Origin of the sequence: Sphingosinicella sp., assembly GCF_041916975.1 — a bacterium.
Lineage (GTDB): Bacteria > Pseudomonadota > Alphaproteobacteria > Sphingomonadales > Sphingomonadaceae > Sphingosinicella.
On record NZ_JAYRYK010000001.1, the window covers coordinates 3,609,208 to 3,666,480 of the forward strand.

The following is a 57,273-nucleotide window of genomic DNA, read 5'->3' on the forward strand; positions in this document are numbered from 1 at the left end:
CGGCTTTTCGGGCGGAAGCGTGAAGCCCGAGTATATCGACTCCTTCGAACTCGGCCTCCGGAGCATGTTGTTCGATCGCAAGCTGCGCTTCAATCTCACCAACTTCTACATGAAGGTGAAGGATCAGCAGACGCTGATCTACGACTCCGCGGCATTCCGTTATGTCACGGCAAATGAACCGGGTGTCCGCACCTATGGCTTCGAGCTTGATGCCGCCGCGGTGCTGACGCCTGAGCTCACCTGGTCGCTCGGCGTGGGCTACATCAATTCGGAAATTACCGGCGGCGCGAACAAGGGCCTACGCCCGGCCTACAGCTCGCCGTGGAGCATCAGCACGAGTCTGTCCTTCGATCAGCCGGTCACCGAAACGCTGAACCTGTTCGCCTTCGGCGAAGCGAGCTGGCGAGATGGCTATGCGCTGCTCGCCGGATCACCGAATGCCTCGCGGCAAAGCGCGTACTGGTGGCTTGGCGGCAAGGTGGGCGTGAAGGCGTCCGACGGCAGCTGGTCGCTCAGCCTTTATGGCAGAAACCTCACCAACGAGACCGTCGCCTCCTACGCAACGAACGTGCCCGGCCTCTTCACGGTCGCGTTCCTGCAGCCGCCGCGCACCTACGGTGTCGAGCTGTCGTTCAACTTCTAGTCGCACCCGCGCTCCGGCGGTGCCGTCGCATCGCCGGAGCGTTGTGGTTCTTTCAAGGCTCGGTTCATGTCTCATCGCGTTCCCTTTGCGTCGGAAGGCCTTTCCGCCGATGCCGTCAGCCAGCGACTTCGGGATTTCGCGCGGCAGGATACCGATGCCGTGCGGGACGTCGGGTTTGCCCGGCGCTTCTTCGCGGCTCCGGACGTCTCGGCGATCGCCGCGGAAGCGTATGGCATGTTCGCTCATGCCGGCCGCGTCTCGTCCTATCCCGGCCTGCCGCAACCGCCGGGCATCCGGCAGATGCAGGGCGAGCTTCAGCAATGGGCGCTCGAACTTCTGGAGGCGCCGGAGGGCACCACGGCGAGGCTCACCTCGGGCGGCACCGAAAGCGTGATCCTTGCTCTCCGCGCCTGCCTGCAGAGCATGGAACCTGCCGATGGCGTGCCCGAGATCGTGGCGGCGTGGTCCGCGCATCCGTGCATCGACAAGGCCGCGGCGCTGCTTGGTGCCCGGCTGATCCGGGTGCCCGTGGGACCGGATCACCGCTCCGATCTCGCGGCCATGGCCGCCGCGATCACGCCGCAGACACGAATGCTGTATATCTCGTTTCCATCCTACGCTTATGGTTTGGAAGATGATGTCGTTGCCTTCGGCGCGCTCGCGCGGGAACGTGGTCTGTGGCTTCACGTCGATGCCTGCATGTCGGGTTTTCTCGCGCCGTTCCAGCGCATGAACGGGGAGGCGATTCCACCCTGCGGCTTGAACGTGCCCGGCGTCTCGTCGATGTCCGCGGATTTCCACAAGCACGGCTATGCCGCAAAGGGTGCGTCGGTGCTTCTGCTTGCGGATGAGCCAGCACAAGCGATCGATTTCGTCTATTCCGATCACCCGCTGCCGACGATGGCGACCGAAACGCTTGCCGGAACCGCGCCGGGCGCACCGCTCGCGTCTGCATGGGCGGTGATGCGCTATCTGGGCGTCGATGGGTATCGCAGGCTCGCGCACGATCTTTCCACCGCACGGCACGCCTTCGTAGAGGCGGTGAACGCGGTGCCGGGCTTCGCGGTGCTGGGTGATCCGCTGTTCAGTCTCGTTGTGGTCACCTCGCCGTGTCATGACATGAAGCTCGTGCATCGGCGCATGGCCCGGCGCGGCTGGTTCACGCTCGCCGTGCGGGAACCGCCGGGGCTTCATCTGGGTATCGGTGCCGGCGACGGCCCGCTTGCCGGGCGGTTTGCCGCCGATCTGCGGGCGGTGGGAGAAGAACTGTGAGTGAAGATGCGATCCGTAGTGTGGTCGAGGCTTATTACCACGCGATGGTCGCGGGTGACGAAGCGGCGCTGAGGCAGGTCTTCGATCCCGAAGCCCGCTTTCAGGGTTGGCGCGACGGCAGCGAGGTTCGCCGCGATCTCGATGCGTTCGTCGCGATGCTGCAAACGCCCTACGATGGTGAGGCGCACACGGAATGGCGGATCGATCTCGTCGATCGCACCGGGCCGGTCGCGATCGTCCGCGTCGTCGACTGGTTCCGTGGGCGGTACTACACCGATTATCTGACGCTCGCGCAGCGGAATGGCTCATGGATCATCGTCAACAAATGTTTCTATGCCCATCATGCGGATGCAAAAGGCATCGACGATCTGGAGAATGGCGCATGATACGGGGGTTTCTGCTTGCCTTCCTGCTGTTCGCCCCGGTTCCCGCGGCAGCATCGGAAAGCACGCTTGCCGCGGCGGCCACGACGTTCGACGTGCGGTCGCGCGATACGGGCGCAGATCATCGCATCCACGTGTTCATCCCGCCCGAAACGGGCCCGGATGCGCGTCTCCCTGTCGTCTATCTTCTCGATGCTGACGGGCATTTTCCGCTGTTCACCGAAATCGTCCGGGTGCTGATCGATGCGGGGGACATACCGCCGGTCGCGGTTGTCGGGATCGGCTATCCCGTGCGGAGCATGGCCGACACGATCACGCTGCGCCTGCGCGACTACACGCCGGTCGGCGATGCGCCGCACGCCGCGCTCCTTCGCAAGATCGTGGGCGAGGGGCCGGAGATCAGGGAAGGTGGCGCCGATGCCTTCCTGCGCTTCATAGAGACCGATCTGAAGCCCCGCATCGCGCAGCACTATCCCGTGGACAATGCGAACGCCGCGCTCGTCGGCCATTCGCTTGGCGGGCTTTTCGGCCTTCACGTCCTGCTCTCGCGCCCGGAAAGCTTCCGCTATTACGGCCTCTCCAGCCCGCCGATCCTGTGGGCGGACGGCAACCTCCTCGCACGCGAGGCGGATTGGGCAAGGCGCCACCACGATCTTCGGGCGACGCTCTTTCTCGGCGTCGGCGACAGGGAGCGCACGCTTGCCCACGTGCTCGCGCTCCCACCCGAACTGAAGGCCGAGGAAACCGAGATCGTCGCGCGCCTCGGCAATCCAGATCCGGTGGCGCAGCTTGCCGATTTCGAAACACGCCTGCGCGGCCGCGCCTATCCGGGGCTGCGCTATCCCGGCCTCCAGGTCTTCGACGGCGAAAGCCACGGCGGCGTCGTGGTGCCTGCGTTCAATGCGGAACTTCTGATGTTCTTCGGAAAATCCCAATGACCGCGTGAAGTGCGGATGCTGCCCTCATCGGAGCGGATTACTGGTTCCGTGCCCGCGCGGGGCTGTGTATAGCGCTTCGCGATATTGGGCAGGAGTGGAAGGTCATGGTGAAACCGGCGGCCGAAGTGATGCGGGAGGCCATCGTCGCAGCGGTGATCGATGGTGTCTCCGCGCTGCGCACTGCATCCGGCGGCGTGCCTAACAACCTGCTTCGTGACCTAAACGCCATTCACCCGAACACGACCTTCGATGATCTGCCGCAGGCGCTGCAGGCGTCGATCCTCGCGAGTGTACGCGGTGCGTTCACGCGCCTCCAGAAGGAGGGGTACACGGTGCTGAACCCTGATCTCGCGCCGCCTCCGCGCCGCCCGCAATCGCCGCAGCCGACAGGCCCGCGCGGTGCGCCCCGTCCGAACCCGTCGCGCCCGAACCAGCCGCGTCCAGGACAGCCCCATCCGGGCCAGCCGCGCCGCCCGAGGCCGCCCGGCAAGCCCGCGCGCTAGGACCGCAAGACCATCGCGAGCCACTCGGCAACAAGCGCGGGTTTCTCCTCGCCCTCGATCTCGACCTCCACGTCGATCGTGAACAGGAACTTGCCCTCGCCGCGATCCTGGAAGTCGCGCAGGCTCATGTGCGCGCGGATGCGTTTCCCGACCGGCACCGGCGTGATCAGCCGCATGTGGTTGAAGCCGTAGTTCAGCGCATACCACGCACCGCCCTCGCTCTCGCCGAACGCATCGATGAAGCCGATGTCGTGCGACATCGTGATCAGCATCGATGTGGTCCAGAAGCCCGCCGCCACGGTCCCGCCGAAGGGCGTATTCGCCTTCGACCATTCGGGATCGAGATGCATGGGGTCGTTGTCGAGCGTGGACGCGGAAAACTGTGTGACCAACGCCTGCTCCACGTCGAACCAGCGCGAGGTGCCGAGCGGTTTTCCGATCTTCGATTTCATGTCCGTTCCCATTACGGCAGGTTCCATCCGATAAGATTGAGTGAGGCGAGGAAGGCAAGAATGCCTGCCGCGGCGATGGCGATGAGGCTGAAATGCACGCGTCGGAACACGGCGCGACGGCCTTCGCCCCACCAGCCGCGCAGCCATGCCGTGATGGCAGCCGCAATCGTGAGTACGGCGACGATCGCGGCGAGATTGCCGGTGATCGCAAGGCCGATGAAACGGCCCGGCTGCGCTTCGAGCACATGATACATGATGCCGTCGTCCGCCGCGTAAAAGCCGAGCAGCACGAGCGGCAGGGCGATGACCGTGCCGAGCTGCAGCAGCGGCAGCCAGCGGGAGAGACGTTCGGCGCGCGTGCTTCCCGGCCAGAACAGGCAGAGGATGCCTGTGAAACCGATGAGCAGCAGCCCCGGCAGCAGCATCCCCGCCACGCGCGGATTCCACGTGTCGCTGCACCGCTCCCACGCATCCACCGACAGCAGCGGCGCCATGCCGGTGGCCTTGTCATTGCTGGCAGTGAAAGCGAACAGCGCGGACGTGTTCGGATCGCCGAGTGCCTTCGGTGCGGCGTCCGGATTGAAGAACACGCCGGGCGCCACCTGCCGGTAACCGGGCACGCCGCGAATGGTGAGCGTGCCGTCCGCGCCAGCCGCTGCCGTGATCACAGCATAGCCCGCACCGAGAAAATCGAACGCAGCCTCAACGGTGCTGTAGGAGCGGCGCTGGCGGCAATAGGTTCCGGCGAAATCGCTCGCGGGACGCGTCACTGGCGCTTCAGCGGGACGGTAGGCACCGAGGAAACGCGTCAGCGCGGCTTCGCGCACGAAGGCGGAATTCAGTACCGGCTCGACCGGGTTCGCCGGGTCCGCCGCAAGCCGCGTCTTGCCGACGAGCGAGCGGAGCTGTTCGGTGAGGTCGACGACGGGCCCTTCGCCAACGATCGAGGCGAACACGCCGATGCCGCGCTCGGGCACCAGCACCATCACCGTCTGAAAGCCCGGCCAGCCGCCGCCGTGCTCCACGACATGCGCTCCGTTCCACATCCCCTCTATGAAGACCATGCCGAAGCCGGTCGTCGCCGGGTGGTTTGCGACGTGCCGCGTCTGCATCCGCCGGAAACCCTCCGCCGACAGGATCGAAGGCTTGCCGTTCGCGCCTTCGATCTGCGCGATCATGAAGCGCGCCATGTCGAGCCCCGTGGTGCTGACACCGCCTGCGGGCGCGATGAAGGGGTTCATCGGCACATAACCGATCGCTTGCCGCTCGCCGTTCGGGAATGTCGCATAGGGGCGAGCGTGTGCAGGCGAGGGGGAGAGCGCGAGGTTCAGATAGGAGCGCTCCATGCCGAGCGGCGCGAAGATGTGCTCCTTGAAATAGCGGGTGATCGGCTGGCCGGAGACGTCCTCGACGATGAGGCCGAGCACCGCCGTGCCGAAGTTCGAATAGACGGACCATGTGCCCGGCTCGCGCACCAGTTTCGGCATCGCGCGGGCGATCACCTCGGCGCTCACGGGATGCGCGATGGCGCGGTCCGTGCCGAGCCCGAACGCCTTGTCCTCGAAGCCGGCACGGTGCGTCAGCAGGTGCCAGATCGTGACCGGGTGCCCTTTCCAGTCGGGAAGCTGCACGCGCTTGAGGTAAAGGTTGGCGGGGTCGTCGAGCGAGCGGATTAGTCCCTTTTCGTGAAGCTGGGCGATGGCGGTCGCGGTGATCACCTTGGTCGTGGAGCCGATGCGGACCTCGGTCGCCGCAGGGTCCATCGCGCGGCCGGTCGCCGGGTCGGCGAGGCCGTAGCCCTTGGCGAACGTTACCGCGCTGTTCTCCACGACGACGATCTCGGCGCCCGTGAAGCGGTGCGTTTTCAGCGCGGGCTGGAACAGCCCGTCCGCCCAGGCTTCAATCGGCTGAGGGGCGGGCGCCGCAACAGCGGGCACGGCGAGAAGGCCGACGAGACAGGCGAGCCATTTCAGAACGCGCATTTGCACCGCACTCCCACCCTAAAGTTTCAGTGAATTAATATTCAATGAGTAAATATTCATAGCACTCACCCTGTCAATCGAAATCGCGGCCGATTCTAGCGCACGAGGAAATTCATTGAATTCATATTCAGCCCTGTCTAGCTGGTAGCCGGACATCCGGGGAGACGACCATGGAAGGGCAGAAAAAAGCGCCGGGGCGCAAGGCCGCGCTGAGCCGCAAGGAGCAGGCGGTCGAAACGCGTGCGCGCCTGAAGGAGGCGACGATCCGCGTGCTGGGCCGCATCGGCTACCGGCAGATGCGCATCGCCGACGTCACGCGCGAGGCCGGCGTCGCGGTCGGGCTGTTCTATCATTATTTCCCCGATCTCAAGGCCGTGACGAGCGAGGTGCTGTCCGATTACATGGCCGAGATGACGGCGAAGGCGCGCAAGGTCACCCCGAGCGACGACCTCTTCGAAACGCTGCGCGAGCAATACAAGATTCTGATCGGGCATTTCGAGGAGCAGCCGGGCCTGATGCGCTGCATGTTGCAGGCCTCCGAGGAGATTCCCGAGTTCGGTGAAATCTGGAAGGCCTCGAACCGCCAGTGGACGCACAGTTTCGCGCGGCGCCTGTCCGAAGCGCTCGGCCCGGAAAAGCTCGACCGCAAGACCAGCCTGCTGATGGCCTATTGCCTCGGCTCGATGTCGGACGGTGTCGTGCATGAATATTATGTGCAGCAGAATCCCGATCTCGTGGGCTGCGTGGACTCACGCGACCAGCTCGCAGAGGCGCTGGCGACGCTCACTTACCGCGCCGTCTTCCTTGCCAACCCGCCGCGTGAAAAATTGGGCGCGGCGGCTGCTATTGCCGTCGCGCCCATTGCAAGTCGCTAGGAGGGGCCCGCGACCAACGCGGTCGCGGGGTACTGAGAACCTGATCTAGAACCGCTTGCTCGCGCTGATACCGAACGTGCGCGGGCGATTGACGTTGATGCGCTGGTCGCCGAGCGTCGTATCGACGAAGAGCTCGGCGCGCTTGTCGAAGAGGTTGTTCACGAACACGCTGATGTCGAGGTCGCCGGTCTCGACGCCGATCTTCGCGTTCGCCAGCTCGTAGCTGTGCTGTAGATCGGGCGCGGGAACGTCGCTCGGGAAGCCGTTGTAGCTGCCGCCGACATGCTGGATGTTCGCCTGCATGTAGCCCGAAAGCGCATCCGACAGCGGGAAGCTGTACCGGCCGAAGATGTCGTAGCTCCACTTCGGCACCGCCGGAATCCGGTCGCCCTTCAGGCCTGCACCGCTCGCGCTGTTCGCGGCGAGATAGGCGTCGGTGTAAGCGAGCGTCGCCCCGAGTTCGAGGCCGCCGACGGGCCGGAGCGAAAGCTCCACCTCCGCGCCCTTGCTCTTCGCCTTGTCGCCGTTCGTCACGTACGAGAAGCCGTCCGGGCGCGTCACCGTCACCTGGATATCGCTCCAGTCGATGTAGAACAGCGCGGCGTTGAACGTCGCTTTGCCGCCGAGGAAGTCGGACTTCACGCCCACCTCGTAGTTCCACAGCGAATCCGAATCGAACGTCGCGGGCGCCGACACGCCGCCGAGCGGCGGAATGGTCGTGTTCGGGCCGCCGACGCGGAAGCCCTGCGCGGCCTGCGCGTAGACGAGGATGTCGGGCGTCGCCTTGTACGAGATGTTGATCTTCGGGTTGATCTTGCTCTCGCTCGATCCGCCCGAATCCGACGAGAAGCCGCCCGCGATGATGCCGTCTGAAACCTTGCTGAAGCGCTCCTTCACCTTGAAGGCGCGCAGACCGCCGGTGATCTTCAGCGCTTCGGTCACGTTGACGCTCAGTTCGCCGAACGCGGCATACTGCTTAGTCACGTTGTTGATGTCGCTGTCGAGGAGCGGCGTGGTCGCCGGGATGCCGAACAGGCCGCCGTGCCACGCGAGCTGGTAGAGCGAGTTCTTGCGGCGCGAATAATAGAGGCCCGCGATCCATTCGACCGTACCGCCGCTCGGCGAGGCGAGGCGGATTTCCTGCACGAAGTTCTTGTCCGGCACGACGTTGTTGAGCCACACCGGAACCGGCACGCCGAGGAAGGCGGTGACGTCGCGGTTGTCGTTGATCTTGCGGTCGAGATAGCTCGTCGTCGAAACGAGATCCGCCCAGCCGAAATCGTTGTGGAGCACCAGGCTGTAGACGGTGAGGTCGTCGCTGCGCAGTTCGGCGACGGCGCGGCGCTGGGTGAGCTCCGCGAGTGTCGGATCGATCTCCTGCGCGCCGCCGAAGTCGGACCGCTGGAGGAGGATGCTTGCCGTCGCGTCGAACGTCTCGCTCGGCGCCATCTTCAGCGAGAAGCGGGCGCCCCAGGTCTCGGCGTCGTTGACGTTGCTTTTGCCGAGCTGCGTGTTGTCAACGAAGCCGCCTTCGTTGCGATAGTAGAACACCGTGCGCATCGCGACCTTGTCGGTGGCGAGCGGCACGTTGATCATGCCGTTTAGCGCAACGCTCTCGTCGCCGTGACGCGTGGTGGAGAGCGATCCGCTGACCGAAGCCTCGATGCGGTCGAGCTTCGGCTTCGCCGTGATCATGCGGATGGTGCCGCCCATCGAGCCCGCGCCGTAAAGCGTGCCCTGCGGGCCGCGCAGAACCTCGATGCGCTCGACGTCGTAAAGGCGCAGGTCAGGCTCGTTGTTCGGGAAGCTGACCGGCGTCTCGTCGATGTAGATGCCGACCGGCGACTGGTGGTTCTGGTCGACGCCGGTGGAAACGCCGCGCAGGGTGATCTTGTTGCGGCCCGAGCCGCGATCCACGAACGACAGGCCGGGCACGCTGCGGGCGTAGTCGGTGAACCCGTCGAAACCGCGCTTTTCGATCTGCTCGGCGGTGAGCGCCGAAATGCTGAGCGGCACGTCCTGCAGCGGCTGCGCGCGCTTCTGCGCGGTCACCACGATCTCGTCGGTCGGCACGGCCTCATCCGCCATCGCCGCGTACGGCGCCATCAGCGCCAGCGCGCTGCTCGCCATCCACAAACGGGAAAATCCCTTCATGAGTACCCCCTTCTTATAATGTTGAATTAAAACTCATTGAGTTTGTATTCAACGAAATGACACGAGTCAACGCCGCTTTTCGGTGCGCAAAAGCGGCGTTGACCGGGAGTATCCGGGGGTGTTCAGGAGAAGGGCGGCGCGAGGCTGCCCCTCGGGGAGCGGTTTATTCGGCCGCTTTTGCCGCGAACTGGTCGTAGGCTTCCACGGCCTGCGCGGCGTACATCAGGCTTGGTCCCGCGCCCATGTAGAGCGCCATACCCATCGTCTCCATCACCTCGTCGCGCATCGCGCCGTGACGGACGGCAGCCTGCGCGTGGAAGGCGACGCAGCCGTCGCAGCGGATCGCGACGGCGATGCCGAGCGCGATGAGTTCCTTCGTTTTGGCGTCGAGAGCGCCCGCGTCGGTCGCGGCCTTCGCCATTGCCGAGAACGCCTTCATCACCTCCGGCGCACCAAGCCGCACCTCCTTGATCGCGCCCGAAAGCTCGGTCGCCATCTGCGGCCAGTCCTTGTGCATCGTTTTCTCCTGTTTTTTGGGGTCTCAGTTGCCGCCGATGAGCGCGAGCAGGCGGTACGCGGCGACGATCCTGTCGGCGCGCGCGGCGACGGAGGCAACGCCTGCGCCCAGCGCCTCGCGTTCGGCGTCGAGCAGGTCGAGCTGCGGCTTCATGCCGACGCGAACCTCGTGCCGAACGCTCGCAAGCGCCTGCTCGGTCGCCTCCGCCTGATCCTCAGCCGCGGTTTCAACGAGGCGCGCTGTATGCACCTCCTGAAACGCCGCGATCACGGCTTCCTCGATCTGCATCTCCGCGGCGCGCTTTCTCGCCTCGGCGGCGCGCACTTCGCTCGTCGCTTCCGAAATCTTCGCGGAGACGCGCCCGCCGCTGAACAGCTCCCAACGGGCGCGGACGCCGACCGTGGTGCTGTCCGCGCGGTAGTCGGGGAAGAACTGGTCGCGCACCGTTCCCGCCTCCGCAAAGGCGCCGACGGTCGGCAAACGTTCGGCGCGCGCGCCGCGTGCGGCCGCTTCCGCCGCGCGCAGACCCGCCTCGGCCTCGGCCAGCATCGGGCTTCGCGTCTTGGCCGCGTCCATTGCTTCGTCGAGCGTTGCAGGGAGCGGCGGGTTGCCGGGCAGGGGGTCAAGAGCAGCGGCATCGAGCCCGGTGAGGTTCCGGAACCGCGCCGACCGAGATACCTTCATCCCCTCCGCCCGCGCGAGCCCGGCACGCGCCTCGGCCAGCCGCGCGGTCGCCTGCGAAACATCGGTGCTCGGGCTTTCCCCCGCTCTGAAACGCAACTGCGCCTGACGCACGATCTCGGTCGTCTCATCCACCAAGCGGGCATGCAGCGCCGTCATCCGCTCGGCAGCGAGCACATCGCCATAGGCGCGCGCGACATCGGCGACGACACGGCTCCGCGTACTCTCACGCCCCGCCTCGCGTGCGGCGAGCCCGGCCTTGGCCCCCGCGATCCCGGCGCTCACCCGCCCTCCGGTGAAGAGCGGCTGCTCGATCGTCGCCTGCGCCGCGCGCGGGTGAACAGTCTCGGCGCCAAGTCCGAAGAAGTCTTTGGGGTCTAGCCGACCGTAACCATAGGTGCCGGAGATCGCCGCCGTCGGCAGGCGCGCGGCCTCGGCCTGATCGAGGCGCGCCTTCGCGGCGCCCGCATCGGCGTCCGCGGCGGCGATTTCTGGCGCGTGCCGAAGCGCGGCCGTGATCGCTTCATCCAGCGTCACCGCCGCGGCGGGGAGGGGAAGGGCCGCCAGCGCAAGGGCTAGCAAGCCCTGCGCGGTTTTCATTTGAACGCGGTACCCGGCCGGATGCCCAGCGCCTTGAAGATCATCGCTGCCGGGCAGAAACCCGTGAACCCGGCCTGGATCATGTTCAGCCCGGCAAACGCCGAAAGCCCGATCCACCACGGATGCACAGTCAGCGATAGGGCGATTCCGAGCAGCACGACGCACCCGGCGAATATGAGAACGGCACGATCGAGAGTCATCACGGCACTCCTTCCATCAACGCGGCAGCCGCAGCTTGCGGATGCCCATCACATGCAGCGCGAGCTTTTCGTAAAACGGCTCGCTCTCACCCTTCCTGACCTTGCGCAGGAAGTATTTCTCAAAGGCGATCTTCGCGAGATGCACCCACTTGCCGCTCGCCGACCAGTTGACGTTGCGCGGCGGAATCTGGGGCTGCGCGACGAACGCCACGCCGCCGTCGCCGAAATCGGCAAGGCACACGGCGTTCCACGTCGCCTCGGCCGTCGGTTCCTTTCCACTCAGGATCGCACCGAGGTTCTCGGCGATCGCCGTCACCATCGATTCGATCATGAAGCCGGTTTTGGGCACGCCCACGGGAACCGGTGTCGGCCCGGTCGGCGGGATCGCGACGCAGACGCCGAGCGCGAAAATCTCGGGGAAGGCAGGGTTGCGCTGGTGCTTGTCGACGAGGATGAAGCCGCGCGGATTGGTCAGCCCCTCGATGCCGCTGACGGCGGGGACGCCGCGGAACGCTGGCAGCATCATCGAATAGCCGAAGGGCAAAGCGTGGGTAGCCTTCACCGCGCCGCCGTCCGCAATTTCCTCGACATGCATCGTGCCCGGCTCGACCTTCGTCACGCGCGCACTGGTGATCCATTTGATGTGGCGCTCGCGCAGCGTGCTTTCGAGCAGCGACTTGGTGTCGCCGACACCATCGAGGCCGAGGTGGCCGATATAAGGTTCGGCGGTCACGAACGTCATCGGCACGCGGTCGCGGATCTTGCGGCGGCGCAGCTCCGTATCGAGGATCAGCGCGAACTCGTAGGCCGGGCCGTAGCAGGATGCGCCCTGCACCGCGCCGACGACGATGGGGCCGGGATTTTCCACGAACCTGTCGAAGGCGTCCGCGGCAGCCGCGGCGTGTGCCGTCTGGCAGACGGAAACGGTGTGCCCGCCGTGCGGGCCGAGGCCTTCGATCTCGTCGAAGGCAAGATCGGGGCCGGTTGCAATTACAAGATAATCGTAAATGATGTTCTCGCCGTCGTTCAGCTCAATTCGCTTCTCGCCGGCGTGGACGCGCTTGGCGCCCGCCGAGGTAAAGCCGATCTTCTTGCGGGCGAAAATCGGCGGCAGGTGGACCTGAATGGCTTCAGGTTCGCGCCAGCGCACGGCAACCCAAGGGTTTGAAGGAATGAAGGAATATGTGTCGCTGTCCGAGATCGTCATCACCTCGGCGCGGCCCTTCACGGCAGCCTGTATCTCATAGGCGGCGATCGTGCCGCCCAGCCCGGCACCCAGTACCACAATCCGCGGCAAGCCCATCGCGATCCTCCTTCGATCGATCTTCATTCATTAGCTTGACTGAATATAATAATTACACGATATATGCAATAAGCAAATTGAAAGGTGTGGTGCAATGTTTGGGTTTGGCGGAAAGGCGCATAAGGAAATCGCGGCCTCAGCGCTTCACGCGCTCCTCGAAAGCGGTTCGGCGCTTGTGGTGGACGTGCGGGAAGCGAATGAGTTCGCCGCCGGGCACATCAAGGGCGCGGTCAACCTGCCGCTGTCGCGTTTTTCGCCTGCGGACATTCCCGATGCGGGCGGCCGCGCGGTCATCCTGCAATGCGCGGGCGGCAAGCGTTCGGGCATGGCGCTCGATCGCTGCGCGGCCGCGAAAGCCGCCATCGACACCCACCTCGCCGGAGGTCTCGCCGCGTGGGCGGGAGCCGGCTATCCGGTGGTTCGCTGATCGCCGAAAACGCGGAGTCCTCTCGATGAAGATTCATGCTCTGCTCGCTGCCGTCGCCGCGCTCGCACTCTCCGCGTGCGGGGAGGGTTCCACACCGGCGGAAAAGGCCGCCACGCTTCCTGCCGGCGAGACGCTGAAGCTCGCCTATGCCGAGATCGCGGACATGAAGGCGGTGGGCGCAGAGATCGCGACGCGCGATCAGGCGGAGGCGCTGGCGCGCATCCCGGGCACGCTCGTCAGCCTCTCGGTACGTGAGGACGACACGGTGAAGAAGGGTCAGCGTATCGGCATGATCGTCGACTCGCGCCTCGGCCACGAAACCGCGGCCTATGGCGCGCAGACTGCGGCGGCGGAGGCCGAAGCCGCGCGCGCTCGCGCGGAGCTCGCGCGCGTGCAGGATCTCTACAACAGCAATGTTTATGCGAAGGCGCGCCTCGATCAGGCGGTCGCAGCGTCCCGCGCCGCGGATGCGCAGGCAAAGGCCTCGCGGTCGCAGCAGGGCGCAAGTGCGGCTGCGGCGGGGCAGGGCGCCGTTCTCGCCCCCGCGGACGGTCGCGTGCTGCGCGCCGATATCCCCGCAGGCGCCGCTGTCATGCCGGGCATGTCGATCGCGACCATCACGGCAGGACCGCCGGTCGTTCGCCTGTCGCTTCCCGAATCGCTCGCCGAAAGCATCCGCATCGGCGCACGCGTTCGGATCGACGGCGAAGACCGCGAGGCGCGTGTCGTGCAGATCTATCCCGGCGTGTCCGGCGGGCGTGTGCGCGTCGATGCCTCCGCGCCCGGCCTTTCCGCTGCGTTCGTCGGCCAGCGCGTCACCGCCGCGATCGAGGTCGGGCGGCGGCAGGCGCTCGTCGTGCCGCGCCGTTTCGTCTCCACGCGCTACGGCATCGATCAGGTCGATGTCGTCACCGCCGACAAGCGCCTCAGCGCCGTGCCCGTGCAAACCGCGCCCACAGCCGAAGCCGGATCGGTCGAAATCCTGAGCGGCGTTGTCCCCGGCGACACGCTGTTCGTGCCGGGCAAGCCCTCATGAATCTCGGCATCTCGGGCCGCCTCACGCGCGCGACCATCGCCTCGCCGCTGACGCCGCTGTTCCTGATGGCGGCGATTGCCGTCGGCCTCATCGCGCTGTTCTCGATCCCGCGCGAGGAGGAGCCGCAGATCAGCGTGCCGATGGTTGATATCCAGGTGATGGCGCCCGGCCTTTCCGCCGCCGATGCCGTCGAGCTGGTCGGCATCCCGCTGGAAACGATCGTGAAGAGCGTCGACGGCGTCGAGCATGTCTACACGCAGGCCGAAGACGACGGCGTGATGGTGACCGCGCGCTTCCTCGTGGGTTCGGACCCCGAAGACGCCGCGATCCGCATCGAGGAGAAGCTGCGCGCGAACTGGGACAGGAAGCCTGTCGGCATCCCCGATCCCAAGGTCACCGTACGCGGCATCAACGACGTGCCGATCGTCGTGCTTACCCTGTCGCCGAAGCCCGGCGCCGCGGGCCAGTGGACCGACGGCGCGCTCTACGAAGTCGCCGCGAAGCTCCGCACCGAGGTCGCCAAGGTGGAAGACGTCGGTCTCACCTTCCTCGTCGGCGGACGCCCAGAGCAGATCCGCATCGCACCAGATCCCGCAAAGCTCGCGCGCTACGGCGTGCCGCTCGGCAGCGTGATCGAGGCTGCCGGCCAGGCGAACCGCAGCTTCCCGCTCGGTAGCATCCGCGAGGACGGCAAGGCGGTCGCCGTCACCGCGGGGCAAACGCTTTCCTCCGCGCAGGAGGTCGGCCTGCTCACCGTGCGCTCCGCGAGCGGCGCGCCCGTCTATCTGCGCGATGTCGCCACGGTCACGCAGGGCCCGCGCGAGGATCAGGCGCGCGCATGGCGCTGGGCGAAGCGCGAGGGCGATTGGTCGAGCGCACCCGCCGTCAGCCTCGCCATCGCCAAGCGCGCGGGGGCGAACGCCGTCGTCGTCTCGGACGCGATCGTGGACCGCACGCAGCGCCTGGAAGGCAAACTCATTCCCGACGGCATCGACGTCGCCGTCACGCGCAACTACGGCGAAACCGCGAACGAGAAGGCGAACGAACTTCTGTTCCACCTCGGCCTCGCCACGCTTTCCATCGTCGCGCTGATCGGCTTCGCGATCGGCTGGCGCGAGGCGGGCGTGACCGCCGTCGTGATCCCCACGACGATCCTCCTCACCATGTTCGCATCGAACCTGATGGGCTACACGATCAACCGCGTCAGCCTGTTCGCGCTCATCTTCTCGATCGGTATCCTCGTCGACGACGCCATCGTGATGATCGAGAACATCGCCCGCCACTGGGCGATGAACGACGGGCGCAGCCGCGTGGACGCCGCTATCGAAGCGGTCGCCGAGGTTGGCAACCCCACCGTCGTCGCAACGCTCACCGTCGTCGCCGCGCTGCTCCCCATGCTGTTCGTCTCGGGCCTGATGGGGCCGTACATGGCGCCGATCCCGGTGAACGCATCCGCTGCGATGGTGTTCTCGTTCTTCGTCGCCGTGGTGATCGCGCCGTGGCTGATGATCCGCTTCGCGCGCAAGGCGCTTGGTGCACCGGATCACAGCCACGAGGATGGCGGCAGGCTCGGCGCGCTCTACGCGCGCGTCGCGCACCGCGTTATCGACAGCCGCACATCGGCGCGCAATTTCCTGATTGCCGTCGCGCTCGCCACGCTGCTCGCCTGCTCGATGTTCTACTTCAAGGCGGTCACCGTGAAGCTGCTGCCCTTCGACAACAAGTCGGAAGTCCAGGTGGTCGTCGACATGCCGGAGGGCACCAGCCTCGAAACGACGTCCCGTACGCTTGAAGATGTCGCCGCGGTCGTGCGCGGGCTTCCCGAAGCGACGGCGATGGAAGCCTATGCCGGCACATCGGCACCGTTCAACTTCAATGGTCTCGTCCGCCATTATTTCCTGCGCGCGCGGCCCGAGATGGGCGACGTGATGGTGACGCTGCTGCCCAAGGGCGACCGCGACCGTTCCAGCCACGAGATCGCGCTCGATCTGCGCGAACGCCTCGCCACGCTGAAGTTGCCGGCGGGTGGCTCGCTCAAGGTCGTGGAAACCCCGCCGGGGCCGCCCGTGCTCGCGACGCTGCTCGCGGAAATCTATGGACCGGATGCTGAAATGCGGCAGAAGACCGCCGCCGAGGTCGAGAAGATCTTCCGGTCGGTGCCGTACATTGTCGATGTCGACAACAGTTTCGGCGAACCGCGCCCGCGTCTCCGCCTCGTGCCGGAACGCGACCGCATCGACTATTACGGCCTCTCGCAGCGGCAGATTTCCGACACGCTCGGCGCGCTGATGAGCGATACGGTGGTCGGTTATGCGCCGCGCGGCGGCGGCCGCACACCGCTGCCGATCAGTGTCGCGCTCCTACAGGCCGACCGAAGCTGGACGGAAACGCTCGCCAGCACGCCCGTCGCCGTCACGCCCGCGGGCGATCTCGTCGAGCTTGGTGCCGTCGTGGACGCGCAGCAGGAAGCGGGTAGCCGCGCGATCTTCCGCCGCGATGGGCGCTATGCCGACATGGTCACCGCCGAACTCGCCGGAGACTATGAAGCACCGATCTACGGTATGCTCGCGGTTGACCGCGCCATCGAGGATCACGACTGGGCAGGGCAGGGCCTCGCAAAGCCCGTGGTGCGCCTCAACGGCCAGCCCGAAGACGAGTCCGCGCCGACACTGTTGTGGGACGGCGAATGGGAAATTACCTGGGTGACGTTCCGCGACATGGGCGCCGCGTTCATGGTGGCACTGCTCGGCATCTACATTCTCGTCGTCGCGCAGTTCCGTAGTTTCCGCCTCCCGCTCGTGATCCTGACACCCGTGCCGCTAACGCTCGTCGGCATTGTGCTTGGCCACATGCTTTTCCAGGCGCCGTTCACGGCGACCTCGATGATCGGGTTCATCGCGCTCGCGGGCATCATCGTGCGCAATTCGATCCTGCTCGTCGATTTCATCCGGCACAGCGCAGCGCCCGAAAAGCCGCTTCGCGACGTGCTGATCGCGGCGGGCGCGATCCGCTTCAAGCCGATCGTGCTCACAGCGGCGGCGGCCATGATCGGCGCGGCGGTGATCCTCACCGATCCGATCTTTCAGGGGCTTGCAATCTCGCTGCTCTTCGGGCTTGCGTCCTCCACCTTGCTCACCGTGCTTGTCATTCCGGCGATTTACGTGGTGCTGCGCGATGACGGGAGACCCGCGACGACATGATGATGGCCGATACGCCCGCCGCGGCGCTCGCCGCCTGCGCCGAGGATGCCGCCTCCGTCCTCAAGCTGCTCGCCAACGCGCAGCGGCTCATCGTGCTGTGCCGTCTTTCGGCGGGAGAGGCCTCGGTGAATACGCTCGTCGAGCTCACCGGGCAGGCGCAGTCGAGCGTGTCCCAGCATCTCGCGAAGCTCCGCGACGGCGGCATGGTCGCTACGCGCCGCGAGGGCACGACAATCTTCTATCGGCTCGCCGATGAAGGCGTTCACGCGCTCATCGACATGCTCTGCGATCGGTTCGGCGGCCCGGCGAAGGTGGCACGGGCGTAAGCGCAGTCGTTTACAGGATTTTGGCAAACGTCGCGGCAGCACCGCGCGCACGGCGCGGCTGCTGGTCGCTGCGCTCCGGGCGCGCGGAGAGATGTGCAAGGAATGTGCTTGCCGCTGCAGCAGCTTCGGGCGCGATGCTGTAGTAGACGAGTTTCGCAGCGCGGCGGGTATTCACCAGCGCTGCCTTGCGCAGGATCGCGAGCTGCTGCGAAAGACCGGGCTGTCCGATGCCGGTCAGCGCTTCAAGCTCGCCCACCGAGGTTTCACCCTTCACCCGCAGTGTGTCGAGCAGACGCAGACGCGTTTCGTGCCCCAGCGTCCGCATTAGTTCGGCGATGACTGTCAGTTCCGCGTCGGAGAGCGCTTCAGCCACGGCGGCGTCCCGCTCCAGGGTCGGGCGCGCTGCGGCAGAACCAAAAAGGATCGTCATCGCGCGCCATCAGCTCTGCCTGGTGCTGATCGGGGGGCAGCAGCACGTCCTCGCCGGGGTGCCAGCCTTCGGGCGTCACGATGTTATCACTGTCAACACGCTGCAGAGCGGCGATCACGCGCAACATTTCGTCTACGGATCGGCCGATCGTTGCAGGGTAGGTGATAATGGCGCGAATAATGCCATCCGGATCGATGAAGTAGGTGGAACGCATCGCGGCCGCATCCGCCGCGCGTGCCGAGATCATGCCATAGGCGCGGCCGATGACGAGCGAGGGGTCTTCGACGATCGGGAAGTTGACCGTCACCCCGAACGCATCGCGAATGGCGCGAACCCAGGCGAAGTGCGCGTAGAGGCTGTCCACCGAAACGGCCATCAGCGCGCAGTCGAGCGCCGCGAAGCGGTCGGCCGCGCGGGCGATGCCGACGAACTCGCTGGTGCACACGGGCGTGAAATCGGCAGGGTGGGAGAACAGCATCAACCAGCGCCCGCGAAAGTCGGAAAGACGCACCGTGCCCATCGTCGTCCGCGCTTCGAAATTGGGTGCGGCGTCGCCGATCTGAAGCGGGGCGACCGCACTGCCTGCATCCGCCGTCATTGACGCTCCGCGACCTTTCCCTACATAATTACAGGAAAGGTGTAATAACGATGAGCGACGGAGTAAAGCAAGCGGCCGAGCCGCTCATGATCGTCTGTCCCGCCTGCGGTGCCGCGAACCGCGTTCCGGCTGCGCGGCGCGAACAGGCGCCCCGCTGCGGGCGCTGCAAGACAGCGCTTTTCGCCGGCAAGCCGCTTGATCTCGATGCCGCGGCCTTTGATCGCCGGATGAAGACTGAAAGCCTCCCGCTGCTCGTCGATTTCTGGGCCTCGTGGTGCGGTCCCTGCCGTGCGATGGCCCCTGCGTTCGCGGCGGCTGCGCAGGATCTTGAGCCCTATGTCCGGCTCGGCAAGGTCGATACCGAAGCCGAGCAGCAGATCGCCGCGCGCTTCATGATCCGCTCGATCCCGACGATGATCCTGTTCGCGGGCGGCCGTGAGCTTGCGCGCACGGCGGGCGCGATGGACCGGGCCGCGATTGCTGCGTGGACACGGCAGCAGTTGCCGCGCCGCTGAAATCGGCTAAGCGGAGCGCATGGACTTTCATGATCTTCTGTTCCGCTATTTCGGCAGCGCCGAAATCGATGCCGTCGCGCCTGCCGCGCTCGAAGCCGGGCTTGACCGGATGCACGTCGATTTCGGGCTCGAAACCCATCCCGGTCGCCGGTTCGCGCTCTGGGCGCTGATGCACATGCTCGGCGACGCGCCCGATGTCGACCGAGCGTTCGAGGACGCGGGGGAGCGCGAGGCTGCCCGACGGTTCATGGACCTCGCCGACAGCACCGGCAGCGGGGACTGATCTGCTACCCGAACCGGTGAGGGATCACCCATCGCGCCGGATTGTTGTGACCCGCACAGACGTTATCCTCCCCGCATGGGGAATGAGCGGAGAGTGGTCGCCGTCAGCACGGCACGGCCAGCGTGGCAGGACGTAAGGGGACAGCGGACCTTCACCTCGATCGTGCGCAGCCCCGCGCCCGGCGCGCTCTGGTTCGGTGCGGGCGGACCGGAAGGCAACGAGACCGCGGTCCACACCGAAGCCGTCCTCGCCGCGCCCGCGGAGCACTACGACATGTGGGCGGCGCGCTTCGGCGTCGATCGTGCCGCTTGGGATTGGTGCCGCTTCGGCGAGAATATCGTCGTTTCCGGTTTCGATGAAAACGCGCTGCGCATCGGCGATATCGTCCGTATCGGCGGCGCGGTGTTCCGCGTCACCTCGCCGCGCATCCCGTGTTTCAAGTTTGCGTGGCGCATGGGTCAGCCCGACAGCGTGCTTGGGCCGATGATCGAAAGCGGCCATATCGGCTTCTACCTCGCGGTCGAAACCCCGGGACCAGTTGGCGCCGGAAACGTTGCCACGGTCGAAGCGCCCGATCCTTCGGCGATCACCGTCGGCGATCTTTCGCGCCTGCTCGTCGCGCGGGACGCTGATCCGGAGGCGCTGCGCGCTGCGCTCGCAAACCCTTGGCTCGGCGGACAGGCGCGTGGGATGCTGGCGAAGCGTATCGCGGGGCTGGAGGACATGGCGCGGCTCAAGACGGGCCGCTGGAGCGGTTGGCGCCCTTTCCGGGCCGAGCGGCTGCGTGCGGAAGCGAAGGACGTCGCCTCCTTCGCGCTCACGCCGCTCGATGATGCGCCGCTGGCGCCGGCGCTCGCCGGGCAGTTTCTTACCGTCCGGCTCGGGAACGGCGACGATGCTCCGGTCCGCAGCTGGACGCTTTCCGATCACGATGACACGCCGGAGCAGTACCGCCTCACCGTGAAGCGTCTCGCGGAGGGGTCGGGGTCGGGGCTCCTCCACGAAATCGGCGCGCGCGGCGGCACGGTCTGGGCGCGGCCCCCGGCGGGGCGTTTCACGCTGAAGCGCGATGGCTTCATGCGCGTCGTGCTGATCAGCGCCGGGATCGGCGTCACGCCGATGCTCGCGATGCTGAAGGCGCACCGCGCGCGGCAGGACGTGCAGCCGCCGCTCCTCTGGATTCACCAGACGCGGAATGGCGAAACGCACGCGTTTGCGGCTGCGGGCGAAGACGCACCGCTGGCCCACGTCTTCTATTCCGCGCCGCGCGAGGGCGATGCCCGCCACGAGCCCGGAAGGCTCACGCCGGAGCGGCTTCGCGAGATTCTCACGCCTGCCTACAAGACCGCGCCGTTCGGCCGCGATGTCGAGCTGGATGGCATTTTCAGCGACGTCTACATCTGCGGCCCCGCACCATTCGAGGCGATGGTGCGCGAAGCGCTCGCTGCGATGGGCGTGCCGCCGGGTCAGGTGCGATCGGAATCGTTCGTGCCCAGTGCGGCCGACGCCGTTCCCGCCATTGTGCGGGCAACGGTCGACTTCGGCGGCACCATCGCGGACTGGACGCAGGACGCGAACCCGAGCCTGCTCGACCTCGCCGAAGCCGCCGGTCTCGCGCCCGCGTTCGGTTGCCGTTCGGGAAGCTGCGGCGCGTGCGAAAGCACGCTCATCTCGGGCAGCGTCGAGCACTCACCGTCTCCCGCCATGCCACTCGCGGCGGACCGTGTCCTGCTCTGCTGTGCGCGTCCGGCATCCGCAAACGTGACCGTCGCCCTTGGCTGAGCCGCCACCCCGAATTCGTTCTCACCACCCGCTGCAGCCTTTGCAGCGCGGCGCAAGATACAGGAGCCTGCACCCATGACGCTGATCATCGAAAACGTGACCGTCTTCGACGGAGAGGCCGTGCGCGGCGAGGGCATGTCGATCGTCGTCGAAGGAACCACGATCCGCGAGGTCTCCGACAAACCCATCATGGGATCGGAGGCGGAGCGCATCGATGGCGGCGGCCGTTTCGCGATGCCCGGTCTCATCGATGCGCACTTCCATTGCTACGGCGCGGAAGCGAACCCGGCGGTCATCGATAAAATGCCGCCTGGTCTCCGCGCGCTTCATGCGCGCAAGATCATGGAAGATACGCTGCAGCGCGGCTTCACCACCGTGCGCGATGCGGCTGGCGGCGATCATGTTCTCGCGGCAGGGTTGGCGAAGGGCCTTATCAACGGTCCGCGTCTCTTCTACCCTGGCCTCGCGATCAGCCAGACGGGCGGGCACGGCGACATGCGGGAGCCGGAACATTTCGAAGGTTGCGCGTGCGCCTATTGCGGATCGTTGTCGGTCGTCGTCGACGGGCCGGACGAGATGCGAAAGATGGTGCGTGAACAGCTCCGGCGCGGCGCGCATCAGATCAAGCTGTTCGTCTCGGGCGGCGTGCTGTCGCCGAGCGATCCCATCTGGATGAACCAGTTCTGCGACGAGGAAATCCGCGTTGCCGTCGAGGAAGCCGCCACCCGGCGCACCTACGTGATGGCGCACGCGCATACGAACGCCGCCGCGATCCGCTGCGTGAAGAACGGCGTGCGTTCCATCGAACACGCGACCATGCTGGAGGCGGACGGCGTTGCCGCGATCGTAGAGCACGATGCCTTCGCCGTGCCGACGCTGGCGATCATCGATGCGATCCGCGCCGTGGGCCCGTCGATGGGGCTGCCCGCGGCGGCCCTTGCCAAGGTTGCCGAGGTGGGAGATCAAGCCGCGACGTCGCTCGATCGCCTGCGTGCGGCAGGCGCGAAGATCGGCTTCGGCACCGATCTTCTCGGCTCGGTGATGGGCCGCCAGTCGCGTGAGTTCGCGCTCCGCCGCGAGATCATGAGTCCAATTGAAATCCTGCGTTCGGCGACCTCGGTGAACGCGGCTTTGCTCGGGATGGAGGGGAAACTGGGCACGCTGGCGCAGGGCGCGTTTGCCGATCTGCTGCTGGTGGACGGCAACCCGCTGGAGGACATCTCCATATTCGAACAGCACGATCGGATCGCGCTCATCATTGCCGACGGGCGCATCCGCAGGAACGCCCTTGTCTGAGCCGCAGCCGCCCGCGCCGGAACGTCAAAGCGCGGTCTTCAGCCTCGTCGCAGGAAACATCGCCGGGTTTTCGGGAACGACGGCGATTCCGCTCTGGCTTGCGGCATCGGAGGCAAGGGGCGAGCTTGCCGGCGTGGTGGCGTCCGGCGAGATGGCGGCGATCGGTCTTGGCACGCTTGGCGCCGCAGCGGTGGCGGGCAGGATCGGGGCGCGACCGCTCTGTCTTGGCGCTGCGGCTGTTTCGGTCGGGGCCAATCTTCTCGCGATGCTTGCGCCGGACGCTACGTTCATTGCCGGGCGCCTGCTGTCCGGTCTCGCTACCGGTGTTGTGCTGGCCACCGCGACGGCACTCGCGGCACAGCGGGCAGATGCGCAGAAGACGCTCGCCACGATGCAGATCGGTCTCGCCTGCTTCGCGGCACTCTTCTACATCGTTCTGCCGCCGCTCGTCGAAACCGTGGGTGTAGCGGCCGTGTTCGGGGCGCTCGCTGCAACCGCGCTCTGTGCGTTCCTCGCGATGGTGGTGGGCCTCCACGGTGATGTGCAGCAGAGCAGCGCCGGTTTCCGTCCCATTCCGCGCGCGCTGCTCGTGCTCATCGGCCTTGCCGTGATGTTCGTGGGGCAGAGCATGGCATGGAATTCGATCTTCCCGCTCGGCGCTTCGAAGGGCCTCGACATGCAGCTCGTGGGCAAGATCATGGCCGCGTGCGCGGTTGTCATGATGATCGGGCCGCTGCTCGCGCGCCTGCTCGGCGAGCGGGCGGGGCTGCGCGTGCCGGTGCTGGGCTTCAGCCTGCTGCTCGCGGCGGACGTTGTGCTGATGGCGCACGGGCAGGGTTTGTGGATGTTCGCGGTGGCCGCCGCTGCGCTGGTCTTGCTGCCGGGTTTCGGTTTACCCTATGTCATCGCCCGCGCAGGGCAACTTGGGGATGCCCGTCATGCTGGAGCCGCGCCTGCGTTTCTGATGCTCGGCGGTGCGCTGGGTCCGGCGCTTGCGGCGCCGCTTGTCGCGGCCTCCGACTGGAATGCCTTCGGGCTGGTCGCGGGCGGCGCCTGCCTGATCGGCGCGCTGCTGATGGGGGCCGGGAAGGCCCGAACGTAAAGGACCGGGTTTGAACGAAGCGGCCGAACCTCGCGAAACGGAACGGTCCGGCGCGCGCGAACGGGCGAGCCGCCGCCGTCTGCGCCCGCCGGTGCAGCGCGCGCCGCTCGCCACGCGCGAACTCGTGCTGCGTTCGCTCGATGTCGCTCGCGCCGGCAAGCTCACGATCGTTGTCGGCCCGCGCGGCTACGGCAAGAGCACAGCGCTTGGGCAGTGGTGGCAGCGTCTGACCCAGCAGGGCATCGCGGCGGCGTGGTACACTGCGTCCGATCTCGATCGCGAGCCCGACGTGTTTCTGGAAATGGTCGCCCGTTCGCTCGCCGCCGCCGGGGTCGAGATGGGCGATGCCATGCGCCCCAAGACCGGCGACAGCCCGGCTGCGACCATGCTCGATGCGATCCTGCTGCAGCTCGACCGCGACGAGCGGCCGATCGTGCTCATCATCGACGATTTCGACCGCGTGGATCACCCGGGCGTGGCACGTCTCGTCGAGGAAATGACGGATGCACTGCCGGATTGGGTGCACCTCGTGCTGGCCACGCGGCGCAAGCCCTCGCTCGCCGTCTCGGTGCTGCGCACGCAGGGTATCGTCCGCATCATCGATCCGGCCGAGCTTCGCCTCAGCGACGCGGAGCTTGGCGAGGCGCTCGGTCTCCCGGCCGATGCGCCCGAACTCGCGGCGATCGCCGAGCAGACCGAAGGCTGGCCCGTCGCCGTCCAGCTCTACCGTCTCTGGCGCGGCCGGATGGGCGTCTCCGCGCGGATGCCGCGTTTCAGCGGGCAGGTCGACGAGGTCGCCGATTATCTCGCCGAGCAGGTCTTCGCGATGCTCGGTGAGCACAGCCAGACGCTGCTCACCGAGTTGTCGCCGTTCGATTATGTCGAGGCGAGCCTCGCCGATTACGTGCGCGACCGACGCGATAGCGCCGCACTGCTCGAAGAGGTGGAGGCGGAACTGCCGACGCTCGTCCAGCGAACGGAATCGGAAGGCGAGCTTGCGTGGCGGCTGCATCCGCTGCTGTCGGATTATGCGCAGGCCCGCCTCAGTCGCAGCCCGGATCATGCGGCGCAGTTGCACCGGCGCGCGGCGGACTGGCTCTGGCAGCAGCAGCGCTACGCCGCCTCCGTCCGGCACTACGATCTTGCGGGCGACCGCACCACGATGATGGAAACGCTGGGCGGCATTCCGTTCATCCTCATCTTCCTCACCTATGGCGCGGGTGAGCTTCGCGCGATCCTGCGCGAAACGCCTCCCGAGGTTCTGGAAGCTCAGCCGCGTCTGCAGCTGATGGCGGCGCTCGCGCATTTCAAGGCCGGGTACTTCGGAGAGGCGAGCAACTGGCTGCGCCGTATCCGCGAGAGTTCGGGCGGCTATCTGAACGATCCGGCGGGCCGGGATTCCCAGCTCGAACTCGAAGGCCACGCTCTCGATCTGCTTTTCGAATGCTACATCAACGGTATCGCGCCGACGCGCGAGGCGGAGGTAGAGAAGGTGCGTGCGCTGGCGCCCGATCTGCCGCTGTTCTGGGCTTGGTGCGAAAACACGATGGTCGTGATGTACCAGATGCGCGGCGATCTGCACGCGGCGCACCAGTCGGTGATCCGCACGCGCGAGACATATCAGGCGATCGGCATGTTGCCCTTCGCCGAACAGCATCTGATGACGCACGACGTGCTCGTCGCGCTCGCGCACGGTTCGCTGAAAACAGCGTCGGAGCTTGCCGCCGCCACGCTTCGGCGCCGGGGCGCGGGCGGCATCGAAGTGACCGTAACGGCAACGGCGCGCATGGCGCTCGCCGCGGTAGATTATCTGCGGCACTATCGCGAAAGCGCGGCGGACCTCGTGCGTGTCGCCTTCGATCAGTTCGGTGCGGGCGAGGCGTGGTACGATCAGTACGCCGTGTCCTGGCCGATCATCGTCGATGTCGCGTGGCGCCGCAGCGGACTTCCGGCGGCGCTTCGCGTGATCGCCGAGCTGAGGACGCGGCTCGGCAATCAGGGGCTCCTTTGCGTTACGGACCTGCTGAAGGCGCTGGAGGCGATCTATCGCTTTCGCAGCGGCGGCATCGACAGTGCCGAGGCGGTCACGCGGACGCTCGCGGTCGATGCGGGCCATGTGCCATGGCGCACGCGCGACCTTGCGATGCAGGCGCGCATCCTCATCGATCTCGCGCGCGGACGCGTCGCCGCGGCGGGGGAGGGTGCCCGCGCGATGATCGAGGAGGGGCGCACGGGCGAACGCCTCGTCACGATGGTGAAGGGCCATGTGCTGCTGTCGCTCGTGCGCGACCGGCTGGGCGACGAGGCTGGTGCCGATGAAGCGATGGCGGCGGCCGTGCACCATGCCTTCGCTGAGGAGATTCTATCCCCGTTTGTCGAGGAAGGCAGCGCTGTCCGCGCGATCATGGAGCGGGTGGCGAAGCGTGCCGCGTCGCCGCTCGAACAACAACACGCGGAAACGGTGATCAGGGCGCTGAAGGCCAAGCCCCAATATCTTTCGCCCGATGCCCTCAACGACCGCGAATCGGAGATCGTCGCGCACCTCGCCGAAGGCGCGTCCAACAAGCTGATCGCCCGGCGCCTCGGGCTCACCGAGAACACCATCAAGTTCCATCTCAAGAAGATCTACGCCAAGCTCGGCGTATCGAGCCGCAAGGCCGCCGTCGCGCGCGCGCAGGAAAAATAGGCGACCCTAACCCGGCGGCGCCACCCGACAGCGCCTTCCACTACCCGACTCCGACGTCGCGCGGCCTGTTCCTCTGCGCGAATATGGGCGCGCAGGGAAAACAGCAAAAAAGGGGTAAGGGAAATGACGAGTCGTAACCTGAGAACAGCCTTTCTGGCCTCGGCCGCGCTGGCGATTTTGCCGGGCGCGGCGCTGGCGCAGGATGCCGATACCGACGAGATCATCATCACCGCGCAGCAGCGCGCCGAACCGCTCCGCAACGTCCCCATTCAGGTGACGGCATTCACCGCGCAGGCGGTCGAGGATGCGGGCATTAAATCGACCTCCGATATTATCGCGCAAGTGCCGAACATCACTTATGATCGCGGCGACACCTATCGCAGCAACTTCATCACGATGCGTGGCCTCACCCAGATCAACAACGCCGATCCGCCCATCGCCTTCGTGCTCGATGGCGTGCCGCAGACCAACCAGAAGCAGCTCGGCGTCACCCTTTTCGATATCGAGCGCATCGAGGTACTGAAGGGCCCGCAGGGCGCGCTTTACGGACGCAACGCCGTGGGCGGCGCCATCAACGTGGTGACCAAGGCGCCGGGCAATGAACTCGAAGGCTTCGCCAACCTCGGTTACGCGAACGGCGACACGATCGACGCCTCTGCCGGCATCTCGGGAGCGCTTGTCGAAGACAAGGTGCTGCTCCGCGTTTCGGGCAGCTACACGTCGTCGGATGGCCTCATCAAGAACGATTTCCGCGGCGATCACGTCGATTACATCGATCACGACTATTCGCTTCGCGGCCGCATGATCCTGAAGCCGACCGATCTGCTGACCTTCGACCTTCGCGCCGAATACGGCGATTTCCGGGGTGGTTCGAACAGCTACGCGGCCGTGTTCTCCGGTATCCCGCGCGATTTCGTGAACCCGCAGTTCAATTTCCCGGCCTATGCGGAAGGTCACAGCGTCGATCTCACCGGCAAGTGGGATTATGATTTCGGCTTTGCGACGCTCACGGGCATCAGCGCGTGGTCGAAGTTCAAGCAGAACAACCGCGCCGATCTCGATTTCCGCAATCCGGTGGATTCGCCGGGCGGCATCTTCGGCCTCGGCTTCCAGGCCGGGCAGGGGCAGAACGCCAAGCTGGAAACCTTCAGCCAGGAACTCCGCCTCGTTTCAGCGAGCGATCAGGCATTCCGCTGGCTCGTCGGCGTCTATTATCTTCACACCGACAGGGCGCTGGTGACGCGCGGTTTCATCGATCTGGACGGCACCGACCAGTTCGACAACACTGCATTGCTTATCGCGAACAATAACGAAACGAACGACAACAACGCCTATGCTGCGTTTGCGCAGGTCGATTATGATCTGACGCCCACGCTCACGCTGACCGGCGGTATCCGCTACGACGAAGACCAGCGCGAGCAGACGAATGTGGTGACCGGCGCGGTTCGCAAGACCTCCTTCGACCGCGTGCAGCCCAAGGTGACACTGACATGGAAGCCCGAAGACGGCCGCCTCGTCTACGCCACCTACAGCACCGGCTTCCGTTCGGGCGGCTTCAACGCGCCGAACGTGACCGTGCCGGTGTTCGACGCCGAAACGCTCGACAACTTCGAGGTCGGCTTCAAGACACAGTGGTTCGATCGCAAGCTGACGCTGAACGGCGCGGCCTACCTCACCAACGTGAAGAACTATCAGTACTTCTACGTTGATGCCGCGACTGCATCGCAGATCATCGACACGATCGACAAGGTCCAGATCAAGGGCTTCGAGATCGAGGCGATGGCCAAGCTCGCGCCGGGGCTTGATGCGAGCTTCGGGGTGGGCACGACCGACAGCGAGATCAAGCGCAGCCTGTTCCCGTCCGACGTCGGCAATCATTCGCCGCGCACGGTGCCGCTGTCGATCAACAGCTCGATCCAGTATCGCGGCGATCTCAGCGAGACCGTGGAGGGGTTCGTGCGTATCGAGCACCAGCACATCGGCAAGAAGTACTGGGATGCCGACAATGCCTCCGTGCAGAATCCGTATGACCTTCTGAACGCCCGCATGGGTGTCGAGTTCGGAAACTACGGCGTCTACGCCTTCGCGCGGAATATCTTCAACGAGAAGTATTATTCCGAGTTCTTCCAGCCGAAATACTCCGGTCTCGACGTCGCGATCGGTTATCGCGGCACGCCGCGAACCTACGGCGTGGAAGCGAAGGTGAAATTCTGAAAAAGGGCAGGCGGGCGCTTTCCGGCGTCCGCCGCCCACTCATTTTATTTCGAAAGGTGACCATGAGCGGTAGCGGATACAGGCTGGGCATCGACGTCGGCGGCACCAACACCGATGCGGTGCTGATGCGCGGGCGCGAAGTGCTGGCGACGGCGAAGAGCTTCACGACGGCTGACGTGCGCAGCGGCGTCGTCAATGCCGTGCGCATGATCCTCGACAAGGCGCCGGAGCATCGCGCCGCGATCGAGGCGGTGATGATCGGCACCACGCAGTTCGTGAACGCGTTCGTGCAGCGCAAGGGGCTGGCGCCCGTCGCCATCTTCCGCGTTTCGCTGCCGAAGGCGGACGGCGTGCCGCCGCTTGCAGGCTGGCCGGACGATCTCGTCGAAGTCACCGGCTCGCACATCTACATGGTCGGCGGCGGCGCGCTCTACACGGGCAAGGATTATGCCCCGCTCGACGAAGATGCGCTCCGCGCCGCGGCGGAGGATGCCCGCGCCAAGGGGCTGAAGGCCGTCGCGATCTCCGCGAACTTCGCGCCGATCCGCCCGGACATCGAAGAGAAAGCCGCCGCCGTCGTGCAGGCGGTGATGCCGGACGCGCGCATCACGCTGTCGTCGAAGGTCGGCGGCCTTGGCCTCATCGATCGTGAAAACGCCGCCGTCATCAACGCGACGCTCGCAGAGTTTTCCGAAAGGGTGATCGGCTCGCTGCAAACGGCCATCGCCGACCTTGAAATCAATGCGCCGATCTACATCAGCCAGAACGACGGCACGCTGATCACCACGGAAACCGCCTCGGCCTTCCCGATCCTCACCTGCTCGGCCGGCCCCACGAACAGCATCCGCGGCGCGGCGTTCCTCACCGGACTCGACGAGGCCGTGGTCGCCGACATCGGCGGCACCACCACCGACATCGGCTTCCTGCTGCGCGGCTTCCCGCGCGAGACGACGGCGGCCAACTATATCGGTGGCGTCCGCACGAACTTCCGAATGCCCGATGTGCTCTCCATCGGCATCGGCGGCGGCAGTCTCGTCCGCAAGGGCGAAAAGGGCTGGACCGTCGGCCCCGAGTCCGTCGGCTTCCGCCTCGCGGAAGAGGGCCTGATCTTCGGCGGAGAAACGCTCACCGCGAGCGATATCGCCGTACGCGCCGGGCAGGCCGAAATCGGTGATCCCGCGAAGGTCGCGCACGTTCCCGATGAAACCGTGCAGGCCGCGCTCGACAATTTGCATTTCCAGATCGAGGACGCGATCGATCAGATCAAGACGAGCAATCATGCGCTCCCCCTCGTCCTCGTCGGCGGCGGCAGCATCCTAATCTCGCGCCCGCTCAAGGGCACGTCCGAGGTGTTGAAGCCCGCGCACGCGGAGGTCGCAAACGCGGTCGGCGCCGCCATCGCGCTCGTCAGCGGGCGTGTCGACAAGCTCTACGATGTCGGCACAATGGGCCGCGAGGCTGCGCTTGAACTGGCCCGCAAGGAAGCCACCGACGCGGCCATCGCCGCGGGCGCCCGCGAAGGCGAAGTCGAGATCGTCGAGATCGTCGAACTCCCGATGACGCACATGAAATCCGGCTCCGTCCAGATCAGGGTCCGCGCTGTCGGCCCGCTCGCGGCGCTCGCCTGAACCCACGCTGTTTCGAAAGGCATATCATGTTCATTGTCGATAGCGTTCAGGACATTCAGGATATGGCGCGCGGCGCCGTGCTGCTCGGCACGGGCGGCGGCGGCGATCCCTATGTCGGCGAACTGTTCGTCCGCGCCCAGATCAAGAACGGCCGCTACCCGAAAATCCTCTCGTGCGACGAGATCCCGGACGATGCGTTCGTGCTCTCGATCGCGGGCATCGGCGCGCCTTCGGTGATCGTCGAGCATCTCGTCAGCGAAAAGACGCTGCACCGCATCCTTGCCCGCGCGGAAGCGTTTTACGGCCGCCGCGTCGATGCGCTGATCAGCGCGGAGATCGGCGGCGCCAACTCGATGTTCCCGCTCGCGCTCGGCGCGATCAGCGGCATCCCGGTGCTTGATGCGGACGGCATCGGCCGCGCCGTGCCCCACATCGAGATGACGACGTTCAGCATCTACGGCTGCAAGGCGACACCGGGCATCGTGATGGACGATTCGGGCAATGTCATCACCATCGAAGCTGTGGACGACCGCATGGCCGAAGACCTCTGCCGCGTCGTCACCGGCGCGATGGGCGCGATGGCGTTCGGCGCGCTCTATCCGATGACGGGCAAGCAGGCGAAGTCCTTCGCCGTCCAGCGGACGATCACGCAGACGCTGGAGATCGGCCGCGCGATCCGCACGGCGCGCGAGGAATCACGCGATATCTTCGAAAGCCTGATCGATTACCTGAACAGCTGGGACAACCGCACCGCCCGCATCCTCTTCGACGGCAAGATCACCGACGTGACGCACGACACGCGCGACGGCTGGCATTTCGGCCGTGCGACGATGACCGGGCTTCAGGATTCGTCGGACGAGTGCGTCGTCGAGATCCAGAACGAATTCCTCGTCTGCCGCCTGAATGGCAAGACGATCACGATCGTTCCCGATCTCATCAGCATCCTCGATCGTGAATCCGGCGAGCCGCTGACAGGCGAAATGCTCACTTACGGCCAGCGCGTGAAGGTGCTCGGCTACAGCGCCGATCCGATGCTGCGCCGCCCCGAAAGCCTCGAGGTCCTCGGCCCGCGCATGTTCGGCATCGACGAGGAATTCCAGCCGATCGAAAGTCTGTTCGCGGCCGAGTAGGCTTGCGGAAAAGTCGCAAAAAAAGGGGCGGCAACCCAGCGTTTGCCGCCCCATTCTTTTTGCCAGACCGCGCCTTTTAGAAGTTGGCGCGGAAGTTCAGACCCACCGTGCGCGGCGCCACGTTGTTCACGAGCGTGCGGTTCTGCGCGATCGCGTTCGAGGTCGAACGCGTGATGGCCGTGTCGTCGAACAGATTGTTCACGAACGCATACACGCCCCAGGCGTTGTCTTCCGCCTCTACGCCGATGCGCAGGTTCGCAACTTCGTAGTCGTCGATGTAGCGGGTGAAGACGTAGGACGGACGGAAGTCCGACCACGAGCCGCCGACGTGGTTGGCATCCATGCGGAAGAAGCCGTTCAGGCCTTCGCTCAGCCCCCACACATACTGTGCCGAAAGGCCCGCCGTGAATTTCGGCACGAACGGGATGCGGTCGCCGTCGAAGCCGGCGGCCGGGGCGATCGACGTACCGGCATTCGGCTGGTCTTCGGTCAGCTTGGCGTCGAGATAGGCGAGGTTGCCGGAGATCGAGAGGCCTTCGATCGGGCGCAGCGCGCCTTCAAGTTCGAAGCCGCGGATACGCGCCGAGCCCGCGTTGCCGATATAGGCGAACGCGCCGTTCGGCGTGCGCGTGCTGATCTGCATGTCGGACCAGTCGATCTGGAACACGTCCATGTTGAGCGTGAGCTTGCGATCGAGCAGCGTCGTCTTCAGACCCGCCTCGTAGTTCCAGAGGCTATCCGACTGGTAGGGCGTCAGTTCCTGCGCAAGACCGATCACCTGGTTCGCGCCGCCGGGGCGGAACCCCTGCGAGGCTTCGGCGTAGAAGAGCACGTCGTCGGTGATCTTGTACGAAGCGTTGAACTTGAACGCCGTCCCGTCCTCGTCCGAGGACACGAACGAGAGCGGACGCACCACCGCGCCGACGAGGATGGAGCCCTTCGTCGTCTCGCCGTTGATGTCCTTGTCGTAGCGGAAGTAACGGACGCCGGCGGTCAGGCTCAGCCGGTCGGTCACATCATACGAGACTTCGCCGAATGCCGCGACCTGGCGAAGGCTGTCGTTGATGTAACGCGACGTCGCGATCTGGAGCGGATAAATGATCGCGCCCGTCACCGGATCGGCGTTCACCTGCGGATTTTCCACGTGGATGTCGCGGTCGGAGAAGAAGCCGCCGATGGTCCAGTTGAGCGGACCCGAGCCGTCGGAGCTGAGGCGAAGTTCCGCCGTCCACGCTTCCATGTTCTGCTGCGGGAACAGCGCGGAGGTCGATTGGCTGTCGACGAGCGCATAGTAGTCCGTAAGCTGGGTGCCGACGCACGGGATCGCAGCGCTGCCGTTGAGACGGGCGCCGCAGCCCGCTGCCGTGCGCGTCGAACGGATGAAGCGCGAAACGTCGCTCACCGTCGAAATGTCGCGCTCCATGTAGGAACCGGCAGCCGTCAGCACCACGCCGCCGAAATCGTAAGCGGCCGTCAGGCTGAACAGATCCACGTCGTCACGCATCGGCTGGCGCGTCAGCGCATCCGAATTGTTCTTGCCCGCTTCCAGCGTCCACGAAGGCGTGTCCGTGCGCGAACGGTTCATGTAGTACGCCGCATCGATCGTCAGATCGTCGGTCGGGGTTGCCCTCAGCAGCAGGCGTCCGCCGTAGTATTTCTGCTCGTTGATATCCTTGATGCGGAGCGTCGTGTTGTCGATGTAGCCGTCCGCCTTGCGGTAGAAGCCCGTGGCGCGCATCGCCAGCTTGTCCTGCACGATCGGCACGTTCACCATGCCGCTGGCCTCGAAATTGGCGCCGCCGTGCTTGGTTGCCGAAAGGCTGGTGTCGATCGCGGCGTCGAACTCGTTCGTCGGCTTCTTGTAGATCACGCGCAGCGTGCCGCCCATCGAGCCCGAACCGTAGAGCGTGCCCTGCGGCCCGCGCAGCACTTCGACGCGTTCGACGTCGAACAGACGAAGCTCCGGCGTCGAACCGCCGGCGTCGTTGCCCGCGCCGATCACGCCCGTCACCGGGGTTTCGTCGTAGTAGGTGCCGACAGTCGGCTCACCGGCCGCCTGAATGCCGCGGATCACAACGCGGCGCTGCGAAGGGCCACCGTCCACGAAGGAAAGGCTCGGCACGCTCGCATTGAGGTCGGAGATGCTCTGAACGCCCGAATTCGCGATCGTGTCGCCGGTAACGGCGGAGATCGAGATCGGCGTATCCTGCAGGTTCGTGTCGCGTTTCAGCGCCGTGATGATGATTTCGTCACCCGTCGCTTCCTGCGCGACGGCGGCTCCGCTCACCCCGGCCATTGCCGTGGCGGCGAGGAAAAACGACATTTTGAACGTCTTGCTCACTCTACATCTCCCTTTACGCGTGCCGGCCTTAATGATCCGCCGGACATCGATTATGCGAACGAAAGGCCCGTATCGAACGGTCCTCGAAGAACTCTCGACTGACAAACCCCCTTGTTTGGCCATGTCATAGAAGACGCGGACCAGTACATTTTGAGAGGGAGTCTGAACCGATCCCCAACTCGTTGTCGGTCGTTCTGAGTCGAGGTCACGTACTTGGCAAGATGATTGTTGCGTATCCCGACAAAATGATGAAATCCTGATGCCATCAAGCATCAGGTCTCCGCAAGGAGATGCCAAAACGGCTTCGGCGGCTGCCGCGGAAGGCGAACGATGCTGTGTTGTGTGTGGCGTGGAAGGGGCAAATATGGTGAGAATGGCGGTTGGCGCTGCGATTGCGGTACTGCTCGGAACGACGGCGATGGCGCAGCCGATGGACGCGGATTTCGCGAAATCCGTGAAGGCTTGGACGACAAAGCCGGAGTTCAGCAGCCCGCTTGTGGATCATTTGCCGGTTTCGGATGCCGTTCCGTCGCCGAAACAGATTCTGGGTAACCATATCGGTGCACCGAAGGTGCTGCACTATTACGAGCAGATCGTTGGCTATTACCGCGCGCTCGCCGAAAAATCGCCGCGCATCAAGATCATCAAGATCGGCAAGACCGAGGAAGGCCGCGAGAACATCGTCGTGATGATCTCGTCGGAGGAGAATCTCGCGAAGCTCGATACCTACAAGGCGAATCTCGCGCTGCTCGCCGATCCGCGCAAGCTGCCCGCGGCGGACGCGCCCGCCGTGATCGCGGGAACGAAGCCGATCTATCACCTGTCGGCGGGTCTTCACAGCGCCGAAACCGGACCGCCAGAGATGCTGATGGAACTCGCCTACCGCCTGCTGACGGACGAGGGCGAGATGATCCGCGGTATCCGCGATAACCTCGTCGTCGCGCTCAGCCCGGTTTTGGAAGCCGACGGCCGCGATCGCTATGTCGATTGGTACTACCGCAACCTCATCGACGAGACCGACGACCGCAACAAACCCGGCGGTCCGCCCTACTGGGGCAAGTATATTTACCACGACAACAACCGCGACATTAACTTCTCGGATGTCAGCGCGCGCCACCTGATGAACTATTACCTCGAATGGCACCCGCCGGTGTTGCACGAGCTGCATGAATCGGTGCCCTTCCTCTATACCTACAGCGGGCAGGCGCCGCAGAATCCCGATCTCGACCCGATCCTGTTCGGCGAATTGCCGTGGTTCGCGAACTACGAGATGGCGCAGCTCACCAAATACGGAATGCCCGGCGTGTGGACGCACGGCTTCGTCGATGCGTGGACGCCGGGCTACCTCGCCTTCATGTCGTCGAACCACAACGGCATGCTGCGCATGTACGAAACCTTCGGCAACGGCGGCGCGACGACGATGCTGCGTCATGTCGCGCCCGAAGTGCAGACCTCCGTGCGCGGCGGCGACTGGACCAAGCGCGACTGGTATCGTCCCAGCCCTCCCTACAAGGAGGTGGTCTGGTCGATGCGCAACAACACCAACTACATGCAGACGGGTGTGCTGACCGCGCTCGAACTTGCCGCCAAGCACCCGAACGTTATCCTCGAAAACTTCTACAAGAAGAGCGCCAACGCCATGGAGAACGGCAAGACGAAGGCGCCTTACGCCTACATCATACCGGGTGGTCAGAAGGACGATACGCGCGTCGCTTTCGTCACCAATCTGCTCCGTCTGCAAGGCATCGAGGTCGGCCGCACGGCGAAGACGGTCAAGCTGAAAGACCGCAGCTATCCGGCCGGTTCGCTGGTCGTGAAGCTCGATCAGCCCTACGGCCGCCTCGCCAAGATCCTGCTGCGCAAGCAGGACAATTACCCCGACGAGAAACTCGGCACTTATGATGACGCGGCGTGGACAATGGGCATGATGGCCCACGTCGATATCGCGGAGGTGGACGACAAGGCGGCGCTCGACATCCCGACGACGCCTGTCGACCGCCTGACACCGCGTGGCAGTATCTCCGGTCGCGGCGCGGGCACCTATGCGGTGCTCGATAACGGCTCGGTCGGCCTCGCGACGCTTCGCTACCGTCTGAAGGACGCGAAGGTCCGCGTTGCCGAGGCCGATTTCAAGGCGGGCGGCAAGACGCTTCCCGCAGGCTCCCTGCTCGTCGATGGCAGCGCCTATGACGTATTGAAGCCTGCCGTGGAATCGCTGGGTCTGGAAGCCGTCTCCGTCAGCGGCAATCCAGCCGCGCACGAAACCGCGCTGCCGCGCACGGCGATGTTCAGCACATGGGGGTCGAGCGAGAAGGTCGGCTGGGTGCGCTACGCCTTCGATCAGCACGAGATCGCCTACGATCTCGTCTTCAAGGAACAGGTCCGCGCCGGTAACCTCCGCGACAAGTACGACGTCATCATCCTGCCGACGCAGGGCCGCTCCACGAAGGATATCGTTTTCGACATCCCCGTGAAGGGCAAGCCGCTGCCGTACACCAAGACAGACCGCTACCGCTTCCTCGGCGATTACGGCACGTCGGAGGATGTACGCGGCGGCATGGGCCTTGAAGGCATGGTCGAGCTTCGGAAGTTCGTGGAGGCGGGCGGCACGCTCATCACCACGGGCGACGCGAGCGCCGTGCCGGTTGAATTCGGCCTCATCGACGACATCGTCTCCACGCGCGCGCCCGGCGATTTCTACGCGCCTGGCCCGATCGTGAAGGCGAAGGTGCTGCAGCCGAAGAACCCCGTGTTCTATGGCTACGACGAGACGGAAATGCCCGTGCGCTGGGCGTCCAACACGCTCTACGGCGTGCCGGAGCGGCTGAAAGGCCGCATCATGATGGAATTCCCGGGCGGCAAGGACGGCGTGCTCAGCGGCTTCATGCGCGGCGCCGACGGGGTGAAGGACCGCGCCGCGATCCTCAACATCCCGCAGGGCGAGGGCCGCATCCTGATGTTCGCCACGAACCCCGTCTGGCGCTGGCAGAACCTCGGTGAGTTCCGGATGCTCTACAACGCGCTCATCAACTGGAAGCAACTCGGCATCACGGACGTGGCGCCGCCCGTTCCCGCGCCGATCGCCCCCGTTTCTGCAGAATAACCCTCAAGGAGTTCTCCCATGATCCGCAAGTCCATGTTCCTCGCCGCCGCACTTTCCGTCGCCGCATTCTCTGCCGCGGCGCAGGAAGCAAAGCGCCCTGAGTTTCCGTTCACCACCGAAAAGGCCTACGACGCCGGCAAGGTCGCAGCGTACAAGGGCAAGCACGCCGCCGCGTACAAATACATCGATGCGAACAAGGCCGCGCACGTCGAAAACGTGCAGCGCTGGGTGCGCCAGCGCTCGATCAGCGCGCAGAATGATGGCGTCACGCAGATGGCGGAAATGCTGGCGGCGGACCTGAAGGCGCTCGGCTTCAAGGAGGCGGAGCTTGCCCCCACCAAGCGCCACCCCGGCGTCTGGGGCTATTACGACGCGGGCGCCAAGACCACGATCGCCGTCTACATGATGTACGACGTGCAGCCGATCGAGCCCGTGGGCTGGAACGTCGATGCCTTCGCCGGCACGATTCTCGAGGATCACGAGCTCGGCCGCGTCCTCATGGCGCGCGGCGCGACCAACCAGAAGGGCCCGCAGCGCATCTTCCTGAACGCGCTCGAAGCGATCATCAAGGCCGAGGGCAAGCTGCCGGTGAACGTCATGCTGCTCGCGGAGGGCGAGGAGGAACTCGGCTCGCCGCACTACCCGGATCTCATCGCCAAGTATCAGGACCGTCTGAAGCAGGCGAACGGCGGCGTCCTCTTCCCGATGATGGGCCAGACGCTGGCGGGCGGCGTGCAGATGTCGCTCGGCGTCAAGGGCAACATCTACTTCGAGCTTGAAGCGCAAGGCGGACCGCAGGGCGGCCCCAAGACGGCGGAAATCCACAGCTCGCTGAAAGCCATCGTCGATGCGCCCGGCCTCCGCCTCGCGCAGGCGATCGCGAGCCTCACCTCGCCGGACGGCAACGTCATCACCGTGCCCGGCTTCTACGATTCGATCCGCCAGCCGAATCAGGAGGAGCAGGAGCTCATCAACGGCGTGCTCCCGGCGTGGACGGCGAATGAGCCCGCGATGCGCAAATCGCTCGGCGTCGACAAGTGGATCGACGGCATGAGCGGCCGCGAGGCAATCACCCAGTACCTCTTCAACACCACGCTCAATATGGACGGCATCTGGGGCGGCTATTCGGGCGAAGGCACGAAAACCATCCTGCCGCACAAGTTCACGGCGAAGTTCGATTCGCGCCTCGTGCCGAACCAGACGCCCGACGAATCAGAGCGCCTCATCCGCGCCCACCTCGATGCGAAGGGCTTCACGGACATCAAGCTCACGCGCCTCTCCGGCTACCCGCCCGCGCAATCCTCGGTGAAGGAACCGCTCGTGCAGGCTGTGATCGGCGCGTACCGCAAATACGGCATCACGCCGAGTGTCATGCCCCGCCTTGCGGGCAGTGCGCCCTACTACGTGTTCACCGATATCCTGAAGATGCCGATCGTTTCGGCGGGTATCGGCTACGGCACCGGCGCGCACGCACCCAATGAGTTCATCGTCATCGATCCGAAGCCGGGTTCGAAGGTCGCGGGCATCACGGAGGCGGAGAAGTTCTACGTCGACGTGATCCACGCCGTCGCGAAGCGCTAGCTGCAAAGGGTAGGGGATATGGACGGAACCAGCGAGATCAGCCGCCGCGCCTTTACAGCAGGCGCGGCGGGCCTCGGCCTGTCGGCATTGGCGGGCATTTCGCCTGCCGCCGCCGAGACTATCGCACCATCGATCGCTGCGCTTTACCGCAAGGCGATCGTTATCGATGCGCTCGCCTCGCCCGATACGTGGAACGTTCCCTATCCCCCGCCCGGCGAACTCACGCCCGAAAAGCTCGCGAACGTGCGCGCCTCGGGTATCACCGCTGTCAATCTCACAGTCGGCAGGCCCGGCAGCTTCGTCGATACCGTGAAGGAAATCTCGAAGTGGGTTCGCCATATCGAAGCGCATCCTGATCATTTCCTGCTCGTGAAATGCCATGCCGATCTCGCCGCCGCCAAGAAGGCGGGCAAGCTCGGCATCATCTTCGGCTTTCAGGGCATGGGCATGATCGGCGAGGATCTGAGCCTCATCGAAACGTTCGACGGCCTGTGGGTGAAGATCATGCAGCTCACCTACAACGATAGGAACCCGCTCGGCGCGGGCAGTTCCTCGCCCGACAACGAGGGGCTCACGCCGCTCGGCCGCGAAGCCGTGGCGCGCATGAACAGCCTCGGCATCCTTGTCGATACCGGTCACGCCACACCGCAGACGGTGATCGACGCTGCCGCGGCCTCATCGAAGCCGATCACCTGCTCGCACACCGGCGCCCGTGCGATCTACGCGAGCCAGCGCAACCAGACGGATGCCGCGCTCCGCGCCGTGTCGGACACCGGCGGTGTCGTCGGCATCTATCTGATGCCGTTCCTCGGCCGCGATCCTGTGTCGCCCTCGCGCGCGCTGTTCATGAAGCACCTCATCCATGCGCTGAATCTGTGCGGTGAGGACCACGTCGGCATCGGCAGCGACCAGAGCATCACCCCCGTCGACATCTCCCCCGCCTATATGGAGATCGTCCGCAAGACGGCGGAGGCGCGGCAGAAGGCGGGCATCGGCGCCCCGGGAGAGGCCGAAGGCCCGGTTGCGGTCCCCGACCTCAATAGCGCCCGCCGCATGGAAATCATCGCGGCCGAACTCGACCGTGCGAAATACCCCGCACGCGTCATCGAAAAGGTGATCGGCGGCAACTTCGACCGCCTGTTCCGCGAGGTCTGGAAGGCCTGAAACGTTCAGGGCGGAGCCGAAGCCCCGCCCTGATCATGTTCGTCTCGAAAGCGTCCCTCGCTTACAGCGGCGAACCGCCGAGCTTATAGGTCACCTGCAGGTAGAAGCTGCGACCCACGCTGTCGAACCAGCTGATGTCGTAATACGGATAGGCCGAGTAGGTCGGATCCTTCACCGGGTTCTTGTTGAACACGTTCGTCACGGTGAACGACGCGCGGAGGTGATCCGTGAAGTCGTACTGCAGCGTCGTATTGAACAGGTAGCTCGCCTTGATATAGGCGTCCTCGTCATAGTTCGGCAGCTTGCCGAGCCGCTTGCCTTCCACCGTCCAGCGCAGATCGTCGAGCGACCACGTGATGCTGCCCGTCGTCTTGTCGCGCGGGATGTAATAGCCGCTGTCTTCGGCCAGTTTGTTGATCGCCGTATCGCCCGGATACTGGCGGAACTTGTGGTCGAATACGTGCGTGTGCGCGAGCGAGAGTGCGAACTCGCCGAAGTCTGTCGGCAGGCGGCCATGCAGCGCGATGTCGATGCCGCTCGTCTTTTCATGCGCGATGTTGATCGGGTTGATCGACACCGCATCGAGCTCGCCTTCGCTTACACCGCCTGCGAAGCGGTGCACGCGGGCAATCGCGTCCTGGCAGGTCGGTGAGGCGATATCCACGGGTGTACCGTTCATCGTCTCGCCGATCCGGCAATCGGCTTCGTCACGCAGCAGCGAGTCTATGCTGAGATCCTGCACCTGATTGGAGAGCGAAACGCGGAAATAGTCGACGGACACGTCGAAATAGCGCGACGGCGCCCAGACGATACCGGCGTTCAGCGACTTGCTGGTTTCCGGCTTCAACTGGCGGTTGCCGTTGCGCTGCGCGACGATACCCGAATCGGCATAGCTGCAATCGCCGATATCCTCGTCGGGCTCCTCGGTGCGGCAGAGATAATAGTCCGTCGCCGAAGGATGGGTATTGCCCGGGCCGGTGAAGACATAGTGCAGGTCGGGTGCGCGGAAGCCGGTGCCGTAGGCGGCACGCACCAGCAGCGTCGAGACCGGGCGCAGTTCCATGCCGGCGTTGTACGTGAACTTGCCGACGCCGTTTCCGGCGAAGCGGAAGTGGTCGTAGCGCCCGGCGACAGAGACCTGCAGGAAGTCCGTCACCGGCGCGCGAAGCTCGCCGCCGAGCGCCCAGTGCGTGCGCTTGCCGTGGCCGTCGCTGTCCTTCAGGCCGTAATAATAATCCGTCAGCGCCAGCGGATCGGGATTGAGATCATAACCCTGCTTCCCGAACTCGGCGATCGCCGCGAAACCGACCGGCCCCGCGGGCAGCGAGAACAGTTCGGTCGAGGAGACGGTGGCCGAAAGATTGTCGGTCCAGCTCTTCGGATTGTAGACGCTGTAAACGGCAATGCTGTCGTATTCCGCCTGCGTCAGCGGCGTGTAGAGACGTTCCGGATCGGCGTAGAAGACCGGGTAGCCGCTGTCGTCGTCGATGCCGAGCTGTTCGCCGAGGAACAGCGCGTTCGCCTCAGCCGCGATGACCTGCGGGAACTTCACCTTCGCCTTGTACTCGCTGTGGTTGAACGAGACTTCGTAGGTCCACTTGTCGTCAAGGCTGCCCTTGATACCCGGCGTGATGCTGAACGTCGTCTGCCGGTTGCGGGTCATCACGTTCGAAAAGCCGCCTGACTCTTCGGGTGTGAACTGGCGCGACCAGTCGTCGAGCACGCCGTCGAAGCTGTTGTAGAACGTCGTGTCGCTGCTGCCGGAGGAATCCTGGTACGCCCAGTTCAGAACGTCGGGCATCAGCGAGACCTTGCTGATGCCGAACTGCGCGTCGAGGAACAGCTCTGCGCTGTCCGAAAGCGTCAGGCCGGCGGAGGCGAAGCTGTTGAAGCCCTCGCGGCGCGAGATGATCGTGCCGTAGCCGATCGAAGTGTTGCTGCCGCAGAAATAGCCGGGGCCGTAGTCGTCCAGCACGGGGTCATACGCCCCGTAACGCGGCCGCGACGCGTAATAGGTGGAGCCCTCATTCAGATATGAAAGCGCTGCGCAGGTGTCCGCACCCGGATCCACATATTCGTCATTATCCGGATCGTAACGCAGGAAAACACGTCGGCCGAGAGGGGCGGCCGTCGTCGGGTTGTCGGCAGTGCTGTCCTGGATTTTGCGCTGGTAGCCCCAGATCGGCTTCTGCAGCATGTATTCGATGCCGCCGACGATGTGGAACGTCTCGTTCGACCAGCCGCTCGTCGCGCTGATCCGGTGGGAGGCGCCGCCGCCGCGATCCGTGAAACCATAACGGTAATCGAACGTGGTGCCGTCCGCGTTCTTCTTCAGTTCGAAGTTGATGACACCGGCGATCGCGTCCGAGCCGTAGATGGCGGACGCGCTGCCGCTCAGCACCTCGACGCGCTCGATGAGGCCGAGCGGGATGTTCGAGATGTCGGTGAAGTTGCTGCGGCCCTGGAACGGCAGCGGAAAATCGGCAATGCGGCGGCCGTTCACCAGAACCAGCGTGTGGTTCGGTCCGAGGCCGCGCAGGTCGACCTGCTGCGCGCCGGGCGTGAAGCTCGCGCCGCTGAACGACTGCTGGCTCTGCGTCTCGCCGCCGTTCTGGGTCACGGCGCGCAGGATGTCCGGCACGCTCGTGTAACCATTTGCGCGAATTGCATCGGCATTTATGACCGTAACAGGCGCAGGCCCTTCCTGACTGAGACGCGGGATGCGCGAACCGAGAACGATGATCTCTTCGGCATCGACCGCGGCTTCCGTGGTTTGCGCCATTGCGGACGTGGCAAGCGCGGGAAGGCAACAGCCCAGCCCCAGCAGGAGCTTGGCGCGGAATTGAGCGTTTTTCATAGGGTTCCCCAGTTTCGGGCATCGCCCTCGCGGTCCTCTGACCGTGCCAGGAATGCCTTCTTGGCTTCGAGCAGAAGCCGCGAAAAATTTCAACACTCTGCGTGACAGAATAAGAACATTGTTCCCATGTGCGATCATTATGTAACATAATGCTCTCATGTCGTGTTTTTCGCAGGAGGGTCGGCCGGGTGCTGAAATCGGGATTGTCAAAAGCGCTGCTTTCGGCGCTGATCGGGCTGTTCTTCGTGGTGTCGCCGACGTTCGCGAAGGGGCGCTATAGCCACTATGCGCTTGGCGATCTTGCTGCGGCGACTCCGTCCCCCGTCTCCGGCGGGCTTCTGCTCATGGGTGGCGGCGACCGGAATCACGATGCGATGCGCTGGTTCTTCGGCAAGGCCGGGAACGGTCATATCGTCATCCTGCGCGCGTCGCTGGGGCCGGAGATCGGCAAGGAGTTCTACAACGAGCTTGGCGGCATCGCGTCTGCCGAGACCTTCGTCTTCAAGGATCGCGCGGCCGCTGCGGACCCGAAGATCCTCGCCAGCCTGAAGCGTGCGGACGGCATCTTCATCGCGGGCGGCGACCAGTCGCGTTACGTGCGCTACTGGAAGGGCACCGAGGTCGAGGACATTCTGAACGCGCACGTCGCGGCCGGAAAGCCGCTGGCCGGAACGAGTGCGGGCCTCGCCATGCTCGGCGAGCAGCTTTACAGCGCGGCCGTCGGCAGCATCAAAAGCCACGAGGCGCTCGCCGATCCCTTCGGCGCTGCCAACACGATCGAACGCGATTTCCTGAACCTGTCGCTGCTGAAGGGCGTCGTCACCGACACGCATTTCAAGGAGCGCAACCGCCTCGGGCGCCTGTTCGCCTTCCTCGCGAAGGCGCAGGCCGGCCGCGCGGCCGGCCTGCCGCCGATGCTGGGTCTCGGCGTCGATGAAAGCGCCGCGCTCGCGGTGGAGCCCGATGGCAGCGGGCGCATCTATGCCACCGCGCCTGATGGCGGCGCATGGCTGGTGGACGGCACGGCGCTGCGCGATCTCCCCACCACCGGCCCGCTCGTAGCGCCGCGCATCCGCGTCGTGGGCATCGGCGCCGGCTCGGTCGTGCACCTGCCCTCGGGCGAGGTGGAGAACCCCGTCTTCACGCGCGCATACGCTGCGCATGGCGGCAAGATCAGCGAAGTGCCGCTCTGGTCGATCGCTATTCACGGCGGCGCCGGGGTCATCGATCGCGGGGCGCTCACGCCCGAAAAAGACGCCGCCTACCGCGCCGGGCTGGACGCGGCGCTGCAGGCGGGCGGCGCGGTCCTCGGCAAGGGCGGCACGGCGCTCGACGCCGTTGCCGCCGCGGTGCGCGTGCTTGAAGACAATCCGCTGTTCAACGCGGGCCGCGGCGCGGTCTTCACCGCGGAGGGCCGCAACGAGCTCGACGCTTCCATCATGGACGGCCGGACGCTGAAGGCGGGCGCGGTCGCGGGCGTCACGCGCACGCGCCACCCGATCGATCTTGCCCGCGCGGTGATGGAGCGCACGCCCCACGTGATGCTCGCCGGGCCGGGCGCGGATCGCTTCTCCGCCGAGCAGGGCCTCGAACAGGTCGATCCATCGTGGTTCCGCACCGAGGAGCGCTGGCAGCAGTTCCAGGCCTGGAAGAGCCGCCAGCAAGCCGCCGCGCTCGATCCCACGCACCCGTTCGGCACGGTGGGCGCCGTGGCGCTCGATGCGGCGGGCGATCTCGCGGCGGCGACCTCCACCGGCGGCATGACCGGAAAGCGTTGGGGCCGCGTCGGCGATTCCCCGATCATCGGCGCGGGCACCTATGCGCGGAACGGCCAGTGCGCGGTCTCCGCGACGGGCTCAGGCGAATACTTCATCCGCGAAAGCGCCGCCCGTCAGGTGTGCGACCGCGTGGCGTGGCGCGGGGAGAGCCTGTCCGATGCCGCGAAGGCGACGATCGCCGCCGTCGGCGCGATCGGCGGAGACGGCGGCCTCATCGCGATGGGCGCGGACGGCCGCTCGGCCTTCGCCATCAACGACCTCGGCATGTACCGCGGCCGCATGGCTGCGGGCGGCGCGCCCGAAACGGCGATCTATGCGGATGAAACCCTGAAGGACTGACACTGCCGCCGCTTGCTTTGCGGCGCGTCTTGTCCTTAGCTCCCCCCAGACGATGGGGAGATCGATGATGCGCTTGGTTCTGATCGCGGCGCTGCTGGCGTCTGCCGCTCCTGGTGTTCGCGCGCATGAAGCGCCCGCGCCGGCCGTTCAGTCGAAGCCCGTTCCGAAGGACCAGCTGCTGAAGCCGCCCGCGGACGCGGTGCATTATCTCATGGTGTCGGAGGCGGGCGCGCACGGCAGCCAGTGGCGCTGGCAGCTGCCCGATGGCCGCACGGCGTATCGCTGGTCGCAGGAGCTGCGCGGCTGGATCACCGAGATGGACCAGGTGACACGCTTCGGCAAGGACGGCGCCATAGAGGCGCTGACGGTGCGCGGCGTCACCATGTCGGGCGATGCGGCGGAAGAGTTCCGCGTCGCGAATGGCCGCGCCACCTGGAAAACCGCGAACGACGCGGGCGAGGCGCCTGCGGGCGCGTGGTACATTCCGGCGGGCGGTGTCGGCATCGCGGGCGCCCCGCTGATCGAGGCGCTTGCCGCGGCGGGCGACAAGGGCCTCGATTTCCTGCCGAGCGGCAAGGGCCGCATGACCTTCGGCGGCACGCAGACGATCAACGGCCCCTCCGGCCCCAAGACCGTCCAGCTCGCCTTCATCAGCGGCATCATGCCCTCGCCGGTTCCCGTGTGGCTCGATGAGAACAAGCGCTATTTCGGCGAGGTCAGCTACATCTCGCTCCTCCCGGCCGGGTACGAGGGCGCGCTGCGCCAACTCCGCGACGCGCAGGACGCCGCGACCGCAGAGGCTGTCGAGGGCATCGCGAAGCGCTTCCTCGATCCCGCCGCGAAGGCCCCGGTCCTCTTCGACAACGTCCAGCTCTTCGATGCCGACAAGGGCGTGTTCCTGGCAGGCAAGGCGGTCCTCGCGCAGGATGGCAAGATCGCGGCGATCGGCGCGGCGGGTTCGCTGAAGGCGCCCGCCGGCGCGCGCGTCATCGATGGCCGCGGCAAGACGCTGGTGCCCGGCATCTGGGATAGCCACCTCCACATCGGCGACGATTGGAGCGTGCTCAGCAACATCGCGAACGGCATCACCAGCTTCCGCAGCCCCGGCACCACGTTCGATCGCGCGGTGGAGGTGGTGAAGCGCCGCGCCGCCGGCAAGCTGCTGATGGGCGAGCCCTTCATCTCCGCCATTGTGGACAAGAAGGATCCGCTCGCCGCGCAGGGCGCGGAGGTCGTCAGCAGCGAGGCGGAAACCATCGCCGCCGTGCGCCGCATCAAGGATGCGGGCCTTTGGGGCGTGAAGTTCTACACCTCGATGAACCCGGCGTGGATCGCCCCCGCCGCGGCGGAGGCGCACCGCCTCGGCCTCCACGTGCACGGCCACGTGCCCGCCACGATGAAGCCGAGCGAGGCCGTCGCCGCCGGTTACGACGAGCTTACCCACCTCAATTTCGTGGTGATGGAGGCGATGCCGCGCGCGGTGATCGACAAGGCGAACACCCGCCAGCGCATGGAGGGGCCGGCGCGCTACTTCAAGGATGTCGATCTCGACGGCCCCTTGATGAAGGGCTTCATCGCCGATCTCGCCCGCCGCAAGACACAGGTGGACCCCACCATCGTCATCTTCGAAGGGATGCTCACGCAGGATGGCGGAAAGCCCCATCCGGCCTACGCGCCCTACATGGGCATCATCTCCCCGGTCATGGAGCGCGCGCAGTTCACCAGCGGCGGCTATCCGCTGGTCGAGGGACTGACGCGCGATGATTATCGCCAAAGCTATGCGAAGATGGTGGAGCTGGTCGGCCGGCTCCACAAGGCGGGCGTCCCCATCGTGGCGGGCACGGACGGCTGGGGGATAGAGCTCATCCGCGAGCTTGAAATCTATCAGCAGGCCGGCTTCACCCCCGCCGAGGCGCTGCAGAGCGCAACCATCGTCCCCGCGCGCGTGGTGGGCGCCGACGCGCGCACCGGCTCGATCGCGGTGGGCAAGGAAGCGGACATGGTGCTGGTGGACGGCGACCCCTCAACCGACCTCGGCGCGCTCCGCCGCGTGATGACCGTGGTCAGCGATGGCTATGTGATGGATGCGGCGGCGTTGCGGAAGGCGGCGGGGTATAGCGGGGCGCCGAAGTAGGGGGAGGCCGACGGGCCGGTTGCGGTCCCCGATCTCAACAGCGCCCGCCGCATGGAACTCATCGCCGCCGAAATGGACCGCGCGAAGTACCCGGCGCGCGTCATCGAAAAGGTGATCGGCGGGAATTTCGACCGGCTGTTCCGGGAGGTTTGGGCAGGCTGAGGGGAGGGGTGCCCTAAGAGCGTTAGTATTAAGAAAATATTGTGCGAAACGTGAGGTTTACGCGAGGTCCAAGAGCTTGACGCTCCTTGGCAATCCCGTGCTTGTAATTGTGCTGAGTATCCCCTTTCATCAAAAGGAGACTTCCTGATCTAAGGATAATTTTTACAGGCTTTTTTCGAAAATCTATCTTGCTCTTGAATGTAAGCGGTCTAGATGCCCCTAAAGAAACTGAAGCAATGGATGGTTTACTTCCAAGCTCTTTTTCATCATCGCTATGTAAGCCCATGCTATCATTGTTGTCTCTATAGAAATTTAATAAAACACTATTAAAATTTAAATCAGTAGCGCGCTCAATTTTGTCTCGTATATTTAGGAGAATTTCAGTCCAAGGAAGTGGATCTAGTTTTATACCAGAATAGCTATAGGATTTTCCTGCATCACCGTACCATGCAACTAGTCTAGGCTGTTGGTGGGTTCGGCCCCAGACGTTGATGTTCTCTTGTCGCCAAGGAGTTTCGTCAATTAGGCGTCTTAAAAGGAGATCGGGCGGGAAGCCTAGATCAAAATCTGGCTGATAATAAACTTCCGCATTTTGGAGCGGGATTCGTTCCAATTTTTTTGGAATGGAGAATAGGTCTCTCATTGTATTTTTTTAAGAATTCTAATTGTAATCATTGACTTCATTTTGGGATGTTGTTCAAATCTGCTTTTGTATTCACCTAAATGATCTGATTGCTCAGAGTATCTCGGCGTAGTCCATTGATTATCTTGTTCGTACAATACTTGAATATCCTTGCGGCTGCGCCAGAAGCTGTCAAAGAATTCGTTGAATTCCTTGTGGCCATTATCAACATACAGAAAATTCGTCCCAACATCGGATTCTGTGAAGATTTTTTCCCAGAAATCTCCAATTACACCCGAATTGTCAAATGACTTCACTTCAGAAACAAAGTAAATAAATGTAAATAGATCAGCTCTAAGAAATTTCTTTTGGCTCGCCCAAGATGTTGGTTTAGTCACATCTAGGGGTTGAAAATTAACATTTATTGCAACGTCACTGGAAATGGCGTCTCCAATCTCTGTCCACGTATCTGCCCAAGATTGCTCTCCGTCGAGAAGATAGCATGTAAGCTTTTTAAGTGGTTCATCTTTGTTCTCGGAGAGATATTTTATTACACCAGTTACGTCGCTCCCTGGGCCTCCCCCTATGCAAGTCAACCTTGCTGTCTCGCTTTGAAAGATAGTACCTTTGTTTGCAATTTTTAATTCTTCAAGGGCCTGAACAACATAATCTCCATGAGTTGCAACATACTTAAGAACATATGCAAATCGTGTTGCGGGATCGCGATAATCAACGGGCTGACGTTTTGTATTTACTAGTTCTTTGTAGCAATCGCTGAGGTATGAAATCTTCTCTTTTATCTTATCATCGAGAAGTTCGCCATGTTCTTTCTTGCCCTCAGTATACAATTCATCTAAAGCCAACTTCACAAGTTCAAATAGAGTCATTGATAAGTCCCCTCTCTCAGTGGGAGTGTAGCAGACCTGTCGGAGGCGTCGAGGGGCCTCCTTTTTCTTGCTGCAGCGAGTGCGTCTCTGTGGGGGGGCTCGACTTAGATTATATGTGGTGGCTGGGAACTAGGTCGAGACTATCGTCCAGAGAAGGCGATATGGTGGCGAGTGCAGACACTGACGAAGTTAACTATGGTCAAGTAAAAACCTCCTCCTCGGCAAGCGCCCAACCCCCACTTACTCTAGTGTAAATTAGATTGCGCCCAGCCCATTTTTGCGTATCATCACTCCGCATTTTGTGCGCGAAGGGAGAGTCGCGTGCTTTCGATGCTGTGTGCGTGCGGGCGTACTGTGGGAGGCGCGCCCGCCGCACACGATCGGCCCGAAAAACGGGCGGTTGTGGGGAAGGGTACGCCATGAACGCGCCGGTTCATCCGCAGGAGTTTCGCACCGACGACGGCTCGACGCCGGCGGAGCGTTTCGCGCGCCTTCGCGATACGGGCTATGCCGATCTCGCGCATTTGCCCGGCGAGATGCCGCGGTCGCGGCTGCGCGGCGTGCTGCGCAGCCTTGCGTTCCTGAAAGATCCGCTCACCATGGTGCGCGATCAGATGGGCCGTTATGGCCGCGTCTATCGCACGCCCAACATCAGCGGCGGCTGGCAGGTCTCGCTGATCGGGCCGGAAGCGAATGAGCTCCTCTTCATGGATCGGGACAAGACGTTTTCGTCGGAGCAGGGCTGGAACCCGATCCTCGATCTGCTGTTCCCGCGCGGCGTGATGCTGATGGATTTCGAGGAGCACCGCGTTCACCGGAAAACGCTCTCGGTCGCCTTCAAGCCCGCGCCGATGCAGAATTATCTGGGCGCGCTGCAGGATGGCATCGCCGCGCGCGTCGCGAAGTGGCCGGAGGATGTGAAATTCTATCCGGCGATCAAGCAGCTCACGCTCGATCTTGCCGCCACCTCCTTCCTCGGCATCCCCTGGGGGCCGGAGGCGGACCGGATCAACAAGAGCTTTGTCGATATGGTCGCGGCGTCGATGGGCATCGTGCGGCGGCCCTTGCCGTTCACGGCGATGGCGCGCGGGGTGAAGGGGCGGGCCTATATGTGCGCCTTTTTCGGGCGCGAGATTCCGAAGCGCCGCGGCGCGGCGGGGGAGGATATCTTCACGCAGATCTGCAATGCGGAGCATGAGGACGAGGCGACCGGCAAGACGCGGCTGCTCACCGATCAGGAAATCATCGATCACATGAATTTCCTGATGATGGCGGCGCACGACACGCTCACCTCCTCGCTCACCTCCACCGTTTATTATCTGGGTGCCTCGCCGCAGTGGCAGGAAACGCTGCGCGACGAGGTGCGGGGCCTCCGCGCCGAATTCGGGGACCGGATTCCCTATGGGGAGCTGGATCGGTTCGAAAAGTGCGAGTGGGCCTTCAAGGAGGCGATGCGCCTGAACGCGCCCGTGCCCGGCCTGCCGCGCCGGGCGCTCAAGGATTTCGTGTTCGGGAACTATACGATTCCGGCAGGTACACACATCGGGATCAACCCGATGATGACCCATCGTCTCCCCGATCTCTGGCCGGATCCGGACCGGTTCGATCCCTCGCGCTTCTCGCCCGAAAACGCCAAGGGCCGGCACAAATACGCCTGGGTCCCCTTCGGCGGCGGCGGCCACATGTGCCTCGGCCTCCACTTCGCCTACATGCAGGCGAAGGCCTTCCTGTTCGAGCTGCTGGAGGGGCGCCGCATCGTGCTCGGCGAAGGCTACAAGGCGGACTTCGCCATGTTCCCGATGCCAAGGCCCCGCGACGGTCTCCCGCTCAGGCTTGAGCGGATCTGACCGGCACGGCGGTGGTGCTCTTGATCTCCGAGAGCGCCATGGAAGAGGTGATCTCCTGCACGCCGGGAAGGCGGGATAGCCTCTCGAAGAACAGCTTCTCGTAAGCCTCGATGTCCGTCGTCACGATCCGCAGCAGGAAGTCCGTCGTGCCCATCAGCACGTAGCATTCCTGGATCTCCTCGATCTCCTGCACCGTCGCCTCGAACTCCGCCATGTGCGCGCGGCCGTGCGCCGAGAGCTTCACGTTGGCGAAGACCTGCGCGCCAAGTCCCACCTTGCGCCTGTCGAGCAGCGCCACGCGCTTGCGGATGATCCCTGCCTCTTCCATCGCAGCGATGCGCCGCCAGCACGGCGATTGCGAAAGCCCCACGCGCTCCGCGATCTCCGCGGTGGAGAGGCTGCAATCCTCCTGCAGCACGCGAAGGATTTTTCGGTCGAAATCGTCAATATGCATAAATTAGTCTTTGTAAAATTAGATTTGCTGATTTTTATGCACGAAATCGGTGAATGTTCAATCACTTTGCATCCCTTTTTCTGCGCGGCCATGCGAAAAGTGCGCTGCAAACTTGAAAAAGGAATGTCATGTCCACCGCTCTTGCTGCCGCCGCGCCCGCCGTTTCCGGGCCGCATCTCGCCTACGTGAGCAGGAGCGCGCATTTCGAGATTATTGCGAACGTCGATCCGCATATCAGCCTCAGGATGCTCAACTATTTCGCGCAGCGCGATCTCGTGCCCTCGGTCTTCCGCTCGCGCCGTGTCCGCGAGAAGCTGGAGATGCGCGTCGTCGTCCCCGGTCTTTCCGAGCACGATGCCTCGGTCATCGCCGACAAGATGCGCGGCCAGTTCGCCGTTGCCGCTGTGACGCTCGAAATGGTGGTCGGCGCCTAGCGCGCCGCCGCGATCAGCGCCTCGATCGCCCAGCGGCGCACGCGCGTCGCTTCGGCGTCGTCCAGTCGCAGCACGTCCCGGAACACGATCATCGCCTCGGGGCCCACGACAAGCGATAGCGCCGCGATCAGCATCTTGAAGTCGGCTGCATTGAAAGAAGCCCGCGCGGGCGCGAGCGCTTCTTCCAGCATCGGCGTCCGCCGGTCCTGACGGACGGGCAGGTCGCCCCGCGCCCCGCGTTCAAGCGCGCTCGCGATCATCAGGCGCAGGGGCACCTCGTTCTCCCGGATGAGCGCATGGAGCGCCGCATCCACGCGCAGGGTGCGCTGCACCGCGTCGTCACCTGCGCCTTCCAGAACCTCGCCGATCTTGGGAAATTCGATCTCCAGCGCCGCCTCCACAAGCAGCGCATCGGCGTTCGGAAAATACCGGTAAGCTGTGGCCCGCGACACGAGCGCGGCGTCCGCGATCTCCTCAAGGCTCGGCCGATGGCCTTTTTTCAGCAGTTCGGCGGCGGCGGCCAGAATGTCCTGCCGTGTCCGCCGTCGTTGTTTCCAGCGTCCGGTCTGCTCCGCCTTCGCCACGCTATTGCTGGGGAAGTTGCTGGAGGATGGCGGCGAGGTCGACCCACACGTTTTCGCGCGCAATGTCGCCGTCGTCCGCGAATTCGATCACGTGGAGCAGCCGGAATTTCAGCGGCCGGCCGCCCCCCGAAACGCCGAACGGATGGCCCGGCGCGAACCCTTCCCAAAGCGAATCGTCGACAAGGAAGTTCTCGCCGTAGAGGCGGCGCAGCGTCGTGAAGCGCCCGTCGGAGAGGTCCTGAAACAGCGCCTCATAAAAGCCGCGCGTCGCCTCGCGCCCGTGCGCGGGGCCTGCGGGCCATCCCACGATATCGTGTTCCACGTCATCCGAAAGCGTGGCGAGCACGCCCTCCACATCGTCGCGCGCCTCGAACCCGAAATGCGCATCCATCCGCCGATCCATTTCCGTACGGCTCAAAAGTGCAGTCATAGCCACCACCTGTTGATACGATGATGTGATCATAATGAGATTTTTATCTCATAACAAGAGGGGCTGCTGGGATGATTGTGCCGTGAGGTGTGAGGGTCCCGGCGGGGTTAGTTCACGAAATCGCCGATGTCCTCGCCGTAGACGCGGTAGGACATCATCGTCACGGTTTCCTTGAGGCCGGGCACTTTGTGCAGCTTTTCCTGCACGAAATCCTCGATCTCGGGCAGATCGCCGAAGCCCACCTTGATGAGAAGGTCGTACTCACCCGTCACCGAATACACCTCGGCGACCTCTTCCATCTCGGCGATGCGGTTGCCGACGCTCGCGGCGTGGCCGAGGTCGCATTTGGCGAGGACGAACAGGCGGTACATCAGGCTTCCTTCCGGGCCGCGATCAGGCTCTTGCGCATCCCATAGGCGAGATACACGGCGACGCCAATTAGGTTCCAGACGAGGAATCGCAGCTGTGTCTTCTCCGGCAGGCTCACGAACAGGTAGATGCAGCCGCCGATGGCGATGAGCGCGACGGGGAGATGGAAGGGCACGCGAAATGCCCGCTCCGCATCCGCCGCGCGGCGGCGCAGCACGATGAGGCTGACGCCGATGGCAATGAAGGCGGCCAGTGTGCCTGTGTTGGCGAGTTCAGCGATCTCGCCCAGCGGGAGCAGACCGGCAAGGATGCTGACAACGACCGCCGTCACCATCGTCATCATCACCGGCGTTCCCGTCCGCTTGTTGACATGGGCGAGGCGTTCGGGGAGCAGGCCGTCCCGTGCGATCGCGAAGAAGATGCGGCTCTGACCGTACATGAAGGCCAGCAGCACGGTGGGCACGGCGATGATGGCGCCCGCACCGATCAGCTGCGCGGCACCCGGCCAGCCAAGCCCGCGCAGCACATGCGCGAGCGGGTCGCCGCTCGACGAAAACTCACTGACAGGCATTGCGCCCACGGCGGCCGCCGCTACGCCCATGTAAACGAGCGTGCAGATCAGCATCGATCCGATGATGCCGATGGTAAGATCGCGCGCCGGGTCCTTGGCTTCTTCCGCGGCGGTGGAGACAGCATCGAAACCGTAAAACGCGAAGAAGACGAGCGCCGCGGCAGCCATCACGCCCATCGTGTTGCCCCCCACCTCCGTTGATCCCCAGCCGTGGGGCGCGAAGGGTACGAGATGATCGGGACTGAACGCCGGAAGCGCGAGCACGACGAACAGGGCCAGCGCCAGCATCTTCACGACAACGAGGATCGTGTTGACGAGTGCGCTTTCACGGGTGCCGAGCGCCAGCAGTGTTGCGACGGCCATGGTGATGAAGACCGCAGGCAGGTTGATGATGCCGCCTGCGTGCGGACCTGCGGCAAGTTCGATGGGAAGCGGGAAGCCCCACGCGCTGAGGAACCCTGCGGCATAGCCCGACCAGCCGACAGCGACGGCGGCGCAAACCACCGTATATTCGAGCACGAGACTCCACCCTACGACCCACGCGATCGGCTCTCCGAGCGCAACGTAGGAGTAGGTATAGGCGCTGCCCGCAGCGGGCATCATCGTGGCCAGTTCGGCGTAGGCGAGGGCTGCGCAGGCGCAGACAATGCCGGCAATCGCAAACGACGCGATGACGGCCGGTCCCGCCTTGCCCGCGCCGATACCGATCAGCGTATAGATACCAGTACCGACGATGGCGCCGACACCGAGCGCGACGAGATGCGGCCAGGTAAGCGTTCGCCGGAGCGCGCGTTGGTCCGAATAGCGCCGCCAATCGCCAAGACCCTTGCGGCGTCCGAATATGCCCCCCGCCAACGATTGTCCCCCCCTTGCCGTTTGGATCGCCGCCACATTGGCACGCGGCGCGGGCCAGGGGAAGCCGCCCCTCCTGCCTTTTTGGGACGGCAGGAAGGGCGGGCAAGCCCTGTCTTACAGGGCGGCTTTGGCTCGACGACGGCGCATGGCGACGATCCCGGCGAGGCCGAGGCCGAATAGCCCCATTACGGCCGGCTCGCTGACGACATTCAGCGCGTAGATGGCGAGGTTGCCGGTCTCCTCGTCAGCGACGGCGAGGAAAGACTTGCCGTCGCGCGTGAAGAAGCTGAGCCCTTCGGGCCGCCCGAGCAGGTCGGAAATGATCGCGCCGAGATACTTCGGCGCGACGCCGAGGCCGAAGTCGGTGATATCGAACGCTAGCACCGAGCCGAGGCTGCTGCCGTTGGAGCGCTCGAGACCCACGAACAGCACCATGCGGCCATCGACGATGCCGATCTCGACTCCCTCGGGTTCCGGCCCCTTGTTGTCGCTGCGGCCGTCGTCGACAGCGTCCGGGAAGCGCGCGGCCATGATCTGTTCGATAACGTCGCCGCTGTCGAACACGCGGTTGCCGTTTTCGTCGAGGATCGAGAAGCTGCGGCCGCCGAAGGCGAAAAGCTCGCCGTCAGCCGGGCCTTCGGCACCGAGTGCGCTCGTCACACCGAGCCGGTTGAAGACGCCGTAGTCGCCGAGCGTGCTCGCGCGCACTTCTTCCACAAGGCCGTCCCATTCGCGGGCGTCGCCTTCGTCGGCGGTAACGAAATAGGTCTTGCCGTTGGAGGTGAAGCTCTTGATCGCGTCCGACATATACATGCCGTAAACGCCGGCGCGGCTTTGCAGATTGCCCTTGATGCCGTCCTTGTCCGACGGGTCCATGCGGTTGGCGCCCGGCGCGTAGCTCTTGAAGCCGAGCGGAATGATGTCGGTGACGACCGGCTCCGGGCCATCGAGATCGACGACCGCAATGGCGTTGTTTTCCTGAAGCGTCACGAACGCGCTTTTGCCGTCCGGCGAGAACGCCGTGTATTCGGGCTCAAGGTCCTGCGCGACCGAGGCGCCCGGCCCGAAAATGCGCACACCCTTCGTCTGCAGGTCGGACTTCATGGCGTTGAAGGCGCCGAAGCCCGTGGTTTTCACGGTGCCGGCGGCGAGGTTGATATAGCTGATCGAGCCTTCCGGATCGACGCTGCCGGGCTTCCCGTAGCTCGACGGCTCGCCTTCGTTGGCGACAAGCAGCCGCGTGCCGTCGGCCGAGAAGCTCACCTGATCGGGAAGCGCGCCCACGGTGTACGACTGCGGTGCGGCGCCGAGGTTGGCGAGATCATAGACGAGAACACGGCCCGGATCGGTCTTGTTCGCGGCCTGGATCGCGACGGCGACCTTGCCGCCGCCCACTGCGACGCTGTTCGCCGCGCCACCCGCGAAATAGCTGTGCGTATCGAGCGTGCCGATTTCGGTGCTGGTTTTCGCGTCGACGATCTTTACGAAGGCAGTGTCGCCGTTGAGGCCGACGACGAACACGCGGTCGCCGCTCGCGTCATAGGCCGGGATTTCGGAGGCGTCGCCAAGCGTGACGCTGGTCGTACCGCGCACCTTGAGGGCGGCGGCGTTGGCGGGCAGGACTGCGGTTGCGGCGAGCAGGCCGGCGAGAACAGAAAGCGTGCGCATAGAATGAAGACCCCTTGTTAACCATTTGCCGGGGTCGCCTATGAGGCGCATTTTTCGGGCGAGTCGAGCCGCTCACATAAAGTTCACGCGGCTGTCACGGGACGGAAACGAATGCCGCCCGATGTGTCGGACAGGCTTACAAAGCGCGCGTTTTTTTGGGTTTTCGGATTGCGCTTACTGAAGGCGCACGAGTTCATCCTTGAAGGGGATGTCGTCGATTCGCTCCCGATCCCAGAATTTTTCGGCGATTCGAATGTAGGCATCGGCAATGCGGCTGTGCATCGCGCGCTTTTCCGGTGACACGGCGGCACGGGCGAGGCGCCAGTGTTCGCCGGCGCGGCGCAGATGATATTCGAAATCGCTCGGGATCAACGCCGGTCCCCCCATTGGTGCCGCCTTTTCAGCAGGGCCTTTTCCGCTCTCAGAAGGTTGCCGTCTTTGATCTTCGTCAAACCGGGGATCGGTGTCGTTGTGTCTGTACGGTGCACTTTTTGACGCTGCTTTGACCCGCGTCTCACGCGGCGGTCACGCTCGTGGTCGATAAGGGGCCATCGCGAGGCGGACATGTTCCCCCAGCCCTTCCTCCCCGGTGTCCCCTCGCGAACCCCACAGCACAGGAGCTTTTCAAATGTTTTACGTCAGAAGCACGGCGATCGCGCTGGCGGTGGCGGCGACGGTCGGTCTCGTCAGCGCCTCTTCGCATGCCGAGCCTGTCTCGGTCGCGGTCAGCTTCGCCGATCTCGATCTCACGACGCTCTCGGGCGAGCGTGCCCTGCGCGAGCGCGTATCGGGCGCAGTCCTGACCGCGTGCGGTAAGCGGCCGAGCGCCGAGGCCGTGATGGAAATGGTCCGACGCGCGTGCATCCGCAACACGGCGATCACGGCCGAGGCGCACGTCGACGCAGTGATTTCAGGCTCGCGCAGTCTGGCGCGCGCAGAGCCCAGGCTTCCCGGCACTGCCCATTAGTGTGCCGAGCGGGGGGAAGGGGCGGCCTGGAGACCCCCGGGGCCGCCCCTTTTTTCGCGTCGTTAGAAGCCGATGCGGGCTGACACGCCGTAAAAGCGCGGCAGTGCGGGATAGGCCGCGATCGTGCCCGGCTGTTCCGGCACCGCGAACGTGCCGATGTGGTAGTATTTGTCGAACAGGTTCTCGACGAAGACCTCCAGCCGCCACTTGTCGTCCGCCGATGCGACACCGATGCGCGCGTTGACGACGGCGAAGCCTTCGTTGTCGGCGATGCCGCGGCTCTGCGAACTCGTCGCCTGCTCGCTCTGGAAGCGGAAGTCGGCGTGGACGAGCGCGTTCAGCGTGCCACTGAGCGGCGGCGTCCAGGTTGCGGCGCCGGTGATCGTGTGGCGCGGGATCAGCGCGATCTGCTTGCCGGCCTCGAACTCGAGCGGTGTGCCCACGAGGTTGCTGCCGTCCTTGATTTTCGCGTCGACGAGGCTGTAGCCGAGCTGGAAGGTGAGATCGCGCGCCGGGCGGATGGTGCTTTCCGCCTCCACGCCCTTCGACACCGTCTTCTCGACGTTCATCGTGACGAAGCTGTTCCCCGAGAATACCAGCTGCTGGTAATTCGAGAAGTCCTGATAGAAGGCGGCGACGTTCAGCGTGAACGCGCGGCCCCACTGCGATTTGAAGCCGACCTCCCACGAATCGACCTTCTCGCTGTCGAACTCCAGATCCTCGATCTGCCCACCGTCGCCGCCGAGGATGACGGAGTCAAAGCCGCCGCGATCGAGGTTGTAGCCGCCCGACTTGTAACCGCGATCGTAGCCGCCGTAGAGCATGAAGTCCGACGTCACCGCATAGGCGAGCTTCGCCGTGCCGGTGAATTCGTTCTCGCTGCGGCTGCCGTTGTAGAGCCCGTTGAACTCGGGGTTCGTCGTCGGGTTGCAGGTGAGCAGAATGGCGTCCGGCGCCATCGCCGCGAGCG

The 57,273-nt window shown here is 64.7% G+C and carries 48 protein-coding genes (2 of these 48 cut by a window edge); 27 read left to right on the forward strand and 21 right to left on the reverse strand.

The features are described 5' to 3' along the window. The 5 genes from ACE3TJ_RS16945 to ACE3TJ_RS16965 form a co-directional block, all read left to right on the forward strand. Positions 1–643 carry the final stretch of a TonB-dependent receptor gene (locus ACE3TJ_RS16945; protein ID WP_374598258.1) on the forward strand. Its footprint begins 1,583 nt before the window's first position, so 643 of the gene's 2,226 nt are visible here — the last part of the coding sequence; its start codon lies beyond the left edge, outside the window; the stop codon is at positions 641–643. Between the two features lie 66 nt (positions 644–709). After that, positions 710–1,915: an aspartate aminotransferase family protein gene (locus ACE3TJ_RS16950; RefSeq protein ID WP_374598260.1), complete on the forward strand. Its 1,206-nt coding sequence runs from the start codon at positions 710–712 to the stop codon at positions 1,913–1,915. Next, complete coding sequence (locus ACE3TJ_RS16955; RefSeq protein WP_374598262.1) at positions 1,912–2,301, forward strand: nuclear transport factor 2 family protein; 390 nt, start codon at positions 1,912–1,914, stop codon at positions 2,299–2,301. Before ACE3TJ_RS16950 ends, ACE3TJ_RS16955 begins: the two co-directional genes overlap by 4 nt. Continuing rightward, positions 2,298–3,236, forward strand: a complete 939-nt coding sequence (locus ACE3TJ_RS16960) for an alpha/beta hydrolase (RefSeq protein WP_374598264.1) — start codon at positions 2,298–2,300, stop codon at positions 3,234–3,236. Before ACE3TJ_RS16955 ends, ACE3TJ_RS16960 begins: the two co-directional genes overlap by 4 nt. Before the next feature lie 104 nt (positions 3,237–3,340). After that, on the forward strand, positions 3,341–3,739 hold the full coding sequence (locus ACE3TJ_RS16965) for a hypothetical protein (RefSeq protein WP_374598266.1): 399 nt from the start codon (positions 3,341–3,343) through the stop codon (positions 3,737–3,739). Here the strand turns inward: ACE3TJ_RS16965 and ACE3TJ_RS16970 are convergent. Next, on the reverse strand, positions 3,736–4,191 hold the full coding sequence (locus ACE3TJ_RS16970; protein WP_374598268.1) for a MaoC family dehydratase: 456 nt from the start codon (positions 4,189–4,191) through the stop codon (positions 3,736–3,738). The two genes, ACE3TJ_RS16965 and ACE3TJ_RS16970, sit on opposite strands and share 4 nt — an antisense overlap. 11 nt (positions 4,192–4,202) lie before the next feature. Next, positions 4,203–6,173, reverse strand: a complete 1,971-nt coding sequence (locus tag ACE3TJ_RS16975; protein ID WP_374598270.1) for a serine hydrolase domain-containing protein — start codon at positions 6,171–6,173, stop codon at positions 4,203–4,205. A gap of 170 nt (positions 6,174–6,343) precedes the next feature. On the opposite strand from ACE3TJ_RS16975, the gene ACE3TJ_RS16980 reads away from it, so the two are divergent. Beyond that, positions 6,344–7,048, forward strand: coding sequence for a TetR/AcrR family transcriptional regulator (locus ACE3TJ_RS16980; protein ID WP_374598272.1), 705 nt, complete (start codon positions 6,344–6,346; stop codon positions 7,046–7,048). A 45-nt stretch (positions 7,049–7,093) separates the two neighbouring features. Here ACE3TJ_RS16980 and ACE3TJ_RS16985 read toward each other — a convergent pair whose 3' ends face one another. The 5 genes from ACE3TJ_RS16985 to ACE3TJ_RS17005 all read right to left on the reverse strand — a co-directional run bounded on the left by ACE3TJ_RS16985 (position 7,094) and on the right by ACE3TJ_RS17005 (position 12,503). Further along, the gene (locus ACE3TJ_RS16985; protein ID WP_374598274.1) at positions 7,094–9,202 is read right to left on the reverse strand and encodes a TonB-dependent receptor; all 2,109 of its coding nucleotides are present in this window, start codon (positions 9,200–9,202) and stop codon (positions 7,094–7,096) included. Between the two features lie 163 nt (positions 9,203–9,365). Further along, entirely contained in the window at positions 9,366–9,719 is a 354-nt protein-coding gene (locus ACE3TJ_RS16990; RefSeq protein ID WP_374598276.1) for a carboxymuconolactone decarboxylase family protein, read from the reverse strand. Positions 9,720–9,743: 24 nt separating this feature from the next. Then, entirely contained in the window at positions 9,744–11,000 is a 1,257-nt protein-coding gene (locus ACE3TJ_RS16995; protein ID WP_374598278.1) for a TolC family protein, read from the reverse strand. Further along, positions 10,997–11,200, reverse strand: coding sequence for a DUF2892 domain-containing protein (locus ACE3TJ_RS17000; protein WP_374598280.1), 204 nt, complete (start codon positions 11,198–11,200; stop codon positions 10,997–10,999). The genes ACE3TJ_RS16995 and ACE3TJ_RS17000 overlap by 4 nt, the downstream gene beginning before the upstream one ends. 16 nt (positions 11,201–11,216) lie before the next feature. After that, positions 11,217–12,503 carry an NAD(P)/FAD-dependent oxidoreductase gene (locus ACE3TJ_RS17005; RefSeq protein ID WP_374598282.1) on the reverse strand — a complete coding sequence of 429 codons (1,287 nt, stop codon included), beginning with the start codon at positions 12,501–12,503 and terminating at the stop codon, positions 11,217–11,219. A gap of 94 nt (positions 12,504–12,597) precedes the next feature. Here ACE3TJ_RS17005 and ACE3TJ_RS17010 point away from each other — a divergent pair, with 94 nt between their 5' ends. The 4 genes from ACE3TJ_RS17010 to ACE3TJ_RS17025 are packed head-to-tail and all read left to right on the forward strand — an operon-like array spanning position 12,598 to position 17,492. After that, positions 12,598–12,930, forward strand: coding sequence for a rhodanese-like domain-containing protein (locus tag ACE3TJ_RS17010; RefSeq protein ID WP_374598284.1), 333 nt, complete (start codon positions 12,598–12,600; stop codon positions 12,928–12,930). Positions 12,931–12,955: 25 nt separating this feature from the next. After that, positions 12,956–13,966 carry an efflux RND transporter periplasmic adaptor subunit gene (locus ACE3TJ_RS17015; RefSeq protein WP_374598286.1) on the forward strand — a complete coding sequence of 337 codons (1,011 nt, stop codon included), beginning with the start codon at positions 12,956–12,958 and terminating at the stop codon, positions 13,964–13,966. Next, positions 13,963–17,166, forward strand: a complete 3,204-nt coding sequence (locus ACE3TJ_RS17020; protein ID WP_374598288.1) for an efflux RND transporter permease subunit — start codon at positions 13,963–13,965, stop codon at positions 17,164–17,166. Before ACE3TJ_RS17015 ends, ACE3TJ_RS17020 begins: the two co-directional genes overlap by 4 nt. Then, a complete protein-coding gene (locus tag ACE3TJ_RS17025) occupies positions 17,163–17,492 on the forward strand; it encodes an ArsR/SmtB family transcription factor (protein WP_374598290.1) in 330 nt (109 codons plus the stop codon). The genes ACE3TJ_RS17020 and ACE3TJ_RS17025 overlap by 4 nt, the downstream gene beginning before the upstream one ends. Positions 17,493–17,502: 10 nt before the next feature. Here ACE3TJ_RS17025 and ACE3TJ_RS17030 read toward each other — a convergent pair whose 3' ends face one another. Further along, a complete protein-coding gene (locus ACE3TJ_RS17030; RefSeq protein ID WP_374599437.1) occupies positions 17,503–17,817 on the reverse strand; it encodes an ArsR/SmtB family transcription factor in 315 nt (104 codons plus the stop codon). A 40-nt stretch (positions 17,818–17,857) separates the two neighbouring features. Continuing rightward, positions 17,858–18,520 (reverse strand): peroxiredoxin, encoded by a 663-nt coding sequence (locus ACE3TJ_RS17035; protein WP_374598292.1) that lies wholly within the window; start codon positions 18,518–18,520, stop codon positions 17,858–17,860. Positions 18,521–18,570: 50 nt separating this feature from the next. Between ACE3TJ_RS17035 and trxC the strand changes: the two genes are divergently transcribed. The 9 genes from trxC (at position 18,571) to ACE3TJ_RS17080 (ending at position 31,156) form a co-directional block, all read left to right on the forward strand. Then, on the forward strand, positions 18,571–19,035 hold the full coding sequence (trxC, locus tag ACE3TJ_RS17040; RefSeq protein ID WP_374598294.1) for a thioredoxin TrxC: 465 nt from the start codon (positions 18,571–18,573) through the stop codon (positions 19,033–19,035). Positions 19,036–19,054: 19 nt separating this feature from the next. Continuing rightward, positions 19,055–19,318: a hypothetical protein gene (locus ACE3TJ_RS17045; RefSeq protein WP_374598296.1), complete on the forward strand. Its 264-nt coding sequence runs from the start codon at positions 19,055–19,057 to the stop codon at positions 19,316–19,318. 93 nt (positions 19,319–19,411) lie between these two features. Beyond that, the gene (locus ACE3TJ_RS17050) at positions 19,412–21,100 is read left to right on the forward strand and encodes an MOSC domain-containing protein (protein ID WP_374598298.1); all 1,689 of its coding nucleotides are present in this window, start codon (positions 19,412–19,414) and stop codon (positions 21,098–21,100) included. Between the two features lie 75 nt (positions 21,101–21,175). Then, positions 21,176–22,396 carry an amidohydrolase family protein gene (locus ACE3TJ_RS17055; RefSeq protein WP_374598300.1) on the forward strand — a complete coding sequence of 407 codons (1,221 nt, stop codon included), beginning with the start codon at positions 21,176–21,178 and terminating at the stop codon, positions 22,394–22,396. After that, positions 22,389–23,498: a hypothetical protein gene (locus ACE3TJ_RS17060; RefSeq protein ID WP_374598302.1), complete on the forward strand. Its 1,110-nt coding sequence runs from the start codon at positions 22,389–22,391 to the stop codon at positions 23,496–23,498. Before ACE3TJ_RS17055 ends, ACE3TJ_RS17060 begins: the two co-directional genes overlap by 8 nt. Before the next feature lie 10 nt (positions 23,499–23,508). Beyond that, positions 23,509–26,184 (forward strand): LuxR C-terminal-related transcriptional regulator, encoded by a 2,676-nt coding sequence (locus ACE3TJ_RS17065; protein WP_374598304.1) that lies wholly within the window; start codon positions 23,509–23,511, stop codon positions 26,182–26,184. Between the two features lie 123 nt (positions 26,185–26,307). After that, positions 26,308–28,398 carry a TonB-dependent receptor gene (locus tag ACE3TJ_RS17070; protein ID WP_374598306.1) on the forward strand — a complete coding sequence of 697 codons (2,091 nt, stop codon included), beginning with the start codon at positions 26,308–26,310 and terminating at the stop codon, positions 28,396–28,398. 62 nt (positions 28,399–28,460) lie between these two features. Continuing rightward, positions 28,461–30,026: a hydantoinase/oxoprolinase N-terminal domain-containing protein gene (locus ACE3TJ_RS17075; RefSeq protein ID WP_374598308.1), complete on the forward strand. Its 1,566-nt coding sequence runs from the start codon at positions 28,461–28,463 to the stop codon at positions 30,024–30,026. 26 nt (positions 30,027–30,052) lie between these two features. Then, positions 30,053–31,156 (forward strand): DUF917 domain-containing protein, encoded by a 1,104-nt coding sequence (locus ACE3TJ_RS17080; protein WP_374598310.1) that lies wholly within the window; start codon positions 30,053–30,055, stop codon positions 31,154–31,156. A 76-nt stretch (positions 31,157–31,232) separates the two neighbouring features. On the opposite strand, the gene ACE3TJ_RS17085 is transcribed toward ACE3TJ_RS17080, so the two are convergent. After that, the gene (locus ACE3TJ_RS17085) at positions 31,233–33,497 is read right to left on the reverse strand and encodes a TonB-dependent receptor (RefSeq protein WP_374598312.1); all 2,265 of its coding nucleotides are present in this window, start codon (positions 33,495–33,497) and stop codon (positions 31,233–31,235) included. 373 nt (positions 33,498–33,870) lie between these two features. Here ACE3TJ_RS17085 and ACE3TJ_RS17090 point away from each other — a divergent pair, with 373 nt between their 5' ends. The 3 genes from ACE3TJ_RS17090 to ACE3TJ_RS17100 are packed head-to-tail and all read left to right on the forward strand — an operon-like array spanning position 33,871 to position 39,345. Then, a complete protein-coding gene (locus tag ACE3TJ_RS17090; RefSeq protein WP_374598314.1) occupies positions 33,871–36,600 on the forward strand; it encodes a M14 family zinc carboxypeptidase in 2,730 nt (909 codons plus the stop codon). 18 nt (positions 36,601–36,618) lie between these two features. After that, positions 36,619–38,181: a M20/M25/M40 family metallo-hydrolase gene (locus ACE3TJ_RS17095; protein ID WP_374598316.1), complete on the forward strand. Its 1,563-nt coding sequence runs from the start codon at positions 36,619–36,621 to the stop codon at positions 38,179–38,181. A gap of 18 nt (positions 38,182–38,199) precedes the next feature. Next, complete coding sequence (locus tag ACE3TJ_RS17100; RefSeq protein WP_374598318.1) at positions 38,200–39,345, forward strand: dipeptidase; 1,146 nt, start codon at positions 38,200–38,202, stop codon at positions 39,343–39,345. Positions 39,346–39,406: 61 nt separating this feature from the next. Here the strand turns inward: ACE3TJ_RS17100 and ACE3TJ_RS17105 are convergent, their stop codons facing one another. Further along, positions 39,407–42,202 carry a TonB-dependent receptor domain-containing protein gene (locus ACE3TJ_RS17105; RefSeq protein WP_374598320.1) on the reverse strand — a complete coding sequence of 932 codons (2,796 nt, stop codon included), beginning with the start codon at positions 42,200–42,202 and terminating at the stop codon, positions 39,407–39,409. Between the two features lie 188 nt (positions 42,203–42,390). On the opposite strand from ACE3TJ_RS17105, the gene ACE3TJ_RS17110 reads away from it, so the two are divergent. Further along, on the forward strand, positions 42,391–44,319 hold the full coding sequence (locus ACE3TJ_RS17110; RefSeq protein WP_374598322.1) for an isoaspartyl peptidase/L-asparaginase: 1,929 nt from the start codon (positions 42,391–42,393) through the stop codon (positions 44,317–44,319). A gap of 67 nt (positions 44,320–44,386) precedes the next feature. After that, a complete protein-coding gene (locus ACE3TJ_RS17115; RefSeq protein ID WP_374598324.1) occupies positions 44,387–46,453 on the forward strand; it encodes an amidohydrolase family protein in 2,067 nt (688 codons plus the stop codon). A 190-nt stretch (positions 46,454–46,643) separates the two neighbouring features. Here the strand turns inward: ACE3TJ_RS17115 and ACE3TJ_RS17120 are convergent, their stop codons facing one another. Both ACE3TJ_RS17120 and ACE3TJ_RS17125 read right to left on the reverse strand, forming a co-directional pair. Continuing rightward, positions 46,644–47,258, reverse strand: a complete 615-nt coding sequence (locus ACE3TJ_RS17120) for an alpha-ketoglutarate-dependent dioxygenase AlkB (protein ID WP_374598326.1) — start codon at positions 47,256–47,258, stop codon at positions 46,644–46,646. Continuing rightward, positions 47,255–48,124 (reverse strand): hypothetical protein, encoded by an 870-nt coding sequence (locus ACE3TJ_RS17125; RefSeq protein WP_374598328.1) that lies wholly within the window; start codon positions 48,122–48,124, stop codon positions 47,255–47,257. The genes ACE3TJ_RS17120 and ACE3TJ_RS17125 overlap by 4 nt, the downstream gene beginning before the upstream one ends. A 419-nt stretch (positions 48,125–48,543) precedes the next feature. Between ACE3TJ_RS17125 and ACE3TJ_RS17130 the strand changes: the two genes are divergently transcribed. Further along, on the forward strand, positions 48,544–49,971 hold the full coding sequence (locus tag ACE3TJ_RS17130) for a cytochrome P450 (RefSeq protein ID WP_374598330.1): 1,428 nt from the start codon (positions 48,544–48,546) through the stop codon (positions 49,969–49,971). Here the strand turns inward: ACE3TJ_RS17130 and ACE3TJ_RS17135 are convergent. Next, on the reverse strand, positions 49,952–50,425 hold the full coding sequence (locus tag ACE3TJ_RS17135) for an Lrp/AsnC family transcriptional regulator (RefSeq protein ID WP_374598332.1): 474 nt from the start codon (positions 50,423–50,425) through the stop codon (positions 49,952–49,954). The two genes, ACE3TJ_RS17130 and ACE3TJ_RS17135, sit on opposite strands and share 20 nt — an antisense overlap. Positions 50,426–50,553: 128 nt before the next feature. Between ACE3TJ_RS17135 and ACE3TJ_RS17140 the strand changes: the two genes are divergently transcribed. Next, complete coding sequence (locus ACE3TJ_RS17140) at positions 50,554–50,859, forward strand: hypothetical protein (protein WP_121047906.1); 306 nt, start codon at positions 50,554–50,556, stop codon at positions 50,857–50,859. Here ACE3TJ_RS17140 and ACE3TJ_RS17145 read toward each other — a convergent pair. The 6 genes from ACE3TJ_RS17145 to ACE3TJ_RS17170 form a co-directional block, all read right to left on the reverse strand. Beyond that, positions 50,856–51,443, reverse strand: coding sequence for a TetR/AcrR family transcriptional regulator (locus ACE3TJ_RS17145; RefSeq protein ID WP_374598334.1), 588 nt, complete (start codon positions 51,441–51,443; stop codon positions 50,856–50,858). The two genes, ACE3TJ_RS17140 and ACE3TJ_RS17145, sit on opposite strands and share 4 nt — an antisense overlap. Position 51,444: 1 nt before the next feature. Further along, entirely contained in the window at positions 51,445–51,873 is a 429-nt protein-coding gene (locus ACE3TJ_RS17150; protein ID WP_374598336.1) for an ester cyclase, read from the reverse strand. Between the two features lie 107 nt (positions 51,874–51,980). Continuing rightward, positions 51,981–52,244 carry an Lrp/AsnC ligand binding domain-containing protein gene (locus ACE3TJ_RS17155; protein ID WP_374598338.1) on the reverse strand — a complete coding sequence of 88 codons (264 nt, stop codon included), beginning with the start codon at positions 52,242–52,244 and terminating at the stop codon, positions 51,981–51,983. Next, entirely contained in the window at positions 52,244–53,668 is a 1,425-nt protein-coding gene (locus tag ACE3TJ_RS17160; protein ID WP_374598340.1) for an amino acid permease, read from the reverse strand. The genes ACE3TJ_RS17155 and ACE3TJ_RS17160 overlap by 1 nt, the downstream gene beginning before the upstream one ends. A gap of 114 nt (positions 53,669–53,782) precedes the next feature. Further along, the gene (locus ACE3TJ_RS17165) at positions 53,783–55,336 is read right to left on the reverse strand and encodes a choice-of-anchor I family protein (RefSeq protein WP_374598342.1); all 1,554 of its coding nucleotides are present in this window, start codon (positions 55,334–55,336) and stop codon (positions 53,783–53,785) included. A gap of 174 nt (positions 55,337–55,510) precedes the next feature. Further along, positions 55,511–55,723: a hypothetical protein gene (locus ACE3TJ_RS17170; protein WP_374598344.1), complete on the reverse strand. Its 213-nt coding sequence runs from the start codon at positions 55,721–55,723 to the stop codon at positions 55,511–55,513. Positions 55,724–55,964: 241 nt separating this feature from the next. Between ACE3TJ_RS17170 and ACE3TJ_RS17175 the strand changes: the two genes are divergently transcribed. Beyond that, positions 55,965–56,303 (forward strand): UrcA family protein, encoded by a 339-nt coding sequence (locus tag ACE3TJ_RS17175; RefSeq protein ID WP_374598346.1) that lies wholly within the window; start codon positions 55,965–55,967, stop codon positions 56,301–56,303. Between the two features lie 62 nt (positions 56,304–56,365). Here ACE3TJ_RS17175 and ACE3TJ_RS17180 read toward each other — a convergent pair whose 3' ends face one another. Continuing rightward, positions 56,366–57,273: the 3' end of a TonB-dependent receptor gene (locus ACE3TJ_RS17180; RefSeq protein ID WP_374598348.1), read on the reverse strand. It continues 1,585 nt past the right edge of the window; only the last 908 of its 2,493 coding nucleotides appear in the window; the start codon falls outside the window, past its right edge; it ends in the stop codon at positions 56,366–56,368.

What these genes read in the sequence shown, in the direction of transcription:
- ACE3TJ_RS16995 (WP_374598278.1), bottom strand. Translation starts at nt 11,000, where the DNA reads ATGAAAACCGCGCAGGGCTTGCTAGCCCTTGCGCTGGCGGCCCTTCCC.
- ACE3TJ_RS17055 (WP_374598300.1), top strand. Translation starts at nt 21,176, where the DNA reads ATGACGCTGATCATCGAAAACGTGACCGTCTTCGACGGAGAGGCCGTG.
- ACE3TJ_RS17015 (WP_374598286.1), top strand. Translation starts at nt 12,956, where the DNA reads ATGAAGATTCATGCTCTGCTCGCTGCCGTCGCCGCGCTCGCACTCTCC.
- ACE3TJ_RS17070 (WP_374598306.1), top strand. Translation starts at nt 26,308, where the DNA reads ATGACGAGTCGTAACCTGAGAACAGCCTTTCTGGCCTCGGCCGCGCTG.
- ACE3TJ_RS17120 (WP_374598326.1), bottom strand. Translation starts at nt 47,258, where the DNA reads ATGAGAGACCTATTCTCCATTCCAAAAAAATTGGAACGAATCCCGCTC.
- ACE3TJ_RS17140 (WP_121047906.1), top strand. Translation starts at nt 50,554, where the DNA reads ATGTCCACCGCTCTTGCTGCCGCCGCGCCCGCCGTTTCCGGGCCGCAT.
- ACE3TJ_RS17020 (WP_374598288.1), top strand. Translation starts at nt 13,963, where the DNA reads ATGAATCTCGGCATCTCGGGCCGCCTCACGCGCGCGACCATCGCCTCG.
- trxC (WP_374598294.1), top strand. Translation starts at nt 18,571, where the DNA reads ATGAGCGACGGAGTAAAGCAAGCGGCCGAGCCGCTCATGATCGTCTGT.
- ACE3TJ_RS17000 (WP_374598280.1), bottom strand. Translation starts at nt 11,200, where the DNA reads ATGACTCTCGATCGTGCCGTTCTCATATTCGCCGGGTGCGTCGTGCTG.
- ACE3TJ_RS17150 (WP_374598336.1), bottom strand. Translation starts at nt 51,873, where the DNA reads ATGACTGCACTTTTGAGCCGTACGGAAATGGATCGGCGGATGGATGCG.
- ACE3TJ_RS16975 (WP_374598270.1), bottom strand. Translation starts at nt 6,173, where the DNA reads ATGCGCGTTCTGAAATGGCTCGCCTGTCTCGTCGGCCTTCTCGCCGTG.
- ACE3TJ_RS16950 (WP_374598260.1), top strand. Translation starts at nt 710, where the DNA reads ATGTCTCATCGCGTTCCCTTTGCGTCGGAAGGCCTTTCCGCCGATGCC.
- ACE3TJ_RS17115 (WP_374598324.1), top strand. Translation starts at nt 44,387, where the DNA reads ATGCGCTTGGTTCTGATCGCGGCGCTGCTGGCGTCTGCCGCTCCTGGT.
- ACE3TJ_RS17095 (WP_374598316.1), top strand. Translation starts at nt 36,619, where the DNA reads ATGATCCGCAAGTCCATGTTCCTCGCCGCCGCACTTTCCGTCGCCGCA.
- ACE3TJ_RS17075 (WP_374598308.1), top strand. Translation starts at nt 28,461, where the DNA reads ATGAGCGGTAGCGGATACAGGCTGGGCATCGACGTCGGCGGCACCAAC.
- ACE3TJ_RS16960 (WP_374598264.1), top strand. Translation starts at nt 2,298, where the DNA reads ATGATACGGGGGTTTCTGCTTGCCTTCCTGCTGTTCGCCCCGGTTCCC.
- ACE3TJ_RS16980 (WP_374598272.1), top strand. Translation starts at nt 6,344, where the DNA reads ATGGAAGGGCAGAAAAAAGCGCCGGGGCGCAAGGCCGCGCTGAGCCGC.
- ACE3TJ_RS17155 (WP_374598338.1), bottom strand. Translation starts at nt 52,244, where the DNA reads ATGTACCGCCTGTTCGTCCTCGCCAAATGCGACCTCGGCCACGCCGCG.
- ACE3TJ_RS17125 (WP_374598328.1), bottom strand. Translation starts at nt 48,124, where the DNA reads ATGACTCTATTTGAACTTGTGAAGTTGGCTTTAGATGAATTGTATACT.
- ACE3TJ_RS17170 (WP_374598344.1), bottom strand. Translation starts at nt 55,723, where the DNA reads ATGGGGGGACCGGCGTTGATCCCGAGCGATTTCGAATATCATCTGCGC.
- ACE3TJ_RS17025 (WP_374598290.1), top strand. Translation starts at nt 17,163, where the DNA reads ATGATGATGGCCGATACGCCCGCCGCGGCGCTCGCCGCCTGCGCCGAG.
- ACE3TJ_RS17090 (WP_374598314.1), top strand. Translation starts at nt 33,871, where the DNA reads ATGGCGGTTGGCGCTGCGATTGCGGTACTGCTCGGAACGACGGCGATG.
- ACE3TJ_RS16965 (WP_374598266.1), top strand. Translation starts at nt 3,341, where the DNA reads ATGGTGAAACCGGCGGCCGAAGTGATGCGGGAGGCCATCGTCGCAGCG.
- ACE3TJ_RS17045 (WP_374598296.1), top strand. Translation starts at nt 19,055, where the DNA reads ATGGACTTTCATGATCTTCTGTTCCGCTATTTCGGCAGCGCCGAAATC.
- ACE3TJ_RS17130 (WP_374598330.1), top strand. Translation starts at nt 48,544, where the DNA reads ATGAACGCGCCGGTTCATCCGCAGGAGTTTCGCACCGACGACGGCTCG.
- ACE3TJ_RS17035 (WP_374598292.1), bottom strand. Translation starts at nt 18,520, where the DNA reads ATGACGGCGGATGCAGGCAGTGCGGTCGCCCCGCTTCAGATCGGCGAC.
- ACE3TJ_RS17105 (WP_374598320.1), bottom strand. Translation starts at nt 42,202, where the DNA reads ATGAAAAACGCTCAATTCCGCGCCAAGCTCCTGCTGGGGCTGGGCTGT.
- ACE3TJ_RS16990 (WP_374598276.1), bottom strand. Translation starts at nt 9,719, where the DNA reads ATGCACAAGGACTGGCCGCAGATGGCGACCGAGCTTTCGGGCGCGATC.
- ACE3TJ_RS17005 (WP_374598282.1), bottom strand. Translation starts at nt 12,503, where the DNA reads ATGGGCTTGCCGCGGATTGTGGTACTGGGTGCCGGGCTGGGCGGCACG.
- ACE3TJ_RS16970 (WP_374598268.1), bottom strand. Translation starts at nt 4,191, where the DNA reads ATGAAATCGAAGATCGGAAAACCGCTCGGCACCTCGCGCTGGTTCGAC.
- ACE3TJ_RS17080 (WP_374598310.1), top strand. Translation starts at nt 30,053, where the DNA reads ATGTTCATTGTCGATAGCGTTCAGGACATTCAGGATATGGCGCGCGGC.
- ACE3TJ_RS17010 (WP_374598284.1), top strand. Translation starts at nt 12,598, where the DNA reads ATGTTTGGGTTTGGCGGAAAGGCGCATAAGGAAATCGCGGCCTCAGCG.
- ACE3TJ_RS17030 (WP_374599437.1), bottom strand. Translation starts at nt 17,817, where the DNA reads ATGCGGACGCTGGGGCACGAAACGCGTCTGCGTCTGCTCGACACACTG.
- ACE3TJ_RS17100 (WP_374598318.1), top strand. Translation starts at nt 38,200, where the DNA reads ATGGACGGAACCAGCGAGATCAGCCGCCGCGCCTTTACAGCAGGCGCG.
- ACE3TJ_RS16985 (WP_374598274.1), bottom strand. Translation starts at nt 9,202, where the DNA reads ATGAAGGGATTTTCCCGTTTGTGGATGGCGAGCAGCGCGCTGGCGCTG.
- ACE3TJ_RS17165 (WP_374598342.1), bottom strand. Translation starts at nt 55,336, where the DNA reads ATGCGCACGCTTTCTGTTCTCGCCGGCCTGCTCGCCGCAACCGCAGTC.
- ACE3TJ_RS17135 (WP_374598332.1), bottom strand. Translation starts at nt 50,425, where the DNA reads ATGCATATTGACGATTTCGACCGAAAAATCCTTCGCGTGCTGCAGGAG.
- ACE3TJ_RS17175 (WP_374598346.1), top strand. Translation starts at nt 55,965, where the DNA reads ATGTTTTACGTCAGAAGCACGGCGATCGCGCTGGCGGTGGCGGCGACG.